General features: G+C 47.6%; 61 protein-coding genes. 20 read left to right on the top strand and 41 right to left on the bottom strand.

Annotated features, from left to right (window positions below):
* Positions 1–153 precede the first annotated feature (153 nt).
* The 5 genes from ACOZB4_RS20795 to ACOZB4_RS20815 form a co-directional block, all read right to left on the bottom strand.
* Positions 154–1374: an MFS transporter gene (locus ACOZB4_RS20795; protein WP_379406914.1), complete on the bottom strand. Its 1221-nt coding sequence runs from the start codon at positions 1372–1374 to the stop codon at positions 154–156.
* 310 nt (positions 1375–1684) lie between these two features.
* Positions 1685–2446, bottom strand: coding sequence for an ABC transporter permease (locus ACOZB4_RS20800; protein ID WP_422759622.1), 762 nt, complete (start codon positions 2444–2446; stop codon positions 1685–1687).
* Between the two features lie 74 nt (positions 2447–2520).
* The gene (locus tag ACOZB4_RS20805; RefSeq protein ID WP_076321120.1) at positions 2521–3294 is read right to left on the bottom strand and encodes an ABC transporter ATP-binding protein; all 774 of its coding nucleotides are present in this window, start codon (positions 3292–3294) and stop codon (positions 2521–2523) included.
* Between the two features lie 41 nt (positions 3295–3335).
* A complete protein-coding gene (locus ACOZB4_RS20810; protein ID WP_339293053.1) occupies positions 3336–4340 on the bottom strand; it encodes an ABC transporter substrate-binding protein in 1005 nt (334 codons plus the stop codon).
* 172 nt (positions 4341–4512) lie between these two features.
* Positions 4513–6030 (bottom strand): carboxypeptidase M32, encoded by a 1518-nt coding sequence (locus tag ACOZB4_RS20815; RefSeq protein ID WP_379406913.1) that lies wholly within the window; start codon positions 6028–6030, stop codon positions 4513–4515.
* A 129-nt stretch (positions 6031–6159) separates the two neighbouring features.
* On the opposite strand from ACOZB4_RS20815, the gene ACOZB4_RS20820 reads away from it, so the two are divergent.
* The 5 genes from ACOZB4_RS20820 (at position 6160) to ACOZB4_RS20840 (ending at position 8667) form a co-directional block, all read left to right on the top strand.
* Positions 6160–6489, top strand: coding sequence for an iron-sulfur cluster biosynthesis family protein (locus ACOZB4_RS20820; protein ID WP_379406912.1), 330 nt, complete (start codon positions 6160–6162; stop codon positions 6487–6489).
* A 40-nt stretch (positions 6490–6529) separates the two neighbouring features.
* Entirely contained in the window at positions 6530–7099 is a 570-nt protein-coding gene (locus tag ACOZB4_RS20825; protein ID WP_076321116.1) for a beta-class carbonic anhydrase, read from the top strand.
* A 204-nt stretch (positions 7100–7303) separates the two neighbouring features.
* Positions 7304–7882: a PadR family transcriptional regulator gene (locus ACOZB4_RS20830; protein WP_098743203.1), complete on the top strand. Its 579-nt coding sequence runs from the start codon at positions 7304–7306 to the stop codon at positions 7880–7882.
* A gap of 56 nt (positions 7883–7938) precedes the next feature.
* Entirely contained in the window at positions 7939–8385 is a 447-nt protein-coding gene (locus ACOZB4_RS20835; RefSeq protein WP_379406911.1) for a hypothetical protein, read from the top strand.
* A 3-nt stretch (positions 8386–8388) separates the two neighbouring features.
* Positions 8389–8667 carry a YxcD family protein gene (locus tag ACOZB4_RS20840; RefSeq protein WP_076321113.1) on the top strand — a complete coding sequence of 93 codons (279 nt, stop codon included), beginning with the start codon at positions 8389–8391 and terminating at the stop codon, positions 8665–8667.
* Between the two features lie 161 nt (positions 8668–8828).
* Here ACOZB4_RS20840 and ACOZB4_RS20845 read toward each other — a convergent pair whose 3' ends face one another.
* The 4 genes from ACOZB4_RS20845 to ACOZB4_RS20860 are packed head-to-tail and all read right to left on the bottom strand — an operon-like array spanning position 8829 to position 11151.
* Positions 8829–9311 carry an immunity 63 family protein gene (locus ACOZB4_RS20845; RefSeq protein ID WP_379406910.1) on the bottom strand — a complete coding sequence of 161 codons (483 nt, stop codon included), beginning with the start codon at positions 9309–9311 and terminating at the stop codon, positions 8829–8831.
* 49 nt (positions 9312–9360) lie between these two features.
* On the bottom strand, positions 9361–10662 hold the full coding sequence (locus tag ACOZB4_RS20850; protein ID WP_379406909.1) for a PQQ-binding-like beta-propeller repeat protein: 1302 nt from the start codon (positions 10660–10662) through the stop codon (positions 9361–9363).
* Positions 10659–10895, bottom strand: a complete 237-nt coding sequence (locus ACOZB4_RS20855; RefSeq protein WP_379406908.1) for a bacteriocin immunity protein — start codon at positions 10893–10895, stop codon at positions 10659–10661. The genes ACOZB4_RS20850 and ACOZB4_RS20855 overlap by 4 nt, the downstream gene beginning before the upstream one ends.
* Positions 10864–11151 (bottom strand): hypothetical protein, encoded by a 288-nt coding sequence (locus ACOZB4_RS20860; protein ID WP_379406907.1) that lies wholly within the window; start codon positions 11149–11151, stop codon positions 10864–10866. The genes ACOZB4_RS20855 and ACOZB4_RS20860 overlap by 32 nt, the downstream gene beginning before the upstream one ends.
* 109 nt (positions 11152–11260) lie before the next feature.
* Here ACOZB4_RS20860 and ACOZB4_RS20865 point away from each other — a divergent pair, with 109 nt between their 5' ends.
* Entirely contained in the window at positions 11261–11488 is a 228-nt protein-coding gene (locus ACOZB4_RS20865; RefSeq protein ID WP_379407009.1) for a helix-turn-helix domain-containing protein, read from the top strand.
* 232 nt (positions 11489–11720) lie between these two features.
* Here ACOZB4_RS20865 and ACOZB4_RS20870 read toward each other — a convergent pair whose 3' ends face one another.
* Positions 11721–12317: a TetR/AcrR family transcriptional regulator gene (locus tag ACOZB4_RS20870; protein WP_379406906.1), complete on the bottom strand. Its 597-nt coding sequence runs from the start codon at positions 12315–12317 to the stop codon at positions 11721–11723.
* A 169-nt stretch (positions 12318–12486) separates the two neighbouring features.
* Between ACOZB4_RS20870 and ACOZB4_RS20875 the strand changes: the two genes are divergently transcribed.
* The 3 genes from ACOZB4_RS20875 to ACOZB4_RS20885 all read left to right on the top strand — a co-directional run bounded on the left by ACOZB4_RS20875 (position 12487) and on the right by ACOZB4_RS20885 (position 15704).
* Positions 12487–13044, top strand: a complete 558-nt coding sequence (locus tag ACOZB4_RS20875; protein ID WP_379406905.1) for a hypothetical protein — start codon at positions 12487–12489, stop codon at positions 13042–13044.
* Positions 13041–13691 (top strand): GNAT family N-acetyltransferase, encoded by a 651-nt coding sequence (locus ACOZB4_RS20880; protein ID WP_379406904.1) that lies wholly within the window; start codon positions 13041–13043, stop codon positions 13689–13691. The genes ACOZB4_RS20875 and ACOZB4_RS20880 overlap by 4 nt, the downstream gene beginning before the upstream one ends.
* 174 nt (positions 13692–13865) lie before the next feature.
* Positions 13866–15704 (top strand): UbiD family decarboxylase, encoded by a 1839-nt coding sequence (locus ACOZB4_RS20885; protein WP_379406903.1) that lies wholly within the window; start codon positions 13866–13868, stop codon positions 15702–15704.
* Positions 15705–15867: 163 nt separating this feature from the next.
* Here ACOZB4_RS20885 and ACOZB4_RS20890 read toward each other — a convergent pair whose 3' ends face one another.
* The 3 genes from ACOZB4_RS20890 to ACOZB4_RS20900 form a co-directional block, all read right to left on the bottom strand.
* Positions 15868–16590 (bottom strand): ABC transporter substrate-binding protein, encoded by a 723-nt coding sequence (locus tag ACOZB4_RS20890; RefSeq protein WP_379406902.1) that lies wholly within the window; start codon positions 16588–16590, stop codon positions 15868–15870.
* Positions 16527–16781 carry a hypothetical protein gene (locus ACOZB4_RS20895; RefSeq protein ID WP_379406901.1) on the bottom strand — a complete coding sequence of 85 codons (255 nt, stop codon included), beginning with the start codon at positions 16779–16781 and terminating at the stop codon, positions 16527–16529. The genes ACOZB4_RS20890 and ACOZB4_RS20895 overlap by 64 nt, the downstream gene beginning before the upstream one ends.
* A gap of 109 nt (positions 16782–16890) precedes the next feature.
* Positions 16891–17898 carry an ABC transporter substrate-binding protein gene (locus ACOZB4_RS20900; protein WP_422759625.1) on the bottom strand — a complete coding sequence of 336 codons (1008 nt, stop codon included), beginning with the start codon at positions 17896–17898 and terminating at the stop codon, positions 16891–16893.
* Positions 17899–18141: 243 nt separating this feature from the next.
* Between ACOZB4_RS20900 and ACOZB4_RS20905 the strand changes: the two genes are divergently transcribed.
* Positions 18142–18669, top strand: a complete 528-nt coding sequence (locus tag ACOZB4_RS20905) for a GNAT family N-acetyltransferase (RefSeq protein WP_379406899.1) — start codon at positions 18142–18144, stop codon at positions 18667–18669.
* A gap of 37 nt (positions 18670–18706) precedes the next feature.
* Here the strand turns inward: ACOZB4_RS20905 and ACOZB4_RS20910 are convergent, their stop codons facing one another.
* Positions 18707–19504 (bottom strand): formate/nitrite transporter family protein, encoded by a 798-nt coding sequence (locus tag ACOZB4_RS20910; RefSeq protein ID WP_076321103.1) that lies wholly within the window; start codon positions 19502–19504, stop codon positions 18707–18709.
* A gap of 272 nt (positions 19505–19776) precedes the next feature.
* Here ACOZB4_RS20910 and ACOZB4_RS20915 point away from each other — a divergent pair, with 272 nt between their 5' ends.
* Entirely contained in the window at positions 19777–20373 is a 597-nt protein-coding gene (locus ACOZB4_RS20915) for a YjgB family protein (RefSeq protein ID WP_379406898.1), read from the top strand.
* A 108-nt stretch (positions 20374–20481) separates the two neighbouring features.
* On the opposite strand, the gene ACOZB4_RS20920 is transcribed toward ACOZB4_RS20915, so the two are convergent.
* The 4 genes from ACOZB4_RS20920 to ACOZB4_RS20935 all read right to left on the bottom strand — a co-directional run bounded on the left by ACOZB4_RS20920 (position 20482) and on the right by ACOZB4_RS20935 (position 25057).
* A complete protein-coding gene (locus ACOZB4_RS20920; RefSeq protein ID WP_379406897.1) occupies positions 20482–21483 on the bottom strand; it encodes a phosphotransferase in 1002 nt (333 codons plus the stop codon).
* Between the two features lie 59 nt (positions 21484–21542).
* Positions 21543–22325, bottom strand: a complete 783-nt coding sequence (locus ACOZB4_RS20925; protein WP_379407008.1) for a DeoR/GlpR family DNA-binding transcription regulator — start codon at positions 22323–22325, stop codon at positions 21543–21545.
* Between the two features lie 191 nt (positions 22326–22516).
* Positions 22517–23500 (bottom strand): formylglycine-generating enzyme family protein, encoded by a 984-nt coding sequence (locus tag ACOZB4_RS20930; protein WP_379406896.1) that lies wholly within the window; start codon positions 23498–23500, stop codon positions 22517–22519.
* Positions 23501–23596: 96 nt separating this feature from the next.
* On the bottom strand, positions 23597–25057 hold the full coding sequence (locus tag ACOZB4_RS20935) for a sulfatase (protein WP_379406895.1): 1461 nt from the start codon (positions 25055–25057) through the stop codon (positions 23597–23599).
* Between the two features lie 266 nt (positions 25058–25323).
* Here ACOZB4_RS20935 and ACOZB4_RS20940 point away from each other — a divergent pair, with 266 nt between their 5' ends.
* A complete protein-coding gene (locus tag ACOZB4_RS20940) occupies positions 25324–26115 on the top strand; it encodes a helix-turn-helix domain-containing protein (protein ID WP_422759627.1) in 792 nt (263 codons plus the stop codon).
* Between the two features lie 14 nt (positions 26116–26129).
* Here ACOZB4_RS20940 and ACOZB4_RS20945 read toward each other — a convergent pair whose 3' ends face one another.
* The 10 genes from ACOZB4_RS20945 to ACOZB4_RS20990 form a co-directional block, all read right to left on the bottom strand.
* Positions 26130–26738: a class I SAM-dependent methyltransferase gene (locus ACOZB4_RS20945; protein WP_379406893.1), complete on the bottom strand. Its 609-nt coding sequence runs from the start codon at positions 26736–26738 to the stop codon at positions 26130–26132.
* A 105-nt stretch (positions 26739–26843) separates the two neighbouring features.
* Entirely contained in the window at positions 26844–28733 is a 1890-nt protein-coding gene (gene shc / locus ACOZB4_RS20950) for a squalene--hopene cyclase (protein WP_379406892.1), read from the bottom strand.
* A 198-nt stretch (positions 28734–28931) separates the two neighbouring features.
* Positions 28932–29714 carry a sulfite exporter TauE/SafE family protein gene (locus ACOZB4_RS20955; RefSeq protein WP_379406891.1) on the bottom strand — a complete coding sequence of 261 codons (783 nt, stop codon included), beginning with the start codon at positions 29712–29714 and terminating at the stop codon, positions 28932–28934.
* Positions 29715–29876: 162 nt separating this feature from the next.
* Positions 29877–31004 carry an MBL fold metallo-hydrolase gene (locus ACOZB4_RS20960; protein ID WP_379406890.1) on the bottom strand — a complete coding sequence of 376 codons (1128 nt, stop codon included), beginning with the start codon at positions 31002–31004 and terminating at the stop codon, positions 29877–29879.
* Between the two features lie 111 nt (positions 31005–31115).
* Positions 31116–31691, bottom strand: a complete 576-nt coding sequence (locus tag ACOZB4_RS20965) for a sulfurtransferase TusA family protein (protein ID WP_379406889.1) — start codon at positions 31689–31691, stop codon at positions 31116–31118.
* Positions 31692–31800: 109 nt separating this feature from the next.
* Complete coding sequence (locus ACOZB4_RS20970; protein WP_379406888.1) at positions 31801–32097, bottom strand: rhodanese-like domain-containing protein; 297 nt, start codon at positions 32095–32097, stop codon at positions 31801–31803.
* Positions 32098–32124: 27 nt separating this feature from the next.
* Entirely contained in the window at positions 32125–32484 is a 360-nt protein-coding gene (locus tag ACOZB4_RS20975; RefSeq protein WP_379406887.1) for a rhodanese-like domain-containing protein, read from the bottom strand.
* Between the two features lie 43 nt (positions 32485–32527).
* Positions 32528–33013, bottom strand: a complete 486-nt coding sequence (locus ACOZB4_RS20980; protein WP_379406886.1) for a DsrE/DsrF/DrsH-like family protein — start codon at positions 33011–33013, stop codon at positions 32528–32530.
* Between the two features lie 89 nt (positions 33014–33102).
* Positions 33103–33330, bottom strand: coding sequence for a sulfurtransferase TusA family protein (locus ACOZB4_RS20985; RefSeq protein ID WP_379406885.1), 228 nt, complete (start codon positions 33328–33330; stop codon positions 33103–33105).
* A 136-nt stretch (positions 33331–33466) separates the two neighbouring features.
* On the bottom strand, positions 33467–33727 hold the full coding sequence (locus ACOZB4_RS20990; protein ID WP_379406884.1) for a metal-sensitive transcriptional regulator: 261 nt from the start codon (positions 33725–33727) through the stop codon (positions 33467–33469).
* A 257-nt stretch (positions 33728–33984) separates the two neighbouring features.
* On the opposite strand from ACOZB4_RS20990, the gene ACOZB4_RS20995 reads away from it, so the two are divergent.
* Entirely contained in the window at positions 33985–35637 is a 1653-nt protein-coding gene (locus ACOZB4_RS20995) for a CoA-disulfide reductase (protein WP_379406883.1), read from the top strand.
* Positions 35638–35751: 114 nt separating this feature from the next.
* On the opposite strand, the gene ACOZB4_RS21000 is transcribed toward ACOZB4_RS20995, so the two are convergent.
* The 7 genes from ACOZB4_RS21000 to ACOZB4_RS21030 form a co-directional block, all read right to left on the bottom strand.
* Entirely contained in the window at positions 35752–37137 is a 1386-nt protein-coding gene (locus tag ACOZB4_RS21000) for an MATE family efflux transporter (protein ID WP_379406882.1), read from the bottom strand.
* Positions 37138–37563: 426 nt separating this feature from the next.
* A complete protein-coding gene (locus ACOZB4_RS21005; RefSeq protein ID WP_379406881.1) occupies positions 37564–37956 on the bottom strand; it encodes a DUF302 domain-containing protein in 393 nt (130 codons plus the stop codon).
* A gap of 151 nt (positions 37957–38107) precedes the next feature.
* Positions 38108–39706 carry an extracellular solute-binding protein gene (locus ACOZB4_RS21010; protein ID WP_379406880.1) on the bottom strand — a complete coding sequence of 533 codons (1599 nt, stop codon included), beginning with the start codon at positions 39704–39706 and terminating at the stop codon, positions 38108–38110.
* Positions 39707–39768: 62 nt separating this feature from the next.
* Positions 39769–40671, bottom strand: coding sequence for a carbohydrate ABC transporter permease (locus ACOZB4_RS21015; RefSeq protein ID WP_076321084.1), 903 nt, complete (start codon positions 40669–40671; stop codon positions 39769–39771).
* A gap of 10 nt (positions 40672–40681) precedes the next feature.
* A complete protein-coding gene (locus tag ACOZB4_RS21020; RefSeq protein ID WP_076321083.1) occupies positions 40682–41635 on the bottom strand; it encodes an ABC transporter permease in 954 nt (317 codons plus the stop codon).
* Between the two features lie 313 nt (positions 41636–41948).
* A complete protein-coding gene (locus ACOZB4_RS21025; protein ID WP_379406879.1) occupies positions 41949–44207 on the bottom strand; it encodes a helix-turn-helix domain-containing protein in 2259 nt (752 codons plus the stop codon).
* A 234-nt stretch (positions 44208–44441) separates the two neighbouring features.
* Positions 44442–45797: an MFS transporter gene (locus ACOZB4_RS21030; RefSeq protein WP_379407007.1), complete on the bottom strand. Its 1356-nt coding sequence runs from the start codon at positions 45795–45797 to the stop codon at positions 44442–44444.
* Positions 45798–46199: 402 nt separating this feature from the next.
* Here ACOZB4_RS21030 and ACOZB4_RS21035 point away from each other — a divergent pair, with 402 nt between their 5' ends.
* From ACOZB4_RS21035 to ACOZB4_RS21045, 3 genes are all read left to right on the top strand, one after another.
* On the top strand, positions 46200–46436 hold the full coding sequence (locus ACOZB4_RS21035) for a DUF1796 family putative cysteine peptidase (protein WP_379406878.1): 237 nt from the start codon (positions 46200–46202) through the stop codon (positions 46434–46436).
* A gap of 114 nt (positions 46437–46550) precedes the next feature.
* Entirely contained in the window at positions 46551–46820 is a 270-nt protein-coding gene (locus ACOZB4_RS21040; RefSeq protein ID WP_379406877.1) for a hypothetical protein, read from the top strand.
* A gap of 190 nt (positions 46821–47010) precedes the next feature.
* Positions 47011–47823 (top strand): hypothetical protein, encoded by an 813-nt coding sequence (locus ACOZB4_RS21045; RefSeq protein ID WP_379406876.1) that lies wholly within the window; start codon positions 47011–47013, stop codon positions 47821–47823.
* 88 nt (positions 47824–47911) lie between these two features.
* Here the strand turns inward: ACOZB4_RS21045 and ACOZB4_RS21050 are convergent, their stop codons facing one another.
* Complete coding sequence (locus tag ACOZB4_RS21050) at positions 47912–48502, bottom strand: hypothetical protein (protein ID WP_379406875.1); 591 nt, start codon at positions 48500–48502, stop codon at positions 47912–47914.
* Between the two features lie 173 nt (positions 48503–48675).
* On the bottom strand, positions 48676–49512 hold the full coding sequence (locus ACOZB4_RS21055) for an AraC family transcriptional regulator (RefSeq protein ID WP_339272273.1): 837 nt from the start codon (positions 49510–49512) through the stop codon (positions 48676–48678).
* Positions 49513–49634: 122 nt separating this feature from the next.
* Between ACOZB4_RS21055 and ACOZB4_RS21060 the strand changes: the two genes are divergently transcribed.
* Together ACOZB4_RS21060 and ACOZB4_RS21065 are read left to right on the top strand one after the other, a co-directional pair.
* Positions 49635–50630, top strand: coding sequence for a Gfo/Idh/MocA family protein (locus ACOZB4_RS21060; RefSeq protein WP_379406874.1), 996 nt, complete (start codon positions 49635–49637; stop codon positions 50628–50630).
* A 23-nt stretch (positions 50631–50653) separates the two neighbouring features.
* Positions 50654–51601: an aldo/keto reductase gene (locus tag ACOZB4_RS21065; RefSeq protein WP_379406873.1), complete on the top strand. Its 948-nt coding sequence runs from the start codon at positions 50654–50656 to the stop codon at positions 51599–51601.
* A 151-nt stretch (positions 51602–51752) separates the two neighbouring features.
* Here ACOZB4_RS21065 and ACOZB4_RS21070 read toward each other — a convergent pair whose 3' ends face one another.
* From ACOZB4_RS21070 to ACOZB4_RS21085, 4 genes are all read right to left on the bottom strand, one after another.
* A complete protein-coding gene (locus ACOZB4_RS21070) occupies positions 51753–52295 on the bottom strand; it encodes a DUF6022 family protein (RefSeq protein WP_379406872.1) in 543 nt (180 codons plus the stop codon).
* Positions 52296–52416: 121 nt separating this feature from the next.
* Positions 52417–53007, bottom strand: a complete 591-nt coding sequence (locus ACOZB4_RS21075) for a TetR/AcrR family transcriptional regulator (protein WP_379406871.1) — start codon at positions 53005–53007, stop codon at positions 52417–52419.
* A gap of 25 nt (positions 53008–53032) precedes the next feature.
* Positions 53033–53488: a VOC family protein gene (locus ACOZB4_RS21080; RefSeq protein WP_379406870.1), complete on the bottom strand. Its 456-nt coding sequence runs from the start codon at positions 53486–53488 to the stop codon at positions 53033–53035.
* Between the two features lie 130 nt (positions 53489–53618).
* Positions 53619–53939, bottom strand: coding sequence for a hypothetical protein (locus ACOZB4_RS21085; protein ID WP_339293016.1), 321 nt, complete (start codon positions 53937–53939; stop codon positions 53619–53621).
* A 133-nt stretch (positions 53940–54072) separates the two neighbouring features.
* On the opposite strand from ACOZB4_RS21085, the gene ACOZB4_RS21090 reads away from it, so the two are divergent.
* Complete coding sequence (locus ACOZB4_RS21090) at positions 54073–54354, top strand: GNAT family N-acetyltransferase (protein WP_379406869.1); 282 nt, start codon at positions 54073–54075, stop codon at positions 54352–54354.
* A 214-nt stretch (positions 54355–54568) separates the two neighbouring features.
* Positions 54569–57583 carry a PAS domain S-box protein gene (locus tag ACOZB4_RS21095; protein WP_422759629.1) on the top strand — a complete coding sequence of 1005 codons (3015 nt, stop codon included), beginning with the start codon at positions 54569–54571 and terminating at the stop codon, positions 57581–57583.
* Positions 57584–57671 lie beyond the last annotated feature (88 nt).

Raw genomic sequence — 57671 nt, forward strand, 5'->3', positions numbered from 1 at the left:
AAATAAGTTAAGAAGTTCTTCAATTAGCTCAGATAAATTCTTCTCCGCATAAATCTGGTGGGGAAGGGGTTTATTATAGTACATATGCATACCATGCCGGGTGCACATAAAAAAGAACGAATCCCTATGGTGTGGAATTCGTTCTTTCATGCTTTAATTTATTTTAACTTCAACGGGTTGCAAAACCTCACTTGGCCCTTTTTTTAGAGTCAACATGAAGATAAGGGAAATACAGTATAAGGCGGCTAAGTAGATCATGACGACCGTCATATCATAACTTTGAAGAATATAGCCGACAAAGATTGGCGAAAACCCTCCAATGGCTCTACCGAAGTTAAAAATCGTATTTGTCGCCGTACTTCGAATTTGCACAGGATAGAAGCTGCTAATTAAAGCTCCATACCCGGCAAACATGCCATTCGAGAAGAAACCGACAATCGCGCCACCGATTAAAATGGCAACACTTCCAGCAGCATAGGAGTATAAAAACACAGCACATGCAGAGGCAAGCAAGAAGATGCCAAAAGCACGCTTTGCACCAAATCGGTCCATAAACAAGCCGAATACTAGCATCCCAATAATCATGCCAACCGCTGTACTAATGGTCCAAAGAGCAGAACTTGAAACGGATAAACCTTGAGATTTCTGCAGCATGGATGGCAGCCAAATCATCAAACCATTGTAGCCGGCAATTTGCACCGTTGCCATAATAATCAATGAAATTGTTGTCAGTGATGTTCTAGGCGTTTCAAATAGTTGAGCCAGCTTGCCTTTTCCATGTTTTTTGTTGGTTTCTTTATTTTTTTGGGCAGCCAGCCACTCTGGAGATTCTTCAAGGTTCTTTCGCACAATAACGGCGAAAATGACAGGTACCACTCCAACAAAGAATAAAGCTCTCCATCCCAAGAACGGAAGAATGACAGCACTTAACAACGCTGCTAAAATAACGCCGTACTGTGCACCTACACTCACATACGAGGAAGCTCTTCCTTGTTTGTCTTTCGGCCAAGCCTCGGCAACGAGAGCCATACCAATTCCATATTCGCCCCCTGCACCAAGACCTGCGATAAACCTGAAAATATATACTTGTTCAATATTCGCTGCTAATCCCGTTAAAGCCGTTCCAATTGCAAACAACAAGACGGTATTTGCAAACACCTTTACCCGCCCAAACTTATCCGCTAAAATCCCAAAAATAATACCGCCTAGCAGCATGCCGATATTCGTTATGGAAGAAATCAGTCCACCCGTTGCGAAGTCAATGTTAAATTCTGAAATAATCATTGTCATCGCAAAGGAAACAAACATAATGTCCATTCCTTCCAACGTTAAACCAGCTACTGAAGCTACCACTGTCTTCTTACGATAATCCATTCTAGCGTTCCTCCAAATTCTTGATGATAAAACTCTCTTTTAGCGTGTTTGAGGGAATGGATTACACAAGACTTTTCCATTCTCTTTTGAAGCCTCACAGGACTCCCTTTAAAAGAGGTACTTAAGCAAAATAAAAAGCCCTTCTTGCACAGAGGGCAAAAGGGCATGCGAAGACATAGATATTATTAGCCTAAAAATATCACGTAGCCCTTTTCAGCCTCTCTGGACTGTATTAAAGGAAAATTTATTTCGGGATACATACTAGCAAAATAGTGCAGATCATGTCAACCTCCTTGAATACCCAGTTCAGTTAGCCTCGCATCAGGATCCGCTCTATATATACCACCATTTGATACATAGCTGTAGCTACAACGGCGATAATGAGCAGACTCGACAACACAAGCGTAAAATTGAATACCTGAAAGCCGTACATAATCAAGTAACCGAGACCCGATTTGGCGACCAGGAATTCCCCGACGATGACGCCGACCCACGCCATGCCCACGTTGACCTTAAGCGTTGACACGATCGTCGGGTAGGAAGCCGGCAAAATAACTCGCTGAAACACCTGGCGCTTGGTTCCGCCAAAGGTCCGGACGACCTTGATCAGATTGGAATCCACCTCATGAAAACTGTTGTAAACAACAAGCGTGGTCACGATGACCGTGATGGATAACGTAGTGACGACAATAGCGGTAAAACCCGCGCCAAACATCACGATAAATATGGGTCCCAGCGCCACTTTCGGCATACTGTTGAACACAACCATGTAGGGATCCAGAACTTTGTTAAGAAACGGTGACCACCAGATGAATACGGCCAGCAGCGTGCCTACCAGCGTGCCGAGCAGGAATCCGACAACCGTCTCTCCTACCGTGACCCCCAAGTGCCCCCATAACTCGCCGCTGATCATATTCCCCCATATGTTGGCAAAAATTTTGGTCGGATAGCTGAAGAGCAGCACGTCTATCCATTTGAATCTGCCTGCCGCTTCCCACCAGATAAAGAATAGCAACAGCAAGCTAAGCTGGACGGTCAGCACGCGTGTGCGCATGCTTTTCTTTCGCTTCATATGCTGAACATAAATATCCTGGAGCCAGCCCTTCGAAGAAGAAGCAGAAGGCTCATCCCTTGTTGTCATAAGCTTCACTCCTTCCCGATCGTTTGCATTTCGCCCCAGATCTCATGAAACAATTCGTTGAACCCTGGCTCCTTACGAGCATAAAAAGGCTGCACCCGGCGTATGTTCTCGGGAATATTGAACATGCGGTGAACCCTCCCCGGGTTGCGGTTCAGGAGAATGACACGGTCACTCATCGCAATCGCTTCAGACAAATCATGGGTGACCAGAATGGCGGTTTTCCCCCGCTCCTTCAAGGTCTCCACGATCAGATCCTCAAGCTGCAGCTTCGTCTGATAATCCAGTGCGGAGAAAGGTTCATCCAGCAGCAGCAGTCCCGGGTCTGTCGCCAAGGTCCTTACGAGTGCAACCCGTTGTCTCATTCCGCCTGACAGCTGGGCGGGATAGAGATTACCGCTGTCCGCAAGACCCATCTCCTTGAGCAAACTCTGTACCACGCCTCGGCTTTCCGGATTCAACCGCTCCGTCAGTTCCAAGCCGATCAAGGCGTTATCCATAATGGTGCGCCAAGGAAATAAATAGTCCTGCTGCAGCATGTACCCAACTTCCGGCGACGGTCCGTTTACCGGTTTGCCGTTCACGTAGGCGACTCCTTTGGATGGCTGCAGCAAGCCGGCAATGACAGACAAGATGGTCGTCTTGCCGCAGCCGCTAGGCCCAACCAGGCTGATGAACTCCCCCGGTTCCACCTTCAATTGAATTCCTTCCACAGCCAGAGAGGCTTCCCGATCCGTGACATATGCGTGAGCGATATCGTTCAATTCAACTACCGGTACCATTGGTGCTCTCTCCTTTCGTTCTATGGATTAGGAGTACATCATTATTTAGCTTGTTTCGCTTTCTCGGCAAAGCTGTTGTTGACAATTGTGTCAGGCGCAACCCGTTCTTTCAGTTCCCCGGCTTGCTCCATCACGTCCAGCAGATTGTTCCATTCCGCCTCGTCCACGATCGGATCGGCTGCATAGCTGCCTTGCTCCTTGTAGCGTTTAACGGAGGACACCACGATGTCGCGGTCGCTATCCTTGAAATAAGGCATGATCGCATCCGCGATGTCTTCCGGGCTGCTTGCATCCACCCATTGCTGTGCCTTGTAAAGGGCATTCGTAAACTTCTGCACCGTTGCATCGTTTTTGTCGATATAGCTCTGCTTTGTCATGAATACGGTATATGGCAAACGTCCGCTTTCTACGCCAAAGGACGCGACCACCTTGCCCCGGCCTTCTGTTTCAAATATGGATGCCTGCGGCTCAAAGAGCTGAACAAATTCACCTGTACCGGAAGCATAGGCAGAGGCGATATTCGCAAAATCGATATTTTGAATCAGCTCCAGGTCCGCGTGCGGATCGATTCCTTTTTTATTCAAGGTAAACTCGCCTGCCATCTGCGGCATTCCGCCTTTACGCTGACCGAGGAATACTTTACCCTTCAGGTTGTTCCAGTCAAAAGCACCCGATCCGTCTCTTGCCATCAGAAATGTCCCGTCCGTCTGCGTCACCTGTCCGAAGTTAATGACCGGATCTTCAGAGCCCTGTTGATACACATAAATCGAAGTTTCCGAGCCGACAAGTGCCACATCGATGGCTCCCGACAGCAGGGCCGTCATCGTTTTGTCTCCGCCAGGGGTCGTCTGCAGCTCGACATCAAGCCCTTCTTCCTTGAAAAATCCCTTTTCCAATGCGACATACTGCGGCGCATAGAAGATCGAGCGCGTCACTTCGCCAATCTTGACCTTCGTAGCCGATCCGCCGCCACCGCACCCGGCAAGCGCCACTCCGCAAACAAGCAGCATGGTTAACGCCAGCCCCCACCATTTTTGACGCTTCATCGTAACCCTCCATTCCCCATTAACCCAATGTTTCTTTTCAGCATATGCAAGCGCCTGCCCAAAGGTTAAACGCCTGATAGAGTATGCTGGCGGATGTTGAATGGCATTATGGATAGCCCTACCTACAAAAAAACGCAGCCACTTTGGCTGCGTTTGTCGTTTATAGTGATAATTAAAGTTTGTAAATCTCTTTATACTTCTCTTCGAGATAATCGGCCAGGTAGTCCGGATTCAGTTCTTCCCCGGTGACGCGTACGATGATCTCGGACGGCTTCTCGCTCTTTCCGTACCTGTAAACCTTATCCGTCAGCCATTCCTTGATCGGAGCCAGGTTCCCCTCTTCGATGAGTTGGTCGAGGTTCGGCAGTTCTTTGCGCATCGTATGAAGCATCTGAGCCGCATACATGTTGCCGAGGGAATACGAAGCAAAATATCCGAAATCTCCGCCGGACCAGTGAACGTCCTGCAGAACACCCATTCCGTCGTTCGGCGGCATAATGCCGAGGTATTCCTTATACTTCGCGTTCCAGGTCTCCGGAAGATCCTTCACCGCCAACCCTTCGTTAAAGAGCATTTTCTCGATCTCATAACGAATGATGATGTGCAGGTTATAAGTAAGCTCATCTGCCTCAATTCGAATCAGAGAGTTCTCTACCTTGTTTGCGGCCAAATAGAATTCCTCGATGTCCACGTCCTGCAATTGTTCAGGGAAATGCTGCTGCAGATCCGCGAAATAACGGCGCCAGAACGGACGGCTTCGACCAATCATATTTTCCCACAGACGAGATTGAGATTCATGGATGCCCATCGAAGTACCACCGGAGAGCGGCGTACCTGCAAGCTCCTTATCGATATTTTGCTCGTAAAGGGCATGCCCCCCCTCATGCAAAGAACTGAATACCGCACTTAACACATCATCCGGAAGATACATGGTCGTGATGCGTACGTCACCCGGGTTCAGGCCCGTCGCAAACGGGTGCACACTCTCGTCCAAACGTCCCGCTTCAAAGTCGTAGCCCATTTGCTCCAGCAGGAACAAGCTGAATTTCTCCTGCTGTTCTTTCGGGAACAGCTGTTTCAAGAAGTCCGTTTTCGGCTTGAAGGGCGATTCCTGAATCGCGTGAACTAGCGGTACCAGACGTGCTTTCAGGCGCTCGAAGATGGCATCCACCTTTTCCACTGTTAAATCCGGCTCGTACATGTCAAGGAGTGTGTCGTATCTGGTATTTTTCACGCCCCAATATTCAATAAACTCTTGCTTGAACGCAACAATCTTCGTTAAGTAAGGTTCGAAGCCTTCAAAATCGTTATTCTTCTTCGCTTCCTCCCACTTCGTTTCCGATTGGGCGGCGAGAATGGAATACTCCTGGAAGCGTTCAGGCGGGATGGATTTGCTCTGATCGTACACCTTGCGGGCTTCCGCAATCATGCGGCGTTTGCGATCATCCAGCTGTTCTGCCTGTTTTTGCTCTGTAAAAAATGATAACAGCTGTCCCATCTCTTCCGATATTTGCAGCTTAAAAGCCTCTGTGGATAGAACCCCGATCGTTTCCGAACGGATTTCGGTTCCCTTGCGTGGAGCACCCGTCCGTAAATCCCAGTGAAGTAGGCCAATAGCTTCGTAATAACTCATGATTTTGCGAACCAATCGATCAAATTGTTCCCATTGTGGTAAATGTTGTACTGCCATTCCGGCACACCTTCTTTTTTTTATAATAGGATTCTTCTATACTCTATTGATGATACTTTTTACAAGGTATATAATCAACTTCCAGAAAGAATAAATAACAATATACATATAAAGGAGTGTCAGGATGCCGTGAATATTCAACTCACCCCGCAAGCAGAGCTGAAGCTTAAGGACAAACTTGGGGACAAGCCGGGCGCAATCAGGCTGATCTATGACACGGAGGGATGCGGATGTGCCGTTAACGGAGTCCCAGGCCTGCGTATTGTAGATGAGCCGACGATGGAAGATATCGCTGTCGAGACAGGCAGCCCGGTGCCGTTTATCATGAACCGCAAGCAGGCCGTTTTTTTCGAAGAGAAGATGAGGCTCGACGCCGATCCAGCCACCTACTCCTTTCGTCTGGACAGCAGCGGACAGAACTACGGTACCAACATTCAAGTATTAGATGCCAGAGCATAAGAACAACAAATAAACAATAGATACAAAGGAGAGAAAATCGATGGAAAAACACCTTAACAGCATTCTGGAACACAATCGCAGCTTTGTAGAAAATAAAGAGTACGAATCCTACCTGACAGGGCGTTTTCCTGAGAAGAAACTCGTCATTATCACTTGTATGGATACACGATTGGTTGAACTGCTCCCTAAAGCGATGAATTTCAAGAATGGCGATGTCAAAATCATTAAAAACGCCGGCGCGATCATTTCACAGCCCTTCGGAAGTGTGATGCGAAGCGTCATGGTTGCACTGTACGAGCTGCACGCCGAAGAAGTCATCGTAGTGGGTCACTACGAATGCGGCATGGCTTCCTTGAACGCCGATGAGATGATCCAGCATATGAGAGACCGCGGCATATCCGATGAAGTGTTATCCACGCTCGAAAACTCCGGCATCCGGTTGTCCAGATGGCTTCGCGGTTTTGATAACATTACGGACGGCGTAAAAAATACGGTGAGCCTGATCAAAAACCACCCTCTTCTTCCTCCAAACGTACCCGTTCATGGTATGGTCATCGACCCTAACACCGGCGCGCTGGATCTGGTCGTAGAAGGTTACGAGAACGAATAAATCAATCAAAGTCAAATGGAAGCACAAGCGCTTACGCGTTTGTGCTTTTTTAGTCACAATTTTGCCAAAAGCAGAGAGAAAGCCCCCTCCCCCGGTTGTCAAACCATACAGTTTCAGTGTACACTTTTTAACAACCGGACCGATAGGCGAATGACCATCCTCGCTTTAGCGTCCACGATATGCGTTTCAAAGGGAGTTATGTCCATGAATACGTTGTCATACGGCTTGTTAGGATTACTAGCAAGAAAAGAATCATCAGGATATGATTTGATGCTTCGAATACAGCCCTTTTGGCAAGCCAAACACAGTCAAATCTATCCCTTGCTGTCCAGCATGGAGGAGAAGCAGCTATTGTCCTCGCACTGGGTCCAGCAAAGCGATAAACCGGACAAGAAAATCTATGCGATTACAGAAAAAGGCATGCAGAAGCTGCGTGAATGGATGTACCAACCTATCGCGCCTGCAGTCACCAAGGATGAGCTTTCTCTTCGGACCTTTTGCCTGTGGCTGACGGAGATCGGCATCGCCGTCGATATTTTCGAGGACCGCAGAATTGGGTATTTGGAGAAAAAACGTTATTATGAGCAGATTTTAGAGGGAATTCCGGAGGATACCCGCGAGATTGGAAGCAAGGCTTTCAGCAATTATGTACTCGCTACCAAAGGGTTGATGATGGCTGAGACCGAGCTGAAATGGTGTGATTGGGTACTGGAATTACTGAGACAGCAGCAGCACACAACAGCCTCAAAACATGGTCGTACAAATTTTGAAACCTTATCGTGACTCGTCCGTATTACTCTTTATTACTCTAAATTTACTGGGAGGTTCGACAGAACACGATGAAAAAAGTATTGACTATTCTTGTAGCGATTACATTGTTCTTTGTAGCACTGACACCTGATTCCGCAGATGCCCGCAGAGGCGGCGGAGGTTTCAAATCCGGGACCAAGACATACAACAGCACTCCGAAAAAGAATAATAACAATAATGTTCAACAATCGAACAACCGTTCCAATACGACAGGGGCGGCCGGCAGCACGGCAAAACGCGGATTCTTCAGCGGCGGCAGCTTGATGAAAGGACTTATGATCGGTGGTCTGGCTGGTTTGCTCTTCGGCAGCATGTTTGCCGGCATGGGCTTCATGGGCGAAATCATGGGACTCCTCATTAACCTGATCGCTATCTGGGCTTTGATTATGATCGTTATGGCTGTTGTACGCTCCGTGAAGAATCGTCGTAAACAAAACGAACCTCGCGACAACAACAATAACAACAATCGGTACTAATCCATGATTTTGAGCATGGACGAAATCGTCAATGCAGTCTGCCTTCATCAGGCGGAGCGCAGAGGCGTCAAACCAACCGATGTATCGCTTGAGCTTAGCTGGGATGAAGATACCGGATATACAGGTGAAGTATGGGTCAGCGGCAGGAATCAATATTTGATTGAGGCTAACCTCATCGAAGCCATTCTCCGCTACCTGTACTCCGAGTATAATATCCGCGCTTACAGCGAACAAGTACGACTTGAGCTGGAAGACGAAATTATCGCCATCGTTCAGCAATAACCTGATGAATCGATAAAGCAGCCGCTTCGCTACTACGCGAAGCGGCTGCTCTTTGATTATAAACAATAGGATCAGTTCGTACACCGCGGAAAGGTTCCCTCCAAGAAAAGCGCTTCAACCATATTGCGCCCCTCTCCTATTTACGAGCAATACGGCCATCATTAACTTCGCGTAGTGCCGGCGCCTACGTGCAATCCCGAATTCGGGTTCTCCAGCTCTTTCCGCTTGCCCGCCTTATGCCATTCCTCATACTGTCCACCGATCTGAAGGAAGGATTCATGGATCATATCCGTCATTTCTTGGATTTCGTCCTTGGTATACTTCAAATGGGTGTTTACATTATCCACCTTGTATTTTTGCAGAAGCTTAATATGGGCAATCGTATGAATGGTATCCTCCAGGATCCAGAAGATCACTTCATCGGTATCCTTGGTCCTCTTGCTGAGCATCTGCACGCCTCTTTCATACATAGCGAGCTCATAGTCCTGCTCTCCAACCCGAACAACCGGACTCAAATCACCTATATAACCTTCTTCAAAAGGTAGAGTGGCCACTCTCTCGTATTCAGAATCATACATGGAAGTCTTATGAAGCAGATGAAGGATTCGATCAATCATTTCTTGTTTCGTAAGCATATTGGACATCTCTTCCCCCTTTTGGAGTCGCGTAAATGACGCAGGATTGTTTACGATCTTACCAAGACAAGGGCTCTGAGTTCTTCCAGAATATCCAGCGGTTGGTTTCACAAATCGGGGCTGTGCCAATACTGTACTCATCCCGGACGCCGCTTGCCAGGTTAATCCGGTGCAGCATACCGCCATAGGTGCCGACCAGCAGGAAATTCTCATCCGGCGTCGCGATCAGCCCGGAAATTGTACTTCCTACAAAGTAACGCCATATTTCTTTACCCTCATAATTGATATAACGGAGGTATCCATAGGCATCGCCAAGAATGCCTCCCTCCTTCAGCGCGACACCGGCGTACACGCGCATTTCTTCATTTATCGGCAGTCCTTCTGCAAAGGCTCCCGTTTCTACAGCATGCAGCGGTACGGATATCGTATCCCCGTTGTAAAAATGGCAGGCATTAAACCACACGGAACGACCATCCTGCGTGAACAGGCTATAGTGTGGATAACTGGAATGAGGCTCTATTCTGTACAACTGCTTCCCTTCCAGGTCCATCAGCAGATGCTCGCTGGACTGGCTGCCATATGCCAGCCACCTGCCATCCCTCGAGACAGCGCCATGCGCCATGGCGATTCTCGTGTCCTCAAGCTCATCTTCCCGAAGTTCAGCGGCGTCCGGATGCATTAATTGCACGCTGGAGTCTCCCAGCAGGTAAATGCCATACTCGCCAACGAGCAGAACCTGCCGCCCATCGTTGAACGGAATGATTTCATCGAGAATATCATAAGGTCTCTCTTCATCAGCCAGTGATTCAAGATCTTTGAGATCGGCCTTCAGGCGGCTGCAAATATCCTCCCATGTAAACTTCGCAACCAATTGCCCGTTCAAGGAAGTATCCGGCAAAAATATCGTCCGCACCCCATTCTCATCGGCTACTGCCAAGTACTGTCCATCTGCGGAACTTCCTGCACAGCCGATTCCCGTTAACTCGGTTATGCCATCATTACCTACGACATAGGCGAACCGTCGCTCCCATGAAGCTCCAGTTTGCAGCAGCACGTGACCATCTTCCCATGCATATACGGGCTTCACCGCCTGTGTCTCCTCCTTGAACTCTCCTGTCAATGGCCAGGACGCGGGCGGCAGCTCTTCGCGAAGCAGAGCCGTTTCACCGGCTTCATTGGCGGCAGCGATCATCTTAACCACTTCTTGGGCCATGGCCTGGCGCCGATCCTCTTCGATCGCAGGCGGTTCCTCCTGCCAATTGGTCTCCATCCCTATGCGTACATATTCATTCACGTCGGCGGCATAACGTTTGCCTTCCGCGCGCCACGCTTCCGCTGTTTTCCGGTCCAACCAACTCATTCGCGGTCCCCCCTGTATGTATTTATGTATATCGGTTTGTAATGGAAAGCTTCTTCAACGATTTCCTCTGGCGTCATATCTTTTTCCGGCCAAAAAATCAAATTGCTGATGTCGGGGTGGGGAACAATCCGCTGCAGCAATTCGATCCATTCCTCCACCTCTTCTTCGCTACCATCCCCATTATACAGTCTTGTCACCAGATCAACGATCTGCGCTCTCGTTAATTCGCTCATGTACGGCTCCTTTCTTGTCATCGATCCAACGCCGAATAAATTCCTTCTCAGACTTATTCAACCGTTTAAGTGAATTTTCAAAAAAATACAGATACTTAGAATGAAGTTGTTTTAGCTTCTCTATTTCGCCAACAGAGATAGCTTCCTTAATTGCATACGTTAGTTTCCCATAACTATCTACGATAATTTCTGAACTTAGAATAACATCAATCATTAACTTCCCTTCGGAATCAGCTGCCTTCGTTTTTTTCTCCATCTAAGATTTCTTTACTCCTCAACCATTTTTTCATAAATTTCATGCGAAAAACGCATAAATATCAATATGCAATTTTCGCATAAACTAAACTTTGCATGGGTGATATATGATGTATAAACGAATTCGAGGACTACGCGAAGACAGAGATCTGACACAACAGCAGATGGCGAATTATCTGCACATTTCCCAAACCACATACTCTCGATACGAAAGTGGAAATTTGGATGTTCCTAGCTCAGTATTGATTAAACTAGCGGATTTCCATGACGTAAGCATTGATTACATACTTGGCCAGACTGACATTGTAAAGCGTAATCACAGCAAGAAAGAAAAGTAACACCAAGATCATTGACTAAAGAGCAGTATGAATCAGCCTGTTCCTACGCCACCGCATGAATAAAAAACACCGTTCAAGCCTTGGAAAAAACGAAATAAGCCTCCCATATTTGAGGCTTATTTCTCATTATAGTATCCGCTTATATCATCCTCTAGATATACCCCATCCAAAACACTCCCCGTTTAGGAGCACTTTCCGTAACAGCTCAACATGATATATAACCGTATAACTGCTATTCTCCTTCATGTTTTTGCCCGGCTAAGCCGTAAAAGAAAAGCTCCAGCAAGGTTTCCATGCTGCCGTTGACATATTCCCGGTTCCCCGAATCCCAGCGTCGCCCCAGCTCATTCATGAACATCGAGAAGTACAGCATCGCGACTTCTTCGGTTTGGTCCTTATGAATATAACCTTCTTGTTTCCCCAGCGCGACAAATCTCATGAAAAAACCTTTTACCTTCTCCTCGCTGTACTGTTGGATCGTATGACTAATGCCACGCTCCTCGGAGGTTTGCCGGAACTCTTCCGACAAAAAGGTCAGATTCTTAGCCTCCAACTCCATGATTTCTCGGGTCTTCTCGGCAAAAGAGCGCGCGGAATCTAGAATGCGCTCATACACCTCCAACTGCTTGTCCGTCCAATCCATGATCATTTCCATATAGAGCTGATCTTTGGTTCCAAAATAGTTATATATTGTCGCAGGTGACACGCCTGCCTGTTGGGCGATTTCGTTAACACTAACCTTTTGGTAACCGTGCCTTGAAAATAGCTGGAAAGCGGCATCGAAGACCTGTTCGATTTTTTTGTGCTTTCTTCGTTCATACCCATTCATGTGTTCTCCACCTCAAGTGAAGTATATATCAAGTTTTAGAGCAGTTCAATGTTTTCACTATAAAACAATTGACAACCACCCATTCGAAGTTATATTGTTTTTATAGTCAATCAATTCAATAACTACATAACTTCAATTTAAATTACAAAAGAAATGAGTGTGTTATGTGATGAAAATCGTAAAGATTCCTTCGATTCTGCATGATGTTTTTGGTGAAAAGCAGTCCGTTGGCTCTATTCTGGTCATACTGCTATTCGGTGGACTTCTAACCATAGCGATGGGCTTCATTTATCCTGAAATCACAAGCTCTTTGCCTTTATGGCGCAGTACCCTTGCCTTATTGCTCATCTTCGATATATTCGCCGGTTGCATCGCCAATTTCACAATCTCAACCAGTAATTTCTACGCATCCCGAAAAACGAATCGGACAGTGTTCATTGCGATACACGTTCATATCATCATGATTGCGCTTCTGTTGAATACCGATATTGAGTATGCCGTCGGTATATGGGCATATACAATCGCTGGAGCTGTGATCGTAAATGCGCTAATCGGGAAATCATCGCAGCATTTTATAGGAGGCTTGCTCCTGTCGCTCGGCATAGGGGGTACGTTCTTGCTGTCCAACATCCAGCCTTACATGTTATTGGCTGGCACCCTGTTTATGCTGAAAGTATTGTTCAGCTTTGCTATCGATCATTACGGGGGAGCTGTAGAGAAAGCATGAACACTTCATGCAGAGTAACCAAGCTGGCCAAATCGGATAAACTCTTATTTTCAACCATAATGAGCAGTGCTTTTGCCCGGGATCCTTTGTTTCTGCATGCATTTGGCGATCCGGAGCTTGATCGTAAATCAAGAAGCAGGGCGGCCGCATTTGTCTCCTTCATGTTTGATAAAAGCTTTCTGCTGAATGAAGAAATATGGGGCTTTTTTGAAAACCAAATCTTGCTTGGTACCTACATTGTAGAGAAACCCGGCATAAGCAAGCTTAAGCGTTTTAAGTGCGCTTTTGGGCTGATTGGGAGACTTTTGCTGTTGTTATTCCAACTACCAGTCAAAACATTGGGGTTCCTGAACTCCTATATGAGAATTACGAGATCGGCAGCTCCTTCTTCTCCACACCATTATCTCATTATGATCGGAATAATTCCGGAGGCCCAAGGCAGGGGAATTGGAACAGCGATGCTGCTGCACCTGATCCAAGTGGTTCATGCGGATAACAAGTCACATGGAATCGCGCTCGATACTGAAAATAAAGGGAATGTAAATTTGTATCAAAGGTTGGGATTTGCTTTAAAGCATGAAGAATATATCAACGCCCTGACCGTGTATTGCATGTTCTATCAGAAAAAGTTCTTCGATATGGTATGATGGTTACAAACCGGATCGCCTTGTCCTTTGCTTCATGCTTTGGGCAGGGCGATTTTTTTATGATATGTCCATTCGTCCCGTCTATATTAGGTATCATTGACCTGTGCTGTGAGATTGTCGATAATAGTAGATAGTAGAATAAATTCACTATCTTCAAGGGATTGGAGCTATGTAATGAAATATCATAATCTGGAAGAATGCATCATAGATCTGGAGAAACATGGCCATTTGGTTCGTATACATGAAGAGGTTGATCCACATTTGGAAATGGCAGCCATACATATGAAGGTCTATGCCGCAGGTGGCCCGGCGCTGTTATTTGAAAATGTTAAAGGTTCAAGGTTCCGCGCGGTCTCCAACCTGTTCGGTACGATCGAGCGTAGCAAATTCATTTTTCGGGAAACCTTCGAATCCACACAAGACGTGATCGCGCTGCGCAACGATCCGATGAAGGCACTCAAAAATCCGTTCAAATATATCGGGACGGGATTAGCAGCTAAAACCGCGTTACCCATCAAAAAAACGGGGGCATTGCCACCCGGATTTCAGGAAATCCAAATTTCCGATATGCCGTTAATTAAGCACTGGAAGGATGATGGCGGTGCTTTTGTCACGCTGCCTCAAGTCTATTCGGAAGATCCGGAGAAGCCGGGCGTCATGAATTCCAATCTGGGCATGTATCGGGTGCAGCTCACAGGCAACGAATATGAAATAAACAAGGAAGTTGGCATCCATTACCAGATCCACCGGGGCATCGGCATCCATCAAGCGAAGGCCAATAAATTGGGGCAGCCACTTAAAGTTAGCTGTTTCATCGGGGGTCCCCCTGCGCATACCATTTCAGCGGTTATGCCGCTGCCGGAAGGCATGAGCGAGCTAACCTTTGCCGGCTTGCTGTCCGGACGCCATTTCCGGTACAGCTATGTTGACGGCTACTGCATTAGCCACGATGCGGATTTCGTCATTACAGGGGAAATCTATCCAGGTGAAACCAAGCCGGAAGGTCCTTTTGGTGATCATCTGGGCTATTACAGCCTTGTCCATCCGTTTCCCGTCATGCGAGTGCACAAGGTCTATGCCAAACAACAGGCGATCTATCCATTTACGGTCGTTGGAAGACCTCCACAGGAAGATACGTCCTTCGGCGAACTGATTCATGAGCTGACTGGCGGGGCCATCCGGCAAGAAATCCCGGGTGTCAAAGAGGTTCATGCGGTGGACGCTGCTGGGGTACACCCCTTGCTCTTTGCCATCGGCAGCGAACGCTACACCCCTTATCAACAAGTGAAACAGCCGGCTGAGCTTCTCACGATTGCCAATCGGATATTGGGCACTGGCCAATTGAGTCTAGCCAAGTATCTGTTCATAGCGGCCGAGGAGAACCAAACCTTAGACACGCATCAGATCGAGGATTTCTTGGCCTATATTTTGGAACGAATCGATCTGCACCGGGATATCCATTTTCAGACCAATACTACGATCGATACACTAGATTATTCCGGGACCGGGCTTAACACCGGGAGCAAGGTCGTATTCGCGGCGGTCGGGGATAAAAAAAGGGATTTGTGCCAAGAGGTGCCTGAAGCCTTGACGGATCTGCCCGGATACTCGCCAGCCAAATGGATCATGCCCGGCATTGTCGCGATCCAGGGAGCCCCTTTTACGAGTTATGCCGAAGTGCGGCAGGAAATGGAGCGTCTAAACGAGACGATCCGTGCGAGAGGTTCCCTCTCCTCCTGTCCGATGATCATTCTGTGTGATGACAGTGAATTCATGAGTGCGACAGTAAGTAATTTCCTGTGGGCAACCTTTACGCGCAGCAATCCTTCCCATGACATTCACGGCGTGAACAGCCGCTATGAGCATAAGCATTGGGGCTGTGATACGGTCATTATCGATGCCCGTACAAAACCGCATCAGGCTCCGCCATTAATACCGGATGAAGAGGTTGAACGCAGCATCAAGCGTTTATTTGCGGACGGAGGCAGTTTAAGTCGGATTCAGTTACGTTAAACCCAAACGAGCTTTTAGAGTTCTTCTAGCAGCCGCTATAGGATGAAATAAAAAAATGGCTGGTCCTTAGTCATATTGACTTTGGGATCAGCCTTTGTTTTTCTTATACGGGACGTTATATGGATAATAGTTGGTTCATCATGCGCAATCTATTAAAAGCGTCCTATGTCAGCACCCTCAGCACATCCTCAATCTTTTTCCCATGAGAGATCACCCCATAATTCATCCAGGTCAGAAAATCAACCTCATACACGCAGCCGCTCCTAACTGCCGGAAGTGATCGCCATTCTGGTGCATCGAGCAAACAACGTTCCTCGCCTTCCCAGGAAGAATGACGCTTGTCGAACGTAATAAACAGATGATCGACATCCAGCAGCTTCAGATATTTCCTGGACAGAATCGCATTCCGGGCATCCCTGGACAACTGCTGAACAAGTGGATGCGGGGTCAGACCCAGATCCCCGTACAGGATTGGCCCCGTATACCCGTGATACGGACCCGAATATAAACTGATTCCAAGCGCCGATATACGAAGACAGGCCACGGTTTGGGCATGGACAGAGCGCTTAAGGAGTCTCCTGGCTTCACAAGCTTTATATTCGTATTGTGAGATGACATCCTGCACTCGGTCCTTCCTACCCAGCAGGTCCGCCGATTTACGCAGTGTCATGCGCCAATCCTCACTCGCATGCGGGAACTCATACGTTGGAGCTAGCCGTCCCAAGCCGTCGTCAGACATCCAGCGCCTGAACCCCCTATCCATCATAATTAAGTCCGGCTTGTGACGAGCAAGTTCATCGATATCCTCCTGCTCAATATCAATTACAGGGACATCATGCAGACCAAGGTAATCCTGTCTCCCCCATCTGTAGTGAGCGCATTGCACGACCGGTGCCGCATGTGAAACTCCGTTTCCTCCAAGTGCAGTCGCCCCGTACCGGCCGTCAAAATCAACAGTGTGTGCTCGTTGTCAACCAGAATTTCTTGCTGCCAACCCATAGATTGCGTATGAAGCTGAATATCCTTCAATACATAAAATAAAGAAGTTCGGTTAAGCGAGCTGGTTTCCGCCTTCATTTCATCTACCCCTACCCGAGAATCTATTCATACATAGTGCAAAGAAACAGAAAGCTCGTCAACGCCGTTGACAGCTTCCTGTTTCTATTCCAATACGGAGATCATCTCCTTATTGGACAAACCACTTCAAGAGATCGTCGGCTTTCATCATATTGGCTGTGACGGCACCCGATTGCCAATGAGTTCTGTCCGCCCTGTACACATGTCCATTTTTAACAGCGGGAACCGACTTCCAAAGCGGGCTGCCGAATACTTGCATCGCTTCTTGATTCTCCTCCGAGTCCCAATTGCCGTTGGATGGAAAAATAATGATATGATCAGCATCCAGCTCAGGGATTTTCTCTTCGGATAGTATGGCATGAAATTCCGTCATATCTCTCGCAAACGGATGCGGAGTCAAGCCCATTTCTTTGTAGATATTGCCGGTATACCGGTTATCAATGCCAAAAAGGGCAAGCGTTTTATCCCCAACATTTAACCGGAGCACGGCTACTGTCTCATCACCAACAGCCTGTTCCAGTTTTTCCTTGGTATCAGCCATCTTCTTGGTGTATTCGTTATGTACATGCTTGGCCTCTTCAGGAATGCCAAGAACATCACCAATCGTCTCAAGAATTTCTGCTGGGCTCTGCAGGATGGACTCTGGAAGCCGATACGTAGGAGCTATTTTGGAATAAAGCTCATATTTTGCCGAATCTGCTGCTCCGTCGACAATGATCAAATTCGGACTTGCCTCCAGCAGCGATTCTATACTTCCCGTTATATCAAAGGTCGGGACTTCCAGCCCCAAGTAATCCTGTTTCCCCCAGCTTGGATGATACCACTGCACAACAGGTGTAACTCCTAGAGCCAGCAGATAGTCCTCCAGATAGATCCCTACTACCCTCTTCGGATTTACTGGTATTTCGACCTCGCCGAACTCATCCTTCATCACTTTGGTTTCAGCAGCCCCTTGTTTTGTCTCGTCCTGAGCGACCTGCTCCCCCACCTTTTCCGTGAATTGCCCGGAAGGTGCTGCACCCTCCTTATCCTGCGGTGTTCCGCATCCAGCCAGAGCAATCACCAGTACAAGTAATACTATCATCCATCGGGTATTCTTAGGATATGACCTTGCCATAAATCGTTTCTCCCCTTGCCTGTTGTTAAAAGGTACGAAAGAGATTCTTTTGTTTATACTGATTATGATAATCATTCTCATTTCGTTCAGGAACATTGTATCTCACTCCATGTGATCATACAATACATTTTCTCAAATCATTTCTTATACAAACGCGAAATAAGAGCTCCCTGTCAGGAGCCCTCTTCTCTTCCTAAATAAATCTCAATATAATGATTACTATATCTACCTGGGAGGAAGAACATGTTTCCAATACTAGAGACTAAACGTTTAACGCTGCGGGAAATCCAACATCAGGACGCTGAGGCTATCTATAGCTGCTTCTCGAATGATGAGGTCACTCGATATTACGGACAAGACACACTGACCACCCTCGAGCAGGCTCTCCAAATCGTTGAGCTCTTCGCAAACAACTACAAGGAGAAACGCGGGATTCGATGGGGCATCGAAAGGAAAGATGCGCAAGGTCTCATCGGCACGATTGGGTATAACGTATGGTCTCCGCGGCATAAGAGGGCCGAAATCGGATATGAATTACATCCTGAATTCTGGGAGCAAGGTTATGCAAGCGAAGCTGCTTCCGCCGTCATCGCATATGGTTTTCTGGAGCTTGGCCTGACGCGCATCGGTGCCGTTGTTTTTATCGAGAACCAGGCTTCCCACGCGCTGCTGACCAAACTCGGTTTTGAAGCGGAAGGTATCCTACGCCAATATATATATCAAAACGGCGTGGCACACGATACGCGGGTGTACTCATTATTAAAAAACTAACCACTTGCGTTAGGGGTTCTGCATAAACCTCTATGCTTCATTCACCCGGAGATTCCTTGGCATCCAGAAACGGTTTGTTCACAAAATAATACATAAAGCCCATCAAGAGCACGCCGCCAACCAAATTGCCAATCGTTACCGGGATCAGGTTATGCAGTACGCCCTCCAGTGAAATCGTGCCGGGATGATTCAGCACAAGCGCAATGGCAAAGGTGCACATATTCGCAACACTGTGCTCATATCCGGAAATGAAGAAGCAGAATACAAACAGCATCATGGCAAACATTTTGGCCCCGTCGCCCTTCAATGACATCGGGATAAAAAAGGCAAGGCATACGAGCCAGTTGCACAGAATTGCCCTGAAAAACAGCTGCACTGTCGGGGTGGTCATTTTGTGCTCAACCACATCGAGCAGGAATCCGTTCACGGATGAATCCATAAATAGTCCCGTTAAGAAAATCAGCAGCGCAAACGTGCACGCCCCCAAGATATTCCCTGCGTAGCTGAAGACCCACAGCTTGACGACCTCGAGCCACCTTAGTTTCTTGCGCAGAGCGGCATACGTGTAGTAGAACGTGTTTCCCGTAAACAGGTCCCCTCCCCCATACGCGATCAGAATGATTGCCGCGCCAAACGTAATGGCGGCCATCGGGTAAGTCAGGGGGGAATGCTCCAGATAAAAGAAGTTGCCTGTCTTAAAAGCAACAATGACGCCAAAGCCAATAAACATGCTGGCGAGCATGGAGCGGGCGATGTAACGAAGATGGCTTTGTTTGAAGATTTTGTGTTTTTTGAGAGCAAGCTGCTCCACCTTGAGTAATGATTCGGTTTCCATAATTCCTCCTGAAAAAGTCGGTTCTTTATAGATTACACGATTTTTCCAATAATTCATATCACCTCATGCATCATTACCCCATTTTCCCCGACGAAACATTCATGGAAGGCTGAAATCGATTTCGCGTCCCGGTATCAAAACTGATATTTCATCTTCACAGAATCGTAACCCAATGCCGCTTAGCTTCCACTATCATGGGAAGATAAGTCTGACACACTTGTTTGATGCACAGCGCATGTGGTAATTAGTTGTTACAAAGGAGAGGATACAACATGAACTTGAAACAACCAGCAAAAAAAGCAATCATCACCTTGACTATGGCAGGAGTCCTCGGCGTAAGTGCTATTGGCGTAAATCATGCTGTTTTTCCGCTGCAGCAAGCAGAAGCTGCCACGGCAGCAAATGCCGGCGATTATGCTGCAGAGTACGCGCTTAAAACACTCAACAGCTTCTATAAACCTGCATTAAAGGGGCAATTCCCTGGTGCCGTCAGCGGTTTAACAATCGGTAAAAGCACAAAGCAGGACGTTTATAAAGCCATTGGCGAGCCTTCCGTGGCAGGCAAGGATGCCGATGCCTTCGATGTATACGGGGCCAACATGGGGAATCCAGGCTACGCCTTTTCCTATAAACTGAACAAAATCCGTGAGATGCGATACTTTGGCACGAACGTGGAACGACAAACAAATATCGGCGGCATCACGATGAAAATGCTGAAACAGAACTGGTTTGCACCGAATGCCACAACCACTTTCAAAACCGGAAAAGTCAAGCAAACCAAGCTCACGTATAACCGGGGAGATTACAAATTGGAGTTCATCTTTAACAGCAGCACAGAGCTTGACCATATTAATCTGCTGAAAAAATAACCGTGATTAGAAACTCTTACTTTCCAAATTTATGGTTAACCTGTCCAAAAACATCGGAAAGGCCCGGTCTCTTAGAGAGCCGGGTTTTTCTGATACAGCACCCATTTCTTACATCAAATACTGAAACAACATATCATCCAGCCACTCCTGACTGTATTCCATCCGCTTAAATCCAGCAGCTAGCATATCCACCTGTTCCCTTAACACATGAGACTCATCGGTCCCTTCCCGATAGCGGCTCAAAAAATGCAGAAATACATCCACCATACGCAAGCGCATGAGAACCGGAATCGCGACAATCTCTTCTGCGCTCAGTAGAACGCGGCTGGCAAATCCTTCGCAAAACTGCTTTATGGCCTTCCTCTCGTCCGCGATTCCCAAAAATCCCGAGATGACAACCGCAGGCTCCATCGCTCTTACATCCCGTGTGCAAAATTCAAAATCAAGTAAAGCGGTGACCGTGTGGGGGTGCTCCGCGTCTACCAGCAGGTTAGAAAGGTTCAGATCGCCATGAATCAGTTGTTGCGGCAGATTTTTTAGAGATTCTAGCCTGCTGCAAATATCGGCGTATGCTTCTTTTAGTATATGAAGTGCCTCTCCTTGATTCTTGAACTCCAATGGCGGTTGCTTGCAAAAATCTAGAATGAATACATCGCTGCATGCAGGATAAGACTGAAGCAGCTCGTAATAAGGCGGATACACCGGCCTCATTCCGATTGAACAACCCGCAAGGGCATTTACCAGTTCCCCCGTCTTCTCCCCGAAAGAATACGCTGCTTGAGTGCTGCCTTCTTCCGGACGTTCTCCTTCAATATATGCAAATAGGCAAGCATAACGATCACTCCCATCCTGAACCTGAACCATCCTATCGCCAGACACGGAAGGAAGAGGAGCTGGAATCTTAAAGCTCAGCGGAACCCGCTGCAGAGATTCCAGAACGGCAAACTCAAATTCGATTCTTGCCTTATCTCGATGTGTATTATAAATGCGCATGACCGAGCTGCGCTGCTCGTTATGGATAAAATGGGTCGTATTGTTCCAGCCCGTAGGACCATCAACCAGTTCACCGTTCCACTCTGGCCAGTGCGCTTGCAGAAGAAGCTGAATCATGTTTATACCTCTCTTACCTTTTCAATCAAAAGTTATATAAAGTTATATCGAATGGTTCATCATTTTGGTGCAGCTTCTTCCGCTTTCGCCACAATGACCTTTACGCCAAGCTCCTGGATCCGATCCATAACGTGCTGATCTGCCTTCTGATCGGTAATTAACACATCCAGATCTTCGACGGCGCCAGCTCTGGCAAAGCCATCCTGTCCGAGAATCCGATGCGTTGCCATGCCAATTCTGCGGCGGGATACGGCAGAGACCGCGCGTCCAAAAGCGGCAACTTCAGGAGTAGCCACGTATATTCCCTCATCGGAAATACCTCCTCCACTAACGAAACTGATATCAAATCTAAATTGACGAATAAATTCGTTAGCAAGCACGTCTGTGATATTTCCGGAAGGTTTCACCCGTCCACCAATCAAATAGGTGTCAATCCATTCGCGTTCGCGCAGAGCTTCTGCTACACGCATGCAGTTGGTCACAATGGTCAAGGGCATTTGCTCCGGAAGATGCTTCAACAGTAAATAGGTAAGCGAGCTGCTGCCAATGAATAACGTATCTTTTTCTCGGACGTATGAAACGGCTAATTGAGCAATGGCGTTCCCTTCCGGTGAGCCTTCACTATACCGCTGTTCCGGAGCCACGGGCGGCTGCCTGACTTTCATGGAAGGGATGGCGCCTCCGTGCGTTTTCTGGAGTAAACCTTGCTCCTCCATCATTGTCAAATCCCGACGAATCGAATCAATCGATATTTCAAATCGCTCGGCCAAGTCCTTGGCAATCACCCGTTTATCTTGATGCAGCAAAGCAAGAATTTTCTGACGACGTTCCTCGGCAAACATTCCTGATTGATCTTGCACCATACTCTTATCCTCCTGTTTATTCCAAAGTTTTTCGCTTTACACCTCCATTATATTCGTTATTGTTCCGTTTATCAAGTATTTTATTTCTGTTTTGTTCATTTATATGCATTTTCAGGCGCGAAACATCCTTGGAAGACGCTCCATCATCACAATACAACCGATGGCATATTCTACCTCTTCTCCCTAACCACACGGAAACCGCAATTGCCCGTCGAACTGTCGGGTGTATTCCCGCTGCGTGCCGCGACTCGATAACGGTTGCAATAGGATCTGTGACACAGGTACGAACCGCCGCGCATCGACCTTCTGCCGGTAGACTCACCAAAGAACGGATGGATGGCCGAGGTCACTTGATGATAGGACGGGCTGAACCAATCGCCGCACCATTCCCATACGTTGCCGGACATGTTATATAGTCCGTAACCATTCGGTTTATAGGCATCCACCGGCGCTGTACCGATGTATCCGTCGCTTGCGTTATTTTTAACTGGAAATTTACCCTGCCATATGTTGCATTGATGTTCTCCGTCCTGTTTCAGCAGATCTCCCCATGGATAGGTCCTACCCTCCAAACCGCCGCGCGCCGCATACTCCCATTCCGCTTCCGTAGGAAGCCGCACGCCAGTCCAATGGCAGTATGCATTTGCATCGTTCCAGGATATATGTACGACTGGATGATCCATCCGGTCTTCGATGCTCGAATCCGCCCCCTCAGGTGCAGCCCAGTATGCGCCTTCAACCACTAGCCACCAAGGCACTTCTTGCGGTACTTGTGCAACACTTGCCTTGGTCTCCTCCGAAGCCAGCAGTTCAAATACAAACGACCATCCGAACTTCTCCGCTTCCGTGACATAACTGGTTGCTTCCACAAAGCGTTGAAACTGTGCATTCGTAACGGCATACGGCGAGATTTCAAATCCGGAAACCGTTACGCTGCGAGCCGGACCCTCGCCGTCACGCGGGAACCCTTCATGTGAACTCGTCCCCATCGTAAACGTCCCTCCTGGGATCTTGATCATGTTGGCATGGAGCTCAGGATGAGGCTGGTCATGATATTGGCCTTCTCTTAGACTTCCTTGATGATCCTTCTGGTCGGCTTCTCCCAACTGCACTTTCGCTCTTACGCCTGCGCAGCAAGAATGTTGTTCTCCCATGCTCGGTTCCTCCTATACTTAACCAGTCCTATGCTTGATACAGAGAACAGGACAACCACTACCGGAGCGGTTATCCTGCTTCACTTAACTATAATATTATACGAATTCCTGCGGGTGGCGGCGCATCAATTCCGGAACGGCTTCCCCGCGGCCTGTGTTCTTCAAACGTTCGATATACCGGGGCAGATGACCTTTGGCATGGTAAGGTCCTCCCTCCTTCATGACCGTCCACAACGGGTCCACGTCATACGGCATCGTTGACATCATATGATCATGCCATTCATTCAGAAGGTATACGGCCTCTCTGCAAAGATCCGGTCTTTGGGCTGCCCGATTGTCCTGCTCGTGGACATCCTCGGTGATATGGAACAGCATTTCTTTGTCAAACAGATGATAGCCGTCATGATATGTTCGAATGTAGAGCCATTCTCCAAACCGCACGCTTCGCTGACAGACATGGGCGCATTGAGAGACCACCAAATACTCCCTGCCGCTGCCTTTTCCGCTTCGCAGGCTCTTCGCATAACTGATGCCATCCCAGCTTCGAACCGGTGCAACGTTCAAATATTCCGCCATCGTAGGCAGAAGATCCAGATGATAGTGCAGATTGCGATCCGATATCCCTTTCATGATGCCAGGTCCCCGGATAACCATCGGGATGCGACAGGTTCCCTGATCCGCTGTGCCATGTTCACCATAAATCCCAAGCTCCCCCATGTTCTCGCCATGATCCGCTGTAATGATAACGATGAGATCATCCATTACTCCCTTGTTCTCCAGCAATTCAAAAATGGCGCCGATGTGCTCGTCCATATGCCGAATGCCGCAATCATAGCCATCCACCATCGTCCGCAAATCCTCCATCGTCCTGATCTCTCCGGGATGACGCGGAAAATCAGGGGAAACTTCACTATTATACATGTTAATTTCGTTCACCCCATGCGGGCCAACCTTCTTCTGATGCTCCTGAAGCACCTCTTCGGTAATCCAATCGGGAAGCGGCTCATGTTCGAAAGGATTCCCCAGCGACTGGGGTGCGCGATATGGTGTGTGCGGATCCCAGAAGTTCACATAGAGCATCCAGTTATCTTCATCAGCGTTGCGATCCAGCCAATCCAGCACGACTGGAGATACTTCTTCTGCCGACTCCAAGCCGCCCTTACCTGTATTATACATTTCATTGAAGCCCGCGTAGAAGGTCCAGGCGGAATGTCGTTCTCCAAACGGACTAATCAAGGCGGTTTTCATGCCGGCCCGGCGGAATATAGCGGGAAAACTCTCCGACCCCAGCTTGTCGCGGAAGTCCCTGGTCATGCCTTCATGCCGGACATCAGCAGCCGTGCCTCCATGACCCACAACACCGTTATGAATGCCAAACTTCCCCGTCATTAATGCGGTTCTTGAAGGAAAACATGGAGCATCCGAGGTGTAGTAATTGTCAAAACGCACGCCTTCCGCCGCGATTCGGTCAATATTCGGCGACGTATTCCGATGATAGCCATAACAGCCTAAATGATCCGGCCTGGTCGAATCCAAATCCAGTAATAATACTCTCATATCGTCATCGTTTCCTTCCTCTTGTCGAATTCACTTACCCTTCCTTAGGACTCATGTCAGCGTTTACAATAATCCTGCAATTGTCTGAAATTATAGGCTACTCATCTATTCGTAGTCGATGTACATTTCATAAATAACTTGTACGATTCTACTCCATTTTCAATTAGGAAGATTATTAAAAGCTATGAACAGCTACTCATCAGAAGTATTATTGTGCTAGGCTATAGGTATAAAATCACTACGGGGTGTTGTCTATGATCCAATTGATGAGCGTAAATTTTGATGATTACATTCCGAATTGGCGGACACAGCTGGAGACGATTGAGTACAATGTCCTGGTTGTGGTTAGAGAAGGCAAAGTGAAATATGAGATCAACGGGGAAGAAATCATTGCCGAAAAAGAAGACGTGCTCTTTATTCCCCGATCGACGCGCCGCAGCGGCAGCAACTGGAATGGCATTCCCCATCAGAAACATACCATTCTCTTTACATTGGATCATCAAGGTTCCACAGGCATTCCATTCTTGGATGCGGGTCAATGCATGAAATTCAATCTATCCCATATCCAATATGCCTACCATCGTTGCGAGCGTTTGTACGAGGAAATGCGAGGAGGCAGAAGCTACCGCACCATGATCTGTCAGGGCATTATGCAGGAGCTCATCGGCACGTTGGCCCGTGAACTTGAGAAAACCGAGCTGGCACCCAGCAAACGTAACTACGCGGATACCATCAAATCGTTTCTGTTGGAGCATTACCGCGAACCGATCGAAATCGATGGATTAGCGAAGCTAATCCATCGCTCTCCGAGCTATGCTGCAGCCCTCTTCAAAGAGGTGTACGGTCTTTCCCCGATTCGGTATATGCATCAGCTGCGCGTGCTCGAAGCGTGCAGCCTGCTGCTACATTCGGACATGACGATCGCCCATATCGCCCACTATTTGGGTTATTATGACACGTCCTATTTTTATCGGATATTTAAAAAATACACCGGCCTGTCACCCTCCGACTATGTGCAGCAAGGCGGTCGGTCCGATGTTTCCATGCTGCTCTCTTAATTCCCCGCTGGCTTTCATTCCGTTGTTCGCGGTTTCTGGCCTGCAAACTGAATGACATGAGACAAGCCTTGATGCCCCTGGCCCTCATGCCGAACGACCTCTCCCATAAAAAAGTGGACAATCCGCCAATCCGCAAAGGACACGAGGAAATCCTCAGGTACGTATAGAAACTGCTGATCTTGCGGCCCCCCGCTGCGATAAGGAATCTGGTACGGTGAATACACTTCGGAAAGGAAATATCCTCCCGGCTTCACAGCTCTCTTCACGCCTTCTAAAGTCCTCGTTCTCAATGCCTTGGGAAAATGTCCAAACACACAAATAATCTCATCCCATTGATCCTGCTTCCACTGCGCTTCGTGCAGATCCACAAGCTCTGTGCGAATCTGCACATTGCAGGCTTCCGCCAGTTGATTGGCTTTGTTCAGGCCGGATTCCGCGTAATCCCATACGGTTACGTTCATGCCTTCCCGGGCCAGGAACACCGCATTCCGTCCTTCTCCCTCCGCAATAGCCAGTGCGTCGCCCGTTAAACCTAATTTCTTATGCATGTCCGCTATAAATACATTCGGGTCTGTTCCAAATACGTAATCGATCCCCTGAAACCGTTCATTCCATGGATTCATCGTTTGATCACCTCATTTTTTGACATCATTATGGTTCTGTACGGGCTAAAGCCAACTCCACAACACCATATTACCATTCCTATCAGATAAATGCAGTGTAACTCCTCAAGCCCCGTATTTCTTCTTGTAATGACTCAGGGTCAGGAGCGGCCAAATGTACCGGTAGCTGTGATAAAGCGTATAGAAGTTGCCCGGAAGCCCTGCGCCTGTTGGGTATGTAGTCGCCCAACCATCTTGTTGCAGCAATTCAATCATCTTGTCTATTCCTTTATCCACGGCAGGAGACGGTTCCGGCAGAACCGCGATGAGTGCATCGAGTGCCCAGGCGGTTTGGGAGGGCGTGCTTTCCGCTAAGGGCGTGTAGTGCATCACTCGGTCGCTGGTACAGGATTCTCCCCATCCCCCGTCCGGATTCTGAATCCGTGTGAGCCATTCCGCTCCTTTTTGGAGCGCCTCATAGGCTGCCGGAAGGCGTACAGCCTTTAGACCCGTCAGCGCTGCCCAGGTACCGTAAATGTAACAAATCCCCCATCTCCCATACCATGATCCGTCTTTTTCCTGATGAGAGATAAGCCAGTCAGCCCCCCGTTTGATGAAATCGTATTTCATGTCGAATCCGCAAAACTTCCCGAGGTATTCGAGCGTGCGGCCGGTCAGGTCGGCTCCTGAGGGGTCAATGGCGGCGGATTTGGCACCGTCTATGGCAAGCCATGTGAGCATTTCCTTGTCGGTGTTCTTCTCGAACGCGGGCCAGCCGCCATCCTTGTTTTGCATGGAAAGGACCCAGTTTAGTCCTCGATCCGATGAATCCTGATATACAGGATCGGTCTGGGATAGGCTGTGAATCGCTCTTAAAGCCGCCGTTGTGTCATCTACATCGGGATTCAGGGTGTTGGTCTCGGAGAATCCCCAACCGCCGGGAATCGTATCCCGGTTATGAACACTCCAATCGGCCGCTTTGTCCTGCTGCCTGGATACAAGATATGCAGTCGCCCGCTGTACTGACTTATGATCACCGGGAACACCGGACTCCTGCAGCGCATGGGAAATCAAGGCCGTATCCCAGATCGTGGAAGGTGAATTCTGAATCGTTGCTTTATCTTCATAGCGATACTGCATCGCCGTCAACCCTTGAACAGCGTTCATGATGAGCGGATTGCGTTTATCATAACCCAGAGCAAGAAAGGCAAATAACATGAGGATCGTGCTGCTTGCGTAAGAGTATAGCGTGCCATCCGATTCAATCCGATTGAGCATGAACTGCTCTGCCTTGTGTAGAGCAGCCTCATGGATATAACGGGGAGTCCCGAGCAGTCTGCTGAGACCCATTCGTATACTTTCCACGATCTCCCGGTTTTCCTGGGGGGACGGCTCATCGTGATTTTGGCGGGAATCGATCAAATCGGATAGATCCGGCGCTTTATCGGTTGATATGGAGAAATTACGGTCAGCCATGATCAGCATAGGAATAAGGTGGACGCGGGAATAACCCGAGAACTCAAAGAGATTCATTGGCAGATACGTTGGGAAGAGGATGATTTCCATCGGTATGAACGAGATCGATGCCGGCCATTTGCACTGTCCCGTCGCAGCAAGAATCGCCTTCGTCAAAATGCTGTTGGATTTCCCTAGTCCACCTTTCGATTGAATGTAACGCCTGGCCCGCATCAGCGGCTCGTCCGTGGGTTCACTATACCCTGAATAGAGCAGTGCATAATAAGCATCGATGGAAGCGGATAAGTTACCTTTTTCTTCGTCCCGATACCATCGCCAGCAGCCCTCAGGCGTTTGCTCGGAAAGGATGCGACCATGCAAACGTCTAATAAGCCCTTCATCCTGAATATCCAATATTCGAAAGAGGATGATCGTATAAGCATCCATCGTGATTCCGTTCTCAAAGCAAAAATGCCATGACCCGTCTTGATGCTGCCGCTGCATGAAGAAGTCAGTCAGCTTCATGATTTCCACATCTACCGTGCTCCGTACATTGCCCATTCCTATCGTACCTCCATCAAACGCCATGATGAACATTATATGAACACCGGGAGGAGGAAATGATGTGCTACGAGTCATCACGTGTGTCTTTTCCTTAAATACACCAAAAAGGCCCCCGAATGGTTCGGGAATAGCCTCTTTGTATGTGATATATAGTGGATCTATCAGGAACAGTGAGGATGCACCTGGAGCCCGCAATCATAGAATGTCCAGCCAAATTTTGATAGCCGTTGCCAGGATCAGCACAGCCAAAATGATCTGCAGGATCTTCGTGTTCATCTTCTTACCTGCGGCCGCTCCAAGCGGAGAAGCGATCAGACTGGCAACAACCATGATGAGGGCAGGGATATAATCCACTTGTCCCGTCGTCAGCTTGCCTACCGTTGAACCGATGGATGAGATAAAGGTGATCGCCAGCGAGGTTGCAATGGTCATCCGGGTTGGTATTTTCAATACAACCAGCATAATCGGAACGAGCAGAAAAGCACCGGCCGCTCCGACGATACCGGCTCCGATTCCGACCGCAAGAGCCAGTCCTGCGGCGAGCCACTTATTGAACTTGACCTGGTCCAGCGGAATATCGTCCACGCCTTTGTTAGGAATGAACATCATAACGGCTGCAATAAGTGCCAGTATTCCGTAAATGAGATTGATACCGCCTTCACTCATCATCTTGGAGCCGAAGCCGCCGATAAAGCTGCCCAGCAATATGGCTGACCCCATATAGATAATGAGCGTCTTGTTCAGATATCCGCCCTTACGGTACGCCCAAACGCCGCCGATCGTGGCAAAGAATACCTGTACGGCGCTTATGCCCGACACTTCATGTGCCGTGAATGCCGCAAGACCGAACAGCGGCGGGATGTACAGCAGCATCGGGTATTTGATAATCGAGCCGCCAATGCCAACCATCCCTGATATATATGAACCGACAAAACCGATTAAAAATATCGTGATGATAAAGGTTATATTCAGTTCCATCCTGTTGCCCCCTTACTTCTTTAGAAAAGGGAACCGTACTGGTTCCCCTTCTCTTTATAATCTGTGTTGTTCCAGGCTCCATCTTGTTCTGACTTCTGAACTGAGCATCCTTCGTGCATATTTTGTTAATCCATCTATAAAGAACGGATGGCCTGGTCAGAATTAACGCACCGCGCACCGGTTCGGTCCGATCTCCATCTCACGCTGCTGGTCCGTGTCAGGATTCAATTTCCCCATGTTCGTTTGACGGATTTCCTGATAGCTATTTGGCTGTGGCGGCAGATTCTTCGTTACGATCGTTCGGAACTCTGCTTCATCGGTTATATTCAGACCATGGTTTTCCCGGTAAAGTTCCCCAAGTTTCTTCGCAACCGTTCCGTCCTCATTCAGTTCTTCCATGATCATAAAATGGGCTGGCAGCACGATCAAATCATCCGATAATTCGGTATAACGGGCATAAAGCGTCTCCCGCAAATCGCTAACCCAATCCTCTGCAAGACCTGCCAGGTCCGGGCGGCCAATGGAATCGATAAACAAAATATCGCCTGTCAGCAGGTACTGATCATCGATAACAAACGAAGTGGAGCCGATGGTATGCCCCGGGGAATGGAGCGCTTCAATACGGATTCTTGTGCTGCCAATCATCACCTCGTTACCATCCTCCAGCGGTTCGTACTTATACACCACCTCGCCGGCATCCTTCGGCGGAAGCCAGTAAACTGCACCTGTCTGCTCGGCAATCATTCGACCACCGGAAATATGGTCCGCATGCAGATGGGTATCAAACACATGTTTAATTTCTGCATCAGTGCTCTCAGCAAATTCAAGATAAACCTCCGTCATGCGGGTTGGGTCAAACAATGCTGCTTCCCCGTTCGATACCGCCATATAAGACAAGCAGCCTTTTCCTATTCGAACGAACTGATAAAGCACCCCGCCGTCTGCCAAGTTGCCGACTTTCAGTGGTACAAGGTGTTCACTCCAGGCTTTCATTCCGCCTTTCAAGTACGCGACATTCCGGCCGTGCTCGGCCAACATCTCAGCCACCATCACCGACGATCCTTCCTTGGCGCATACTACGAGTACTTCTTGATCGGACGGAATCCGATCCAGAATATCTTCCACCCCGTCAATCAAATCAAAGTAAGGGATATTCAAATGCTGAATTCGTTCGCCTTCAATCTTCCAATCTTCGAAATCCGAAGGGTTCCTTACGTCCAATATGAACAGGCTCTCTTTCTGAATCGCCTTCATGGCCACCTCTTGTGCTTTCATTTCTCTTACTGTCATGTTGTTCTTCCTCCTCGTAAGTTCAGTAATCATCTATAAATGCTTCAACCTGCGTTTTAAAGCTCGGAATCACGCAGCATGCTTTAACAGGCGGGCTTCTTAACCATTTGATCAATCGTTCAAGCTCTTCGTTTGTCCACCCCAACCGCTCATGCCCGGCACGACGTTCACAATGCCTGTAAAGCCGTTAGCTGCAAGCTTTTGAGCTGCCATGTCACTGCGGGTTCCGGTACGACAGATGACGTAGATCTCATCCTGTTTGTTCAGTTCATCCATACGTTTATCCAGTTCACCAAGCGGCATGGATACCGCATTCGGAATATGCTCAAAGGCAAATTCCGCCGCTTCCCTCACATCCAGAACAACGATTGGTGCGCCGGACTGCAGTTTCTCCTCCAACTGAGCATTATCCGCCACATGCGGATAGGTTCGTTCTGTCGTTTCTTCGCCGGAAGCTTTGCGCAAATAGTGCTTCAGAATATCCCCCTCTTCAATTGTTCCAAGATATTGCTGTCCTGTGCTTTCAGCCCATGCCTTCATGTCGGCCTTGGACCCTTTGTCTGTTGCCTCCACCTCCAGCACTTGACCCGCTTCCAGATCCTTCATCACCTTTTTCGTGCGGACAATGGGCATCGGGCATGCCAGCCCTTTTGCGTCAAGCTTTACATTGGATTCAATTGCTGTCATTTAACATCGAACCTCCATCATATTTATTTTTCATATACCGCCAGGGGTATATTTTATTTCAAAAAAAAGGTGCGCCAAACACACCTATTCTTTCTCAACGTGAATACAGCTACTCTGTTTTGCCTTCCCATGCAAGCATGCCGCCCGTCATGTTGACGACTTGATAGCCTTGACCCTCCAAATATTCCGTTGCCCGGCCACTGCGACCACCGGATCGGCAAACCATGACATATTCCTTTGATGGATCAAGATCCTGCTTGCGAAATTCAATCAAACCCAGCGGAATGTGCATGGCACCCGGAATTTTCCCTTCTGCGACTTCTTCCGTTTCTCGCACATCGATAATATTCATAGTAACCCCCTCATTCAGCTTCTGCTCAACTGCTTTTGGCGAAATCTCTTTCATGCTGATAAACAACTCCCTCTTACAAATTTAGGACCAGGCACTCATGCCGCCTTTGACATTGGTTACCTTCTCAAAACCTGACTTCTTCAATGATTTGCTGGCTTTATTGCTTCGCATACCACTCTGGCAGATCAATACGACTTCCTGATCCTTGGAAAGCGAATCGCTGCTCTGCAGAAGCTGATCCAGCGGAATATTTCGAAACCCCCGAATGTGATTTCCCTTGAATTCACCCGGTGTACGGACATCGATGAACTGTTTGTTTGTGTCCTTCAGCTCATGCTTCAGCTGTGACGCGGTAATCTGTCTGACTCCCTTGACCGGGAGAATTCTCCATACGAAAAACAGGACAATAAGTGCAATGAACATGATATTGAGTATATTCATCTTGAATTCCTCTCTTTATAGAGGCACAATCGCCTCTATTCCATTAGATAAACAAGTTCACATTGCCATCCTGGGCATCACCCAAATACGCCGCAACACCCGCGTACTCAATGCCGTCAAGCAATTCTTCCTTTTGCAAACCTAACAGATCCATCGTCATGGTGCATGCGACCAGCTTCACGTCCTGCTCCTGTGCCATCTCAATTAATTGCGGCAGCGGAACGGCATTGTGCTTCTTGATCACACCCTTAATCATTTTTGGACCCATTCCGGCAAAATTCATTTTGGAGAGCCCCATTTTATCGGACCCGCGCGGCATCATTTTCCCGAACATTTTTTCCATAAAACTCTTTTTCTTGGGCAGCAGCACACCCTCTTCCTTGCGCAGTGCGTTCAACCCCCAGAAGGTGTGGAATATCGTTACCTCATGGTCGTACGCGGCAGCGCCGTTTGCGATGATATAGGCAGCCATGGCTTTATCATAATCGCCGCTAAATAATACGATCGTTGTCTTTTTTGGTTCTGTCACGTTATGATCTCCCCCTGTGAAATGATTAATGAAATTCGGACATCCAGCTTACCCTTACCCCTATGGGTATGATAGAAGTTCAAAAAAATTTAGCCCTTTTTAACCCAAAATTTTAATACACCGTCGTCCTCTTGATGATCCAGCAATTCATTGCCTGTTGACTTGGCCCATGCGGCCAGATCGCTCTTCGCGCCTTGATCGGTCGTATGAATCTCAAGCACTTGACCTGATTCCATATCCTTCATCTCTTTCTTCGTTTTCACGATTGGCATAGGACATGCCAAACCTTTTGCATCCAATACTTTATCCGCGTTCATTAAAATTCCTCCTTAAGAAGTATGAAAAAATATATTATTAAATACCCATAGGGGTATACTAAATGATATTGAATGTCGTGTCAATCCTATTTTTAGTTTCCATCTTGAAATGGACCAAAGCGTTAGGTCCTTGTGGTTATCTGCTTCTTACCAGCAGATTTACCGCTTCAACCATAAGCTTCTCTGTGTCCTGCCCGCTCTCTTCGGCTTTCTGTACGCACTCGACAAGGTTTGAGCTGACTACGACGCCTATCGTGCGATCTATTGCCGTCCGTGTTGCCGAAAGCTGGGTGATCACATCCTTGCAATCCTTGTTCTCCTCCATCATCTTCAGGATGCCGCGCAGCTGACCTTCGATGCGTTTCACCCGATTCTTCATCTGATCATTGTAGTCCATCTCGAATCCCTCCTGTCCATATATTTGTTATTACATTTAACCTAGAATCCATATTGTTTTACATGATATTAATATATACCCCTGAGGGTATATTGTCAAGTGTGTGATGCCACATATCCATAACGACTAGTCTGTTCACCACTTGTTTTATCCTGTTTGATATTTGTCACACACAGCATGGCTGCTATATGTTATGATACCCCATAGGGTATGCAAATTCAATTCATAATATACGCCAATTCAGGGAGGAATAGACCATGAGCAAAAAAATCGTCATTGTCGGCGGCGTAGCTGGAGGGGCCTCGGCAGCAGCCAGACTACGGAGATTGGATGAGAGCTCTACCATTATTTTAGTAGAACGCGGTGAATATATTTCGTTTGCCAACTGCGGCCTGCCCTATTATATAGGAGAAACTATACAGGATCGCAATAAACTAATGGTTCAAACCGTACCCGGCCTCAGCAGCCGATATCAGCTGGATATACGGAATCTAAGTGAAGTTACGTCCATTCAACGTGATGAGAAGATGGTTACGATTAAAAACCTTAAAACCGGAGAAACCTACACGGAGAGTTATGATTACCTGATCCTGTCGCCCGGAGCGAAGCCGATTGTGCCGGATATTCCCGGCCTGTCGGAATCTCGCAACGTATTCACGTTGCGCAATATCCCGGACACGGACCGAATCAAACAATTTGTAGATAATGACAACCCCAAGGAAGCCGTTGTTGTTGGCGGCGGGTTTATCGGACTTGAGATGGCGGAGAATCTAGCCGATCGCGGCATTCAGGTGACTGTCATTGAAATGGCTAATCAGGTTATGGCTCCTCTCGACTACGAGATGGCTGCTATCGTCCATTCGCATCTTAAGGAAAAAGGAGTCCGTTTAATACTTGAGGATGGTGTTCGGGCATTCCATGACGGCGGACAACGAATTGAACTTTCCAGCGGGAAACAAATAACAACCGATATGATTTTGCTTTCTATTGGTGTTCGTCCCGAGAATGTACTGGCGGTAGATGCAGCTCTTCCTGTCAATGATCGCGGGGGGATTCGAGTGAACGAGTATTTGCAGACGGCTGATCCGAACATCTATGCCATCGGAGATGCAATCGAGGTGAGGGATTTCATCCTTCAGAGCCCCACGATCATTCCGCTCGCGGGACCTGCCAATCGGCAGGGACGCCTTGTTGCAGATCATATTTATGGAAAAAACAACCGTTACAAAGGCACACTCGGTTCTTCAATCGCCAAAATCTTTGATCTGACGGTTGCTGCGACAGGTGCCAATGAAAAACGTCTCAAGCAGATGAATGCACCTTACCAGGCTATCCACATTCATCCTTCGTCACATGCCGGATACTACCCCGGGGCGTATTCGATATCATTAAAGCTGTTATTCCATCCGGAAACAGGACAAATCTATGGCGCACAAGCCGTTGGAGCAGATGGCGTGGATAAACGTATCGATGTGATTGCGACAGCGATCAAGGGGAATCTCAGCGTGTGGGACTTGACGGAGCTGGAGCTTTCCTACGCTCCCCCTTATTCCTCTGCCAAGGACCCTGTCAACTATGCAGGATATGTTGCATCCAACATGCTGGATGGCTTGGTTGAAGCCGTACAATGGGACGAGATCGACGATCTGGTAAGAAAGGGTGCTACCTTGATCGATGTGCGTGAGCCCAAGGAGCGGGACGCGGGTTATATTGAAGGTTCCATCAACATTCCGTTGAACGACCTCCGTAACCGGCTGAAGGAATTGCCAGAGAATGAAACCCTGTACGTTACCTGCCAGGTTGGGCTGCGCGGATATTTGGCCGCACGTATTTTGGCAGAGCATGGATTCAGCGTTAAGAACCTGGACGGCGGCTGGAAAACGTACGCATCGGTTTATAAGCCATCATAATCGCTCCTAACTAATCTGTACGGAATCGATGGACATGCTGGTTACATCAAAAAGCATGCAGAAAAGCCCCGGAAAATCCGGGGCTTTTCTGCTTTATATGAAATAGATAATGGCTTAAATCAGTTTGTGCGCATACCATTTTTTGCCGCGGAAGCGCCATAGGAAGACCGCTCCCCTTACGCCCCATTCACAGTTCATGGCCAGCCATACGCCTAGAATGCTCCAGCCCAGAACGATCCCCATAATATAACCGAGAATCACCCGGAACAGCCACATGGTCAGCATCGAAGTGATCGAGGTAAAACGCGAGTCGCCTGCCGCACGCAGTGCGGATGGCAGGATAAAGCTTATCGACCATAGCGGAACCTGCACGATGGTGTTGATCAACAGTACCACGAACAGATCATTCACGATTTCCGGAGGCGGGTTGAAAAGCCCGACCAGCGGCCGGTACAGCGGCATTAGAATCAAACCCATCAGGGCCAGCGAGAAAGCGCCCAGCCATAAAAAAGATTTGATGAACTTGCGCGCATCCGCTATATTTCCGCAACCAATGCATTGACCTACGACGGTTACAATCGTTAAGGACAAGGCACTGGCTGGAATTTGGAATACGGCGGCAAGTGAAGAACCGATGGCGTTTGTTGCGATTGCGTAAGTACCTAGACTGACGATAAACACTTGGGTCAATAGTTTACCCCCGTTAAAAAACATTTGCTCGGCCGCAAACGGAAGCCCGATAAACATGATTTTGCGCAGCATGGATATCGGAAAATGAAACAGATCCCGCAGGCGGATATGCAGCGTTGCATCCACTCTGAACAGATAGTAGAGTGCGCAGGCTGCACCGGCAAACCGGGCGATGTTAATGGCCAACGTCATGCCCATAACGCCCATATTCAGCAGTGTGATGAATACGATGTTCAGCAGAACGTAGAGCAGGTTCATGATCAGTGACAACGCCAGTGATGCGCGGGTTTTGCCGATCCCTCTCAGCGCGCCGCAAACGGCCTGCACAATTGCAATTCCGATAAAGGAAGTACTGCTTCCGATCAGATACACTCGCGCACTCTCCAGCACCTCGGGTGACGCTGAGCCAAATAGCAGATTCAGCACCGGCTGGTGAAGCCCAATGATCAGCAGCGCGATCGCTAAAGCGATCATCGCCACCGATGTAACGGTGGCCGCAGAAGCGCGAGATACCATCAAGGCATTGCCGCTTCCCTTATACTGCGCGACAACGACGGTGCCCCCGGTTGCCACCGCTACGAACACATTGATCAGGAAGATGTTCAGGGAGTCCACCATGTTCACGGCGCTGACCGCCGATACGCCCGAAGAACTGATCATGGCCGTATTGACCAGGTTCAACCCGATGATGAATGCCTGGTCGATCAATATCGGGAAAAACAAAGCAAAAATCTGCCGGTAGTCCATCGACTCCCCGGATAAATGCTGTTGAAGCAAGCCGTTCATTTGGGTTCGTAATCGAACCAACATCTGTCATCACATTCTTTTCGTTGTAATATAAAAGAAAAAACTCTTCATGCGAAGAGCTTAAAGGCTTACGGTATTTAGAAATGGCTGCCGTAACCGTTCCGCTTGGGAGAGCTCACTCCCTCGCCAAGGGGACAAATACGGATTGATTCATTTGATCCGGATAACCCCCGTCTTTGATTGGAGGATACCACCAGACCCGTGTTCTGTCAACGAATGTACGCTACAGGAAAAGACCGTAAACCGCTGATAAATGGAGCAACATGTGAGCCTGCAGGTTGTAACCCTTTATATAGAAGCAGAAGAGGCTTCACCTTCTGTCAGAGCCTTTAGAAGGTGGCCTCTTCTGTAAAATACCAGGATGTAATCTTAATCGTTCAGAGCACAAACGTGCCGGCATCCTTTTTCACTCACGCCAAATGCGAGAATTTATTTGCTATTATCGATACAAGCGATAAGCCGTCTCTCTACATCCTGGGCAATGCCCCGCAGGGATTCAAAGGATTCATTCTCCACCATGCCAATAAGCGCCGTGGGTCTCGGGAGTCCGATCTTCGTTCCCCCCTCCAACTCATAAACGGCGATTTTACAAGGCAGGAAATACCCGGCCAAGTCATTCTCGCTCAACACTTTTTTCGCCTCAACCGGATTGCATACCTCCAGTATTTCGTACTTCTGATCAAACTCGATGCCCTTCTCATTCAATTTGTCCTGAATGCTGAATCGCCACAGCACACCGAACTTCTCTTCGGCCAACGCTTGTTCCAATGCAGCAATGGCATCGTCTACTGACTTATCCGTTTCTACCGTATAGTGAAACATGTTTATCCCTCCAGAATGGTAGTCATTTTATAATGCGGGTGCCGATCGCACTCGACTAGCCTTATGGTAGCCAATCCGGTATGGAAATACTTCCGTGACACTAAATAAATTAACCTGAAATAAAATCATGAATCACGGTTCTTCATCTTAATTATTCCGACTTGTTCCAGCGGTCATAGGCATCCTGATAGATCTTCAGCATTTCATCCAGACCCATCTTGTTAATCATCTTCACATAATCGTCCCACTTCGTGAGCGGCTCCTGGCCAACGACAAACTTCGCTTCCATTTGATCGACATAGGTTTTAATGTCCGTCTTAATGATATTCAGCCTTTTTTGCTCATCATTGCTGAAATACACATCCGGGTATGCCTGAACCGCATAAGGGTTCAACTTCTCGTCCACCATTTTGTTGTAATCCGGCCCTTTGCCGTTATCACGCATAGCGTCAAATTTTCTTTCCTTGATCAATGGCAGCTGTCCGCCACAGTCCGGGGTTAACTTCGCCCGATATTCCTCACTGTTCATTCCTTCAGGAAAATCGAACTCCCACTTCGTTTTGGCGTCATCCAGCCATTTGATGCTGTTTCCGTAAATCCCGAGCTTGCTGCCTTCGGAGGAGTACAAATAATCAACCCACCGCATCGTTGCCTCAGGATACTTATTCTGACTCGTAATCGCGAATGTACCGCGGCGAATTTTCGATGATTTCATCGCCAGCTTCTCGCTGTTGACCGGACTGGTCAGCGTCCCAAGCATGGGGTGCTTCAAATTGTCTTCCGGTTTATCCACCTTCAGGACGAGATCTGGAGATGAATGTGGGAAAGCACCGATTTGGTTCGAATTGCCTTTGGCCGTCATTTGCTGGGACGTCTGTACAAAGGTTTCCTCATCCATCAGCTTCTCTGTAAACAGTTTGTTTAAGTAAGTGATATATTCCTTGTACTGATCCTGCACCGGATTAAAGCGGACCTTCCCGTCCTTTACCTCCACTTCACGGCCAAGCAAGCCGAATGCTGGCAGCAGCACGCTCTGGAAGCCTCCCAGTTTCTCGCTGGATATCGGAATTTCGTCATTTTTGCCGTTCTTGTTGGGGTCTTCGTTCTTGAACCGCTTCAGCAGCTCATACAGTTCATCCGTAGTCGTTGGCTCCGTTGTAATCCCCAAACTCTCCATCCAGTCCCCGTTCAGCCACAATCTGCTCGGAACGAACGCACGAGGCTCATCGATAATGAGCGGAAGGGAGTAGATATGCCCGTCCACGGTGGTGATCGACTTTTTGATATCCGGATTATCCTTCATGAGTTTATTGAAATTCGGCGCGTACTCCTCGATCAATCCTTCCAGCGGAACCAGATAACCTTGGCTGCCGTATGTAACTTCATCGTCAGGTGTAAGACCAGCGTTGAAAAACACATCCGGCAATTGCTGGCTTGCGAACGCCAAATTCTTAGCCTCTTGATAGTTGGCTGCTGGAGGTGTATTGAAATTAAAATAGATATTTGTCATTTCTTCCATTTCCTTAAATAATACCATGTCCTCCCAAGGCCCGTGAATGGCCGCTTTCGCCCCCATCATTGTCAACGTGATTTTCTCACCTACAATCGGGTAGCCGCTAGTATTGAAATTTTTCGGTTCTCCCCCACTTTCATTCCCAGCATGATTCGTTTTATTGCCCGTGCTGCACCCGGCTAACAGAATTGCACTGCTAATAATGATACAGAAACTGCCTTTTAACCATTTTTTCATTTCTTTATTTCCCCTCTCTATGAGCTTATATTGTTGATCATTGTGAAATTCCAGATGTCCCGTTAACCCTTGACGGAGCCAATCAGCACACCTTTCATGAAAAAGCGCTGCATAAACGGATAGATGACGATAATCGGCAAGCTGGACACGATCATGACGGCATACTTGATGATGTCGGCAATCCGGGCCTGTTTGGCCATCGCTTCCATGTCGTCTCCAGTCATCAGCATCGTATCGTTCATCTGATTCTGTACGAGGATTTCACGCAATATTAATTGAAGCGGATACAAGCTGCGGTCCTTCAAGTAAATGATCGCACTAAAGTAACTGTTCCAGTGAGTCACCCCATAATAAAGGGCCATGACCGCGATGATCGGAGCAGAGAGCGGAAGCACAATTTTCAAAAACAGAACGGTATTGGAGCAGCCATCGATTTCGGCGGATTCCTGGAGCTCTTTCGGAATATTGGTTTGAAAAAATGTGCGGCAAATAATCAGGTTATAGACTGCAACTGCATTAGGAATCAGCAGCGCCCACACGGTGTTCAGCATTCCAAGCCAGCTGACGAGCAGGAAGGATGGAATCAGTCCGCCTCCGAAAAACATCGTGAACACGATCAAACCCATCATAATCCCGCGGCCTTTCAAATCTTTGCGGGAGAGCGCATAGGCTCCTGGAACGGTAAACAGCAGGTTGATGGCTGTTCCTGCAACCGTATACAAAATCGTGTTTCTGTAACCGGACCAAATCTCCGGATTTTGAAACACCCGCTGATACCCTTCAAACGTAATGCCTCTGGGATAAAGCCACATCGTCCCCTGATTCACATAGACAGGATCACTGATAGAAGCGCTGATAACGTATACGAGCGGGTATAAGACGATGATCAGGATGAAGAACAGAAATATGAAATTGATGATTTCGAACACTCTGTCCGATCTAAGTTTCCTTTTCATGGTTGTTATCCACCTTCCTTTACCATAGACTTGTCTCGTTTACTCTCTTGGCGATCCGGTTAACGGTAAGCAGCAGTATGAAATTAATGACCGAGTTAAACAAGCCAATCGCAGCCGAGAAGCTGAACTGGCCTTGCACAAGCCCGCTTCGGTATACGTATGTGGAGATAACGTCTGACGACTCCAGATTCAGTGGATTTTGCAGCAGGAATACTTTTTCAAACCCGACGGACATAAAGCTCCCTACGTTCAGAATGAGCAAGATCACCATCGTAGGCAGGATGCTCGGAAGATTGATATGCCATATGCGCTTCATCCGGGTGGCTCCGTCAATCATCGCCGCTTCATGCTGCTGGGGATCGACTCCAGCCAGCGCCGCCAGGTAAATAATCGTCCCCCAGCCCATACTTTGCCATACACCGGAGAGTACAAATACAGACTTGAACCAGCCCGGTTCGCCCAGAAATTGTACAGGTTCTCCACCCAAAGCCTTGATAGCCAAATTGACTAAACCGGTTCCCGGAGACAGAAAGGCGATAATCATGCCGCTCATAACGACGACGGATATAAAGTGAGGCGCATACGTTACGGTCTGCACCCACTTCTTGAACGCCCCGTTCTTCAGCTCATTAAGCGCTAACGCGATAATAATCGGGATCGGAAACCCAACGATCATTTCATACAAGCTGATGCCAACCGTGTTCCCGATCAGATCCCAAAAATAATAAGAATCGAAAAAACGCCTTAAATGCTCAAGACCAACCCATGGGCTGTTCCATATCCCCGAACTGGGGGCATAATCCCTGAAGGCAATCTGCAGGCCATACAGCGGGAAATAATGAAATACAATAAAATAGGCCATCGTGGGCAGAACGAATATATACAGCTCCCAATTTTTGAGAACCGACTTCCATCTGCTTTTCCTGAGCCCGCGTTCCGCACTTTTGGCAGCAAGCAGTGTCTTGGCTGTCATGAACCAACCAACCCCTTTCTCAAATTAAATCTCATGCTATCTGTTCGAAGATGTAATCGTAAATCTGTAGATATTGTTCTGGGGTTGTTACTTTTTACATTGCCTGCCACGACAAGGCGAATTCATGTAAATTTGTTATTCTTGCTGTGGCTTGTCGATTCTTTACAATTCTGTATCAGCCCTCCTTATTAAGGATTACCTCTCCCCTGACCCCAAGCTAATGGACAAAAAAAGCGCGTTCTCTCGAATCGAAAATTTCGAGTAGAAACACGCGTTTTATCGAAAGATTATACGAAGATTTACCGCTTTGTACTCACGAATACAGTTTCCGGTATTGCCCAAGCGTTATACCTTCTGTATTTTTAAACTTGCGCATAAAATTGGAGACGTCCGAATAGCCAACGCTGGCAACAATATCTTTAATCGCCAGATCGCTGTGCTTTAACAGCCGTTTGACCTCCTCCATGCGAAGATGGGTAACATATTCGGTGAACGTATAACCCGTCTGGTCCTTCATGTAACGGCTGAAATAGGAAATGGACATCTGGAAGTGATCGGCGATTTTCTCCAAATTCAGGTCATATTCCTGGTAGTGCTGCTCAATGTATTGGAAAATCTCTGCTCCCATGGCGGTGTTCTTGCTTTCTTTATTGGCCTGCACATAATCGCATATGAGGTCAATGAGTCCGGTCATCCCCGCATCCAGTTGTTTCAAGGTCGTAAATTCCGCCAAATGGCTCCGATACTCTTGAGGAATACTCAGTTTCAGTTCATTCATCGTTCTAAGGAACGTGTTGATCAGATCAAAACTCATACAGCGGAAGTAAAACAAGGATACTTCTTTTCCTTCTAAATCGTGCACGATGTTAACCAGCGCGGTTTTGGCTGCTGCATTGTTTCCCTGCTTCATGCTTTGCACAAGGCGGATTTGCTCTTCGATCGGGTACCATTCACTGCCTTCCTGCCATTCGGACATATCAGCGAAATATACGATCTCCCCTTTGCGAATCCGACCAGTTTGCTCCATAGCAGCTGAAGCTTCAATGTAAGACCGATTCGCATGAATCAGCCCGGATACCGGGCTGCCCACGCCCACCGTTGGCCGAAACCCGCAGCAATGCTCGAACAGCCGAGCAATTTCGCCTGCAATTTCCTCTTGGACATGGCGCAGACATGATTCGTTGCAGCCCGTGCTAATCAGGATGGCGAGGGACTGATCTGGTATGAGTTCCACTCCATACCCAACTGCATCCGTCATGGATATCTCGGACAGCAGCCGCAGCAGCTCTTCCCGGTTCTGCGTGGATATGTACTCACTCCCGTCCATCGGGATAACGGTCACAAAGCAGTTCTCTTCGGGAAGCGACAAATTTTCCCGAGACAAAAAAGCTATCGTCTCCTCCTCATCCTTGATCAAACCTAATATCAGTCGGACGAAAAACTGCTCACGCACAATCGGACGCTGTTCATCAATTCTCTTCATCAGGTCGCGCGTAGCCTGAACGGAATCGCGGATCAAGTCGAGCTCATTATGGCGGCGGTTATCGTTTCCATGCGTCCATACTTGTAAAGTCCGTACATAGTCTGCAATGTTCCGGATAGGACGATATTGTCTAGTCGAGAGCAGGACGGCGATCAGAATCCCGAAGGCGACAACTGCACCACAAATGAGCAATACAAAGGTCCGCATTTCCAGTACCCTTCCCAAAAACTGGTCGGTTGGCATAACGATGACATAAGACCAACCCGTCCATTTTGATTTAGCCTGCATTAGAGAATAATGTTCGCCGCCTAGCTTGGCATCATGAATGCCATCCTGGGTCTTGGAAACAAGTAACTGTTTAGCTTCCTGTTCTGTCAGGTCGTTCTCGTGGCTTCTTGAAGCCAAAATACTGTCCTTGGAATCCAAAATGTAAACGCTACCATTAAAGTCCCCTAAAATAGGACCAACCAGGTCGGTCAGCATCGATTCACGAATGAAGAAGCTAACTGTGCCGTAAGGCGCTTGGCTATTGCGTGGAATCGGGAACATATACATCAGCACGTTTTGCTGTTGGCTGCTGCCCGTGACCGTAGTCTGGATACGACGGATTTCTGGGATCTGAAGTCGGCTCATTTCCTCGTCCAGGCGAATCCCGTCCAGGTCACTAAATCCGTATACACGCTTTGCAAATGTATCGAATGAGTTGATTCCGGACGAAGTATACAGCCGCTCATCCCCATGAAAATAAAGCGCGACTTCATCGACTATCGTATTATTTGCCTTATATTTGCCCAGCTCATCTACCGCTTCAATTTCCCTGTATTTCCCGCTCTTCACTACGAATGGAGTCAATTCGGAGTCAATCGAAATCCTTGATGCCGTGTTGTCCAGACCGCGTGCCAATAAGTCGAACGTATTCTTAACCTGGTTCAGCTTGTATACATTGGATGCCTCAATTTCACTTTTGAATCGTACGACCGCATTATAATACACGACACTGCTAAGTATGATGAACGGTATGGCAAAAATCAGTACATGCGACAGTAGAAATTGATAGAATAAGCGAGAATTGGTTCGTTTACGCCTCATTGCTCTCCCCCAATATTTAGTTCTGGCAGCAAATTAGACTGGAATGCAGTTTTTCTTTAAATAATACAACTCCTTCCATTTATTATTCGTACAATATAGGCGTTATCCGTGAGTTAGTCAATACAGAAGTGGCAGCTAACCATGACGTATAAAAGGCTTGTTACCAAAAAAAACCCGCTCTCTCCGTTGTTACAAGAGAGAGCGGGATTTGGATCACATATGTGCTTCTAGGCGTTAGATTTGGCTGCTTCTTTTTCCGATAAAAGCCAATGTATAGATCATACTTCCAGCTACGATAACCAACGAAAACAGAAGTAGCAAGTTGCTGTACAAGTCTGCCTCAGCACTCCATAACATCGGAAGAAGCGGGAAATCCAGCAAGCGTCTGGAAAGCAAGCCTCCTACAATTGCAACTCCGATCCCTTCCGATAAGAAGCATGCAAAATTAAGCATTCCCATCCCTGCTCCCGCTTCTCTCTCTTCCAGAGAATCGGAAACGACGGTTGAAATCACCGTCTTCACAAATGAAAGGCCTCCAAATACAAAAATCAGCATGGCTGTTACCATCCAAGGTGATTGACCCACCAGCATAGCCATGGTTAAAAAACCGCCGATAATCATCAGGGAGCCTATATAGAACACAAAATGATGACCTTTCTTGTCAACGAGTGTGCCCCCTAACATGCCAAACAGCATGACGCTCATGGCACCAGGAAATATAATGCCCGCGCCAATCATGTCCGTAGACAAATGATGGACGCTTCTCATCAGATAAGGAACCATGGACAGAAATCCGGCTACCACGCCCAAAATGATGCAGCCCGTGATCGTTCCGGCGATGAACTTCTTCCTTACGAATAAATAGGGTTCGATAAATGGATTTGAGGCCCGTTTGATCCGTACGGCGAATAATACGAGCGCTGCTAAACAGCCAGCCAAATACATCCAATGTTCATGGGTCGTAAACAAGGTAAATAGCACTACGCCAACGGAGAGCAGAGCTGCTCCCGTAACATCAACGTTCCCTTTCTGTTCGGTTTCATCCGGCAGCACTTTTAAAAAGAACGGAATCGTTGCAAGCGTCATAAGAGGAAATACAAACAACACGGACCAGTGCACATAATGGGCAACAACGCCTCCGATGACAGGCCCGATTCCTTCCCCCGTTGCAACCAGCGATCCTATAAGACCAAAAGCTCTTCCACGAGATTTTGCATCGAAATAACGCACAATCATGACCATGACCAGCGCAGGGATGGCAGAGGCTCCTGCCCCCTGAATAAATCTTGCCGCAATCACAGCAGGTAAATAGGCATGTGCCGCTAATCCCAGCATAGACCCACTGCCGTACGTTACGATGCCTATAATGAGCATTTTTTTGATCCCGTACTGATCCGATATTTTTCCGTACACAAACGAACCTATGGCAAACGACAGCATAAAGCCTGTATTGACCCAATTGGCTGTCGATGGCTCCACATGAAATTGTCTGGCGATATCCGGAAGTGCCACATTAAACACCGTTTCATTCAAAACGCTGAAAAAAACCAAAAATCCCAGCCAGGCAAACGCGCCTTTCAAATTTGTGATCCGTAATTTTTGACTTGGTTGAGTAATCTCTTCCACCTGGTAGTTGCCCCCGTAAATTTAGGGGAATACGCAGTTTATAGGGTCAATGATGCGATTTCCCTCAAATTTTGTACCCAAATCCATCTTTTTTGCCGCATGCAATAATCCTCCTTTGAATATTCTGATTTTAATATAACATACGGATAAGGAATACATTGGTATAGTAGCAGATGAGGATTCACATGTTGTTTGCACCTTTAGAAGGCGCCTAAATACTCCCCTTCTCTCAAAGTTTCACTCCCTTCTACCGTTAAGCTTAAACGGTGGCTAAGCTCTCCCACATCTTTCCTTGGTCACTACTCCATACCAACTCTATCAATTTGCATATGATATCCAATGATAGATTCAAGGAGGTCTGGTAGCATGACAACCCCTATGGAGTTTGATGCCATTTTCAGTCTGGGTCACAACTGTCAAGTTGCCGCCCAGCTAAGAAGAAACAAGCTGCGTCATGCAGCAGGTCCGTGGGACTGGTTCAACTTCGCTTCGACCCGTGAATTTTGCAAAGTGATTAAACATCAAATCAGTGATTTCATGCTCCGGGATAACCTGGACATTTATGGTAAATTCGTGAACTGTTATTATGTACGCGACAAATGATCCTCCTGTTTATCCTTCCATGATTTCAAGAACAACCCGGAGGAGCTGCCGCTATATGACTACCCCGCTTTTCGCGAACGGCTGGATCGAAGAATCGAACGCTTTAACCGCTGCTTGATTTCTGAACAAAAGACGCTGCTCGTGCGGATCATCCCGCATAAAAAGGATGCTGAGACGATTGATCAGGTTATTCGCGAAACTTACTCCAATCCGAACGTAACCCTCTTATTTGTCACGCTTAGCAGCAGTCCAAGTATTGTTACTCTTCCTTCTTTCTCGGATCGGGTGCTCATCAAGCAAATACCGAAAGGGCCCACATGGGAGGGAGATTTGGAGGCTTGGATGACCATTCTTGGAGGATTTTCGCTCATTTCAGGGGAATAAGTGTTTGACAAAACCAAAATTTACCTGTATATTTAAAAAAAGTGAATCGGAGCTCTTACGAAGGAAGCACCCGTAAGTCTGGCGTTGAATGCGCCTTTCTAACGGGTGCTTTTTGTCGTGAGTTCGGCCATCCTGTCATGATGCGACTGCCGCTCATGATGATTATTCGTTATGTTAAGGAGCGATGTTTATGTTTAGAAGATTACTGACCTCATCCCTTGTTATGGCACTATTTCTCACTTTAATCCCCATGCCTCTTGCGAATGCAGCTGCGATCGAGTTCACCGATGCGGTCCAAGCCCAATTGAATGCCACGGCGGACCGGGCCGGTGGAACCGTACGTACCAAACTCATCAATCTGTACGATAATTTTAAATCGGAACGAAAGCAAGCGATGGATTGGGATGATCGAATCTCTTCCCTTCGCTATGCCAATGAATCCAAAACTTCAGAAACCCGCAAAAGAATCAGCGAAATCGATAAGGACAAAATCCGCAAGCTGGAGGATCAGCTCCAAGCAGCCAAAACCAAGTACCAGCCGCTGTTTAATACCTATACCGCTCTCAATAAGCAAATCGCCGTTGCTAAGAAACTCAAAGATAAAACGCTTTCCAAGATGTTGCAGTCACAGGCCGGTGGCATGAAGATCCTGGTTACCCTGGGACGTGAGGATATCCGAAATAAGCAGGCGGCACTTACGGCAGCCAAGAAAGAGAAAACTTCCAAAGCGGCAAAGGTTCGCTCTATCCTGTCCGAGATTGATTCCTACAAAAGCAAGATCAAGGGCGATAAAAGCGCAATCTCAACGCCAAATAAACTGATGACAACCGAGTGGAAAAATTTCAAAGCAGCAGTAAAGGCGAATGAATCGGCCAGAACCAGCGATACCCTTTCCAGGCTGCTGACGCTCTCCGGTCAGATCTTGATGAAAAAGAAAAGCATTTACAGTCACGAACAAAAAATCGAGTCTATCATTGCACGAGCAAATGCGCAATTAAAATGACGCTTTCAAGAATCGCACCATACAAAATAACTTCTGCCGAGGGCAGAAGTTATGGTTCGATATGCAACAAATCAACTCAAAAGTCAACTCAACTTGAAGCCGTTTGGAACGGGTATTGGAATCCAGCCAACCTGGATTGATCAAGCAATGGATAGTCATATAACATACCTTCATAAATAACTTCGAATGCCGGATGCTGAAAGAAATCATTCGGAGTTACTGCGGAGGAAGGGCGATTCCATAAATGGATTCTGCTTTGCTTCAGCGCTTCCGCTACGAATTGTGAACAGAAGTAGGATCTTTCTCTCATAATATCAAGTCCCATCAGCACGCCAAACATACCAATGAGATTGTACCCGTAAGCATCCTCTTCATCCTTATAATTTTGAATCACGCTTCTTGCCGTCTCAAATTGCTCCCTTGTGACCTCGAGTCGGAGCAGAGCGCAGCGCGTACCTGGAAAGTGACGGAAGGTTCCTTCGTATACATCTTCCTCAACAAATCCCCCAACCCAGGGATTGTTGGCGCATTTGCGCCCAAAGCTGAACACTTCATTCAAGTTCTCGTCCAGCGCCAGCGAAGCATGATTATAGGGCGCGGCAGTAATTCGTTTAATCAGTTTGGTAAACATCGTACCCGTATCGGTCAGTAGAACATATATATTTTGGTTATCGGACATTTGGCTTTCCCCCACATACATTGATTACATATTTCATTGAATCCGGATTTCGTCAAATCCTTCGTTAATTCCATTGTAGTAGAGGCAAGCCGTTTCCATAACCGACTATAGGTGTGAATAGAACCTGGACCTAAGTCGAGTTCTCACCTAACCTGGCGACGTGATATCCATAACTATACCCCATATAAGCGACGATAGGAAGATGGTGTCATACCTTCATGCTCCATAAATCGCTTGTTAAAGTAACTGACGCTCGGATAGCCCGCTTCCACTGCAATTTGTCCGATGGTTTTTTCTTTATGGTCGAGCAGCCACTGCTTTGCCATCTGAAGACGGCAGCGCGTCACAAAATCCATCGGGGTCATCTCCATAACATTGCGGAATAATTTGCAGAAATAGTAGGTGGTGACGCCAAGTCTGTCCGCCCACTCCTCCAAAATAAACGGTTGTGCCGCTTCCTGCTGCATGATCGGCAGTAGTTCAAGAATCCGGTTGGCCGAGTTGTTCGATTTATTGTCCGATAATGCGGACGCCTGCTCCACGAATACGGCTAACAAGGAATACGTTAGCGTGGACAGCTGCGCTGGCTTGAGCATCCGGTGGGTCTCCGCCTCACATAACAGCGCTTCGTGCGCTTCCTCAAAGGCTGACGGCTGCCGAATGCTCCACAGCTGGCTTTTATGAAATCCACGTTCGATGAAATAGTTCTGCAGACCGCTGCCATAAAAGTGGAACCACCGCACATCCCACGGATCGTCCTCGCTTGTGTAATAACGCTGAGCCTGCATAGGAAAATATAGCACGGCTTCCCCTGGGCCAAGCGTATGAACTACATTTTCGATTTCAACATACCCTTTACCGGAAGCCACATAATGAATATTAAAATTGTTCAGAGACCCGGCTGCCCGCGTAACGGTATGGTCCAGTTCATCCCGGTATATCCCTACTGATTCGGGCAGGCAGAAGAATGGCATTTGCGGAAGGGTTAACAGATGACTTTGTCGTTTCATCATAATACTCCTCAAATGACAATATTGTTGTATTAGACTACAAAATAATATTATATCAATTTTAATTCTTGTCTTTTATAATCGCAATATAATCTTAATAAGTTGCATAGGAGCTGATGAACATGACTCAAAAACTTCGTTGGGGAATCCTTGGCTGCGCCAGCATTGCCAAACGCTCGGTCATACCTGGTTTACAGCAATCCCGTCTCAATGATGTCGTTGCCATTGCGAGCCGCGACCAGGCAAAGGCAGCGCAAACGGCAGAGGAACTGAATATTCCGACTGCATACGGCAGTTACGAGTCCTTGCTCGAGGATTCTTCTATAGATGCTATCTATATTCCGCTCCCTAACCATCTACATAAAGAATGGAGCATCCGTGCGGCGGAAGCCGGTAAACACATTCTATGCGAAAAACCCCTTGCGTTGACGGAAGCAGAAGCAGCTGGAATGGCAGAAGCAGCGGCTAAAGCCGGGGTAGTGCTGGCCGAAGCCTTTATGTATCGCTATCACCCGCGGTATGACTTGATGAAGGAAATGATCGACGCCGGTGCCATCGGGGACATTCGGGGCATACGCAGCGCGTTTACCTTCGACAGCTCCGCCAATCACGGGAATGTCCGTTTTCGCAAAGACTGGGGCGGCGGTTCGATTTATGATATCGGCTGTTATCCAATCAATGCCGCGCGCATCCTGCTGGGTCAAGAACCGGAAGCTGTTACTGTTCAAGCTTTCTTCTCCCCCGAGCATGATTTTGTTGACATGATGGCATCCGGATTAATCGAATTTGAGGGCAATGTATCCCTGACTTTTGATTGCGGAATGTGGGCGGCGTATCGCAACCCGCTTGAGATTGTGGGAACGGATGGCTTGATCGAAGTCCCCTACGCCTATAGCCTTCCTGAGGACGGAGCGAACTTCTTCTTAACGACCGGCGAAGGACGTAAAGAAATCGAGGTTCCTCATGCAAACGCATACAGTGAACAAGGCGACCACATGGCTGAAGCGATTTTGAACAACAAACCTCTCCGCTACACTGCAGAGGATGCGATTCACAACATGAAGGTCATCGACGCCTGCCTGCAATCTGCCCATGAACGGAAGCGAATTGTATTGTAAATACACCCAAGGAGGATATGGAAATGAAATATATATCAATCAAGGGATTAAACAAACCCGTCTCCGTGCTAATGAAAGGAACGGATTACTTCTATCATGATTCGTATGAGAAAGCAGCCGCGAATATGGATGCATACTTGGCCATCGGCGGCAATTCGGTTGATACTGCTCACATCTACGCTGGAGGTCAAAGCGAAGAAGTGATCGGCAGATACATGCAGGAAAGAGGTAACCGGGATCAGATCGTCATACTGACCAAGGGTGCTCATCATGACCATAATGGCCCGCGCGTAAATAAAAAAGACATCAAGAGTGACATCACAACGAGCTTTGAAAGACTGCAGACGAATTTCATCGATCTGTACGCACTTCACCGTGACGACCCTGAGATTCCGGCAGGCGAAGTTATTGAGGCTCTGAACGAATACATTGCCGATGGCAGCGTTGGCGCCATTGGGGTATCCAACTGGACATGGGAGCGCATCCGGGATGCCAATGCCTATGCCGAGGCGAATGGATTGGTCGGTTTCTCCTTCAGCAGCCCGAATCTCAGTCTGGCCAAACCAAACGAGCCGTTCTGGAAAGGCTGCGTGTCTGCCGATGCAGATACGATGGCGTGGCATGAAGCCGAGCAGTTCCCGTTGTTCTCCTGGTCTTCCCAAGCGAGAGGATTCTTCACAGGCCGATTCACGCCTGAAATTCGGGATAATGCGGATCTTGTGCGGGTGTTCTACAGCGATGAGAACTGGGAGCGATTAGAGCGCGCCAAACAACTGGCCGCATCGAAAAATGTGACAGCCATACAGATCGCACTCGCTTATGTGCTGAACCAACCATTCCCAACCTGTGCGCTGATCGGTGCGCAATCAGCCGAAGAATTAAAATCCTGTGATGAGGGTTCAACCATCCAGCTGACAAGGGCAGAATTAGACTGGTTAGACCTAACAGTTGATCAGCTGTCTTCAATCTAAATATTAAAAGCGCCTTGTCTCAGGATATTTTCATCCTGCTCAAGGCGCTTTTTTATAGGCTCATGAGAACCATCTGAAATCTTATACTAGGACGAAGACATCTCCTTGGTGGGCAGAAAAATCCGCGCTGCATCCGCTGCATCGTTACTTCCTACTCCTGCAAACTCCGAAGATATGCTTCATATTCAACCGTAAATTCGAGTGCTTCCTTAAAATTCGGGGACTTGAGCGAAAGAGCCGCGACGACCTCCTCTTTTTCTGTCTCCTGCAAAGCTATGATGCGAGGCTGCCTTGGGACGCGAAACTGTGTATGATCGTGATATACGACGGTGACGATGGTGCCTAGTCGCTCCTGCTCTGGCGAATAAACCGTGCTCCACATCCAGCGCTGTTGGTCCGTCCCTTCCTGGCTTCCCCATTCTCTTGAGATGTCAAACTCACCGGGGAATTTCGGTTCAGGTCGTATTCCTAATTCCTTTAATTGTCTATGAATGGGCAAGAATAAAAGGTTCAAAAACGTCCCATACGCTGCATCTCCACCCTCGTTGTATGCCCTCATCAGTTTTTCCTGATTTACGGTAAGTATGGTTTGCCAGTTATGTTCAATGTACTCGGAAATATAGCTTCCGATGGCTTCGATTGGATGATCTTGATGCTCTTCCAAAAATTCCTTCAACGGTTTCATTGGTTTCATGGTTAACCCCTTTCCCATTTCATGGATTTATTGCTGTACCTCTCCAGCTTACAACATTCGTGCAAATTGTAAGGTTTGTTGGAAAACCGGTCCATAATAGGGGTAAACCTTATCATGTACTTTAGTCTCTTACTCGAAACCCTTGTAACATGCCGGCAATCACATCCATCGTTTCCTCGATGCCTTTATCGGTTGCAGGCATTTGAGCGACCCAAAGCGAGCATTCATTTAATGCGCCAGACAAGCCATGGGTCATCGCATCAACAGGGATTTTCTTCATCATTCCCTGCTCCTGCATCAAAGTTAACTGCTCCCGCAAATGACTCATCGAATGCAACTCGTCCATCTCGCGCCAAGCCTCCCAACCTACAACACTAGGACCGTCAATGAGCATAATCCGCTTATTCTGCGGCTCTACCACAGCAGCAATGAAAGCCCGGCAGCCAAACAGGAGCTGCTCCCAGGGATCCTCGGAGCTACCCGCTTCCGTTTCCACGCGCTGTGCAATTTCCGATTGTACTAATTCAAGCACAGCCAGGAACAAACCTAGTTTATTCTTAAAGTGATGATACAGAGCGCCGCGGGTAACGTTAGCTTCGTCGGCAATTTCCTCTAGTGCCGCATTGGCATAGCCTTTTTCCGTGAATTGTGTTCTGGCTACCTTCAGCAGCAGCTGTATTGTCTCGCGGGTCTCGCTTTTGCTTCTTCTCATAATTAGCGTTGTTCTCCCCTATGCATCATTCTCTGGAGTCAACCTCGTTAGGTGACCACACTTCTTCATTATACTGCTCCAGAAAGGTCTGGGAAGGCGGAATGATTTTGATCATGTCAATCAGTACCCCATTCGGGTCACTGATAATAAAATGCCGCTGACCAAATTCCTCATCCCGCATCTCCTGATGAAGCTGCAGCTTTTCGTGGATGATCAGCCTTTGGTACTCGGCATCCACATCCTCCACCTCAAAATTAAGAATCAATCCCTGTACAGATTTCTGAAAAGCGGACGGTACCGTGGGATGGTCTTTGGACAAAATGGCCATTTCATAGGCGCCTTGTTCCAGGTCTCCCTTCTTCAGGCTTACATACCAATCCGCTTCAAAAACAATCTCAAATCCAAACAACCGTGTGTAAAACTCTGCGCTTTCGGCGATCTTGTCTGTCATGATCACAGGATAAAATCCTTGCAGCTTCATATGGAAAACATCTCCTTCTACAATGGGATGAATCCAATTTATCATACATGCAGTATGTATGTAAATGCAGATTTCTAAAATTTATCATAAAAAAAAGAACCTGCAGACCAGACTGCAGGTTCTTCGTTTGCTACCACAACAAGCTGACAGCCAAAAGATTAAACAATGCTAGCGGCAATACTACATTAGGATTGGGCCCGTATGGCGCAAAGGGCGGATATCCGGGAAAGAATCCTCTGTTGCCTTGTTCTACAAGAATGTACACATTTTTTGCGTCTACGTTTATGACGACGCCTTCGATGGCTTCATCATCCATCGTATGCACTCTTACCTTGCGATTCATCACATTTTTCATAGCAGCATGGGCGCTTTCTCTATGCTTCTTCATGGAATGTACCAGATGGTGATCGCATTGAAACAGCATTTGCGGTTGCGTTGAATAATTGTTCATGATGCTCCTCCTTCGTTCTCTTCTATCCGCATTGTATGCAAATATCCCGTCAAGGGTGTTCGCCTATGTGAAATCCGTTTAATGCATCGTAGATACGGGTATAGTACAACCAGATGAAGGAGGATTAAACACCATGGACAAACAAAATATACAGTCAAAATCGGGCAGCTTTTTCATTAAAGATGACGGAAAAACGGTAGCCGAAATCACCTACTCGCCTCAAGGTAATGGAGTGATCAGTATCGATCACACCTATATCTCACCCAGCCTGCGCGGGCAAGGAATCGCCGACGAGCTCGTTCGAAAAGTAATAGGGTACGCTCGGGAAGAAAATTTGAAAATTATCCCCGCTTGCTCCTATGCCGGGCATTATTTTGATAAAAACATCGACGATCGTGTACTGTTGTACAAATAAAAAACGATGCTAAAAATAACATATGGCATTGATAATCGGATGTCCCCCTCGTAAAGTTAGACTCGCCAGCCATAAGAATGCTCCTCTTATCGGTTGGCTTTTACGCGCCTTAATTCCAAGTTCAAATTATACTTAGGTATTTTCGATTGCGATAGAGTGATCTTATCCTCTATGATCGAATGGTATAGCTTAAGTTAGGGAGGCAACTATAATCATGAGGCAAACAGCGGAACATTGGGTCTGGGAACAAATGTTTGATACATTGCCTATTGGGGCGATCCTGATTTCTGCGGTTGACGAGCCTGTGGCGATGGTTAATGATCGTTTTTGCGAACTTAGCGAAACCAAACGTTCAGACCTGCTTCAGCTCAAACCTTCCGAAATCCAAATTCTATCCAACCTACCGATTCAACAAACATTGAAATCATTCACATATAACCAAACGACCACGCTCAAAAGTAACTCTTATTTTATCCGCCGTGACGGAAATCAAGTCCATATCTCAGTGACTATTTCCCTGTTAAAACATCCTGCCCCTGGAGAGACTCCATGGATATTGTGCTGTATTGAACCCCGAACCATACAGGAGGAATTATCTTTGCCGCGGACCATTAAGAATGATGAGCTGCTTGCACTTATTTCCAAAAGTGGACAAGATCTTATATCCATCAGCAACGCTGACGGCATCATTGAGTACATCTCACCTTCTGTGACCGAAATACTCGGATACACCCAAGAGGAAATGACGGGCCAATGCCGGATCGATTACTATCATCAAGTCGATTCCGAGCAAATAAAAGAACCGGGCAAACTATTTTCAGAGGAAAACAGCTTCGTTCGACGCATTCACCATAAGGACGGGCATTATTTATGGTTCGAAACGTATTTTCAGCTAATTCGGGGAGCTCAGGGTGAGATTAACAAGGTTCTGGCCATTGGACGAAATATTACCAAACGAAAAACGGATGAGGATACGCTGGCCCATGCGCAGCGGATTGCCAAGATCGGTTCCTGGCGTTGGGACCTGATCACGCATACGCTAACCTACAGCGATGAGATGAGGCGAATTTACGGATATCAGATCAGTGCCACCGAGCCAAACCATAACACGCTGCTGTCATTGGTCGTTCCGGAGGACCGCGAGCGGCTGGAGGCGGCGGTGAGCAGAGCCATTCAAGGGAAGGCGAATGAAATCATCTACCGGATCCAGCTTCAGGACAAGCAAATCCGAACCATTCGAGCTCAATGGGAAGTCTCCGTTACGAATGAAGGCAGACCCATGGAGATGGTTGGCATGGCGCAGGATATCACCGAGCAGGTGCTGATTGAACAGCAGTCGCTGGAGAATGAAAATAAGTACAAGCTCATAACCGAAAATTCCCTTGATTTCATATCGAGCAGCACCATAGGCTGTTCAACGTTTCTTTATTGTTCACCTTCCTGTTATTCTCTGCTTGGATATCGTCCGGATGAGATGGTTGGCACCAGTATATTCGATTACGTATACGCTGAGGATATCATACCGCTTCAGGACTATTTCAAGAATTGCCTGGACTGCAAATTGCTCACACCGATCACCTTCCGTTATATACATAAGGATGGCAGGCACATCTGGTTTGAAGTCAATTGCAGGTACATTAGCACGCAGGACGGCCAAAAGAACGAAATCATTTCGATTGCCCGCGACATTTCCGAACGAAAGCTGATGGAATTTAAACTTAAAGAAAGCGAGCAGCGATATCGTTCTCTATTTGAGTATAATCCGTCGGCGGTATACTCCATGAATTTGGATGGCGACTACTTAACGGCCAATCAAAATTTGCAGGACCTGACGGGTTATTCCTTGGACGAGTTGATCGGAATGTATTTCGGACCGATTGTAGCGGAAAATGACATGGCTCGAACGTTGTATCATTTTAATCAGGCGACAGAAGGCATACCGCAGAGCTATGATCTGACGATAATTCATAAGGATGGACATCCTATCGACATCAATACCATCAACATACCGATTTTCGTGGATGACGAAGTGGTCGGCGTCTATGGCATTACCCGGGACATTACCGAGCGCATGCGAACCATGGAAGAGATTAAGAAACTTAGCCGCGAGCTCACTCTTTTGCTGAATACGGTATCCGAAGGCATTATCGGGCTGGACATTCACGGAGTGGTCGCTTTTATCAATCCGGCAGGCGCAGCGATGCTGGATTATGAACCGGCTACCACCATCGGAAGACCTTGCGACCAGATTATCAAAGAAATTCGCCATGACGGCACTTTTTATCGGGGGGACGATTCTCCGCTAGTTCGAGCCGTCAAACAAGGAGTACCACTGTCCAGAGCCGAAATTGTGCTTTGGCGAGGCGACGGAACCAGCTTTCTGGCAAATTATCAGGTCAACCCAATCTGGGATCAAGGAGAGCGCAAAGGCGCCGTTATGATGTTCCGCGATATAACCGATGAGAAAGAGATCATCCGGGCGAAGGAGAATGCCGAACGGGCAGATCAAGCGAAAACGGAGTTTCTGACCATGATGAGCCATGAACTCCGCACGCCGATGAACGGCATCATCGGGATGATTGAGCTGTTAAGAACGACCGAGCTTGACGAGGACCAACAGAATTATACCAATATTCTGATGGAGAGCAGCAGTTCGCTGCTGCACATCCTAAACGAGATCCTTGATTTCAGCAAAATCGAAACCGGCAATATGACACTCATTCATGAACCGATCGATTTGCGTTCCTTGCTTGAGGTCGTCGTTGATCTATTCTCGGCCAAAGCCAAAGAAAAAGGGTTATCGTTATCCTGCAGCATCAACAGCTCCATGGTACCCGATGTGATCATCGGCGATGCCCTGCGGCTGCGGCAAGTGCTTGTTAATCTCATCAGCAATGCCATCAAATTCACACATGAGGGCAGCATCATGATGAGTGTCGAGGGACTGCCCAGGACGGGCACCCAGGAATTCACGCTTGCTTTTCAAGTAAGGGATACGGGAATTGGCATCCCTGCTGAACAGCAGCATCAGGTATTCACCTCTTTCTCACAGCTTCACCCCTCCTTGAATCGCAAATACGGCGGTACGGGACTGGGGCTTGCGATCAGTAAAAAACTCGTCGAGCTGATGGGAGGGGTCATCGGCGTCGAGAGTCGTGAACATGTCGGTTCCTCCTTCTATTTTACGATCCCGACCCATACGCTGAATGATGATAACACGGACAAATAAACTTCAGAGTCTCTCCAATATCTTCCACAAAACAAAAGGGTGATCTTCAGCAAATGAGCTGTTGACCACCCTTTTCTCCTATATTCAA

Origin of the sequence: Paenibacillus sp. NPDC058898 (assembly GCF_049316025.1) — a bacterium.
Classification (GTDB): Bacteria; Bacillota; Bacilli; order Paenibacillales; family Paenibacillaceae; genus Paenibacillus_AQ.

Bases quoted from the DNA above. Each gene is read 5' to 3' on its own strand.
- ACOZB4_RS21060 (WP_379406874.1), top strand. From the start codon at position 49,635: ATGACTCAAAAACTTCGTTGGGGAATCCTTGGCTGCGCCAGCATTGCC.
- ACOZB4_RS20825 (WP_076321116.1), top strand. From the start codon at position 6,530: ATGGAAAAACACCTTAACAGCATTCTGGAACACAATCGCAGCTTTGTA.
- ACOZB4_RS20915 (WP_379406898.1), top strand. From the start codon at position 19,777: ATGAACTTGAAACAACCAGCAAAAAAAGCAATCATCACCTTGACTATG.
- ACOZB4_RS20875 (WP_379406905.1), top strand. From the start codon at position 12,487: ATGAAAATCGTAAAGATTCCTTCGATTCTGCATGATGTTTTTGGTGAA.
- ACOZB4_RS20945 (WP_379406893.1), bottom strand. From the start codon at position 26,738: ATGAATCCATGGAATGAACGGTTTCAGGGGATCGATTACGTATTTGGA.
- ACOZB4_RS20910 (WP_076321103.1), bottom strand. From the start codon at position 19,504: ATGGAAACCGAATCATTACTCAAGGTGGAGCAGCTTGCTCTCAAAAAA.
- ACOZB4_RS20985 (WP_379406885.1), bottom strand. From the start codon at position 33,330: ATGAACGCGGATAAAGTATTGGATGCAAAAGGTTTGGCATGTCCTATG.
- ACOZB4_RS21090 (WP_379406869.1), top strand. From the start codon at position 54,073: ATGGACAAACAAAATATACAGTCAAAATCGGGCAGCTTTTTCATTAAA.
- ACOZB4_RS20905 (WP_379406899.1), top strand. From the start codon at position 18,142: ATGTTTCCAATACTAGAGACTAAACGTTTAACGCTGCGGGAAATCCAA.
- ACOZB4_RS21020 (WP_076321083.1), bottom strand. From the start codon at position 41,635: ATGACAGCCAAGACACTGCTTGCTGCCAAAAGTGCGGAACGCGGGCTC.
- ACOZB4_RS20845 (WP_379406910.1), bottom strand. From the start codon at position 9,311: ATGTCCAATATGCTTACGAAACAAGAAATGATTGATCGAATCCTTCAT.
- ACOZB4_RS20935 (WP_379406895.1), bottom strand. From the start codon at position 25,057: ATGAGAGTATTATTACTGGATTTGGATTCGACCAGGCCGGATCATTTA.
- ACOZB4_RS20975 (WP_379406887.1), bottom strand. From the start codon at position 32,484: ATGAATATACTCAATATCATGTTCATTGCACTTATTGTCCTGTTTTTC.
- ACOZB4_RS20880 (WP_379406904.1), top strand. From the start codon at position 13,041: ATGAACACTTCATGCAGAGTAACCAAGCTGGCCAAATCGGATAAACTC.
- shc (WP_379406892.1), bottom strand. From the start codon at position 28,733: ATGGGCAATGTACGGAGCACGGTAGATGTGGAAATCATGAAGCTGACT.
- ACOZB4_RS20805 (WP_076321120.1), bottom strand. From the start codon at position 3,294: ATGGTACCGGTAGTTGAATTGAACGATATCGCTCACGCATATGTCACG.
- ACOZB4_RS20960 (WP_379406890.1), bottom strand. From the start codon at position 31,004: ATGACAGTAAGAGAAATGAAAGCACAAGAGGTGGCCATGAAGGCGATT.
- ACOZB4_RS20860 (WP_379406907.1), bottom strand. From the start codon at position 11,151: ATGGAGAAAAAAACGAAGGCAGCTGATTCCGAAGGGAAGTTAATGATT.
- ACOZB4_RS21010 (WP_379406880.1), bottom strand. From the start codon at position 39,706: ATGAAAAAATGGTTAAAAGGCAGTTTCTGTATCATTATTAGCAGTGCA.
- ACOZB4_RS20995 (WP_379406883.1), top strand. From the start codon at position 33,985: ATGAGCAAAAAAATCGTCATTGTCGGCGGCGTAGCTGGAGGGGCCTCG.
- ACOZB4_RS21085 (WP_339293016.1), bottom strand. From the start codon at position 53,939: ATGAACAATTATTCAACGCAACCGCAAATGCTGTTTCAATGCGATCAC.
- ACOZB4_RS20920 (WP_379406897.1), bottom strand. From the start codon at position 21,483: ATGATTCAGCTTCTTCTGCAAGCGCACTGGCCAGAGTGGAACGGTGAA.
- ACOZB4_RS20990 (WP_379406884.1), bottom strand. From the start codon at position 33,727: ATGGACTACAATGATCAGATGAAGAATCGGGTGAAACGCATCGAAGGT.
- ACOZB4_RS20865 (WP_379407009.1), top strand. From the start codon at position 11,261: ATGTATAAACGAATTCGAGGACTACGCGAAGACAGAGATCTGACACAA.
- ACOZB4_RS21000 (WP_379406882.1), bottom strand. From the start codon at position 37,137: ATGTTGGTTCGATTACGAACCCAAATGAACGGCTTGCTTCAACAGCAT.
- ACOZB4_RS21075 (WP_379406871.1), bottom strand. From the start codon at position 53,007: ATGAGAAGAAGCAAAAGCGAGACCCGCGAGACAATACAGCTGCTGCTG.
- ACOZB4_RS21065 (WP_379406873.1), top strand. From the start codon at position 50,654: ATGAAATATATATCAATCAAGGGATTAAACAAACCCGTCTCCGTGCTA.
- ACOZB4_RS20965 (WP_379406889.1), bottom strand. From the start codon at position 31,691: ATGACAGCAATTGAATCCAATGTAAAGCTTGACGCAAAAGGGCTGGCA.
- ACOZB4_RS21005 (WP_379406881.1), bottom strand. From the start codon at position 37,956: ATGTTTCACTATACGGTAGAAACGGATAAGTCAGTAGACGATGCCATT.
- ACOZB4_RS20810 (WP_339293053.1), bottom strand. From the start codon at position 4,340: ATGAAGCGTCAAAAATGGTGGGGGCTGGCGTTAACCATGCTGCTTGTT.
- ACOZB4_RS21070 (WP_379406872.1), bottom strand. From the start codon at position 52,295: ATGAAACCAATGAAACCGTTGAAGGAATTTTTGGAAGAGCATCAAGAT.
- ACOZB4_RS20925 (WP_379407008.1), bottom strand. From the start codon at position 22,325: ATGTTTGCCGAGGAACGTCGTCAGAAAATTCTTGCTTTGCTGCATCAA.
- ACOZB4_RS21035 (WP_379406878.1), top strand. From the start codon at position 46,200: ATGACAACCCCTATGGAGTTTGATGCCATTTTCAGTCTGGGTCACAAC.
- ACOZB4_RS20885 (WP_379406903.1), top strand. From the start codon at position 13,866: ATGAAATATCATAATCTGGAAGAATGCATCATAGATCTGGAGAAACAT.
- ACOZB4_RS20870 (WP_379406906.1), bottom strand. From the start codon at position 12,317: ATGAATGGGTATGAACGAAGAAAGCACAAAAAAATCGAACAGGTCTTC.
- ACOZB4_RS20900 (WP_422759625.1), bottom strand. From the start codon at position 17,898: ATGGCAAGGTCATATCCTAAGAATACCCGATGGATGATAGTATTACTT.
- ACOZB4_RS21045 (WP_379406876.1), top strand. From the start codon at position 47,011: ATGTTTAGAAGATTACTGACCTCATCCCTTGTTATGGCACTATTTCTC.
- ACOZB4_RS20940 (WP_422759627.1), top strand. From the start codon at position 25,324: ATGAGCGTAAATTTTGATGATTACATTCCGAATTGGCGGACACAGCTG.
- ACOZB4_RS20795 (WP_379406914.1), bottom strand. From the start codon at position 1,374: ATGGATTATCGTAAGAAGACAGTGGTAGCTTCAGTAGCTGGTTTAACG.
- ACOZB4_RS20850 (WP_379406909.1), bottom strand. From the start codon at position 10,662: ATGAGTTGGTTGGACCGGAAAACAGCGGAAGCGTGGCGCGCGGAAGGC.
- ACOZB4_RS20895 (WP_379406901.1), bottom strand. From the start codon at position 16,781: ATGAAGGCGGAAACCAGCTCGCTTAACCGAACTTCTTTATTTTATGTA.
- ACOZB4_RS20840 (WP_076321113.1), top strand. From the start codon at position 8,389: ATGATTTTGAGCATGGACGAAATCGTCAATGCAGTCTGCCTTCATCAG.
- ACOZB4_RS20835 (WP_379406911.1), top strand. From the start codon at position 7,939: ATGAAAAAAGTATTGACTATTCTTGTAGCGATTACATTGTTCTTTGTA.
- ACOZB4_RS20930 (WP_379406896.1), bottom strand. From the start codon at position 23,500: ATGGGAGAACAACATTCTTGCTGCGCAGGCGTAAGAGCGAAAGTGCAG.
- ACOZB4_RS20800 (WP_422759622.1), bottom strand. From the start codon at position 2,446: ATGAAGCGAAAGAAAAGCATGCGCACACGCGTGCTGACCGTCCAGCTT.
- ACOZB4_RS20970 (WP_379406888.1), bottom strand. From the start codon at position 32,097: ATGAAAGAGATTTCGCCAAAAGCAGTTGAGCAGAAGCTGAATGAGGGG.
- ACOZB4_RS21080 (WP_379406870.1), bottom strand. From the start codon at position 53,488: ATGAAGCTGCAAGGATTTTATCCTGTGATCATGACAGACAAGATCGCC.
- ACOZB4_RS20855 (WP_379406908.1), bottom strand. From the start codon at position 10,895: ATGAGCGAATTAACGAGAGCGCAGATCGTTGATCTGGTGACAAGACTG.
- ACOZB4_RS20955 (WP_379406891.1), bottom strand. From the start codon at position 29,714: ATGGAACTGAATATAACCTTTATCATCACGATATTTTTAATCGGTTTT.
- ACOZB4_RS21025 (WP_379406879.1), bottom strand. From the start codon at position 44,207: ATGAGGCGTAAACGAACCAATTCTCGCTTATTCTATCAATTTCTACTG.
- ACOZB4_RS21050 (WP_379406875.1), bottom strand. From the start codon at position 48,502: ATGTCCGATAACCAAAATATATATGTTCTACTGACCGATACGGGTACG.
- ACOZB4_RS20830 (WP_098743203.1), top strand. From the start codon at position 7,304: ATGAATACGTTGTCATACGGCTTGTTAGGATTACTAGCAAGAAAAGAA.
- ACOZB4_RS20815 (WP_379406913.1), bottom strand. From the start codon at position 6,030: ATGGCAGTACAACATTTACCACAATGGGAACAATTTGATCGATTGGTT.
- ACOZB4_RS21055 (WP_339272273.1), bottom strand. From the start codon at position 49,512: ATGAAACGACAAAGTCATCTGTTAACCCTTCCGCAAATGCCATTCTTC.
- ACOZB4_RS21095 (WP_422759629.1), top strand. From the start codon at position 54,569: ATGAGGCAAACAGCGGAACATTGGGTCTGGGAACAAATGTTTGATACA.